The 57671-nt window shown below is 62.0% G+C and carries 50 protein-coding genes, 1 tRNA gene, 2 pseudogenes and 1 riboswitch (2 of these 54 only partly in view); of the genes and pseudogenes, 27 read left to right on the forward strand and 26 right to left on the reverse strand.

The features are described 5' to 3' along the window. Both AB8841_RS00960 and AB8841_RS00965 read left to right on the forward strand, forming a co-directional pair. A pseudogene (locus AB8841_RS00960) lies at window positions 1-207 on the forward strand (SAM-dependent methyltransferase) (its annotated part extends 102 nt beyond the left edge of the window); the annotation flags it as partial. A 614-nt stretch (window positions 208-821) separates the two neighbouring features. Continuing rightward, window positions 822-1040 (forward strand): hypothetical protein, encoded by a 219-nt coding sequence (locus AB8841_RS00965; RefSeq protein ID WP_370434019.1) that lies wholly within the window; start codon window positions 822-824, stop codon window positions 1038-1040. Window positions 1041-1286: 246 nt separating this feature from the next. On the opposite strand, the gene AB8841_RS00970 is transcribed toward AB8841_RS00965, so the two are convergent. From AB8841_RS00970 to rfbD, 4 genes are all read right to left on the reverse strand, one after another. Continuing rightward, window positions 1287-1697: a hypothetical protein gene (locus AB8841_RS00970; protein ID WP_370434020.1), complete on the reverse strand. Its 411-nt coding sequence runs from the start codon at window positions 1695-1697 to the stop codon at window positions 1287-1289. Window positions 1698-2075: 378 nt separating this feature from the next. Beyond that, a complete protein-coding gene (locus AB8841_RS00975; RefSeq protein WP_370434021.1) occupies window positions 2076-2237 on the reverse strand; it encodes a hypothetical protein in 162 nt (53 codons plus the stop codon). A gap of 190 nt (window positions 2238-2427) precedes the next feature. Then, a complete protein-coding gene (locus AB8841_RS00980; protein ID WP_370434022.1) occupies window positions 2428-3618 on the reverse strand; it encodes an O-succinylhomoserine sulfhydrylase in 1191 nt (396 codons plus the stop codon). A 78-nt stretch (window positions 3619-3696) separates the two neighbouring features. After that, complete coding sequence (gene rfbD, locus AB8841_RS00985) at window positions 3697-4593, reverse strand: dTDP-4-dehydrorhamnose reductase (RefSeq protein WP_370435498.1); 897 nt, start codon at window positions 4591-4593, stop codon at window positions 3697-3699. Between the two features lie 175 nt (window positions 4594-4768). On the opposite strand from rfbD, the gene AB8841_RS00990 reads away from it, so the two are divergent. Both AB8841_RS00990 and AB8841_RS00995 read left to right on the forward strand, forming a co-directional pair. Then, window positions 4769-4999 (forward strand): hypothetical protein, encoded by a 231-nt coding sequence (locus tag AB8841_RS00990; protein ID WP_370434023.1) that lies wholly within the window; start codon window positions 4769-4771, stop codon window positions 4997-4999. Between the two features lie 141 nt (window positions 5000-5140). After that, window positions 5141-6442: an MFS transporter gene (locus AB8841_RS00995; RefSeq protein ID WP_370434024.1), complete on the forward strand. Its 1302-nt coding sequence runs from the start codon at window positions 5141-5143 to the stop codon at window positions 6440-6442. Here AB8841_RS00995 and AB8841_RS01000 read toward each other — a convergent pair. Together AB8841_RS01000 and AB8841_RS01005 are read right to left on the reverse strand one after the other, a co-directional pair. After that, complete coding sequence (locus AB8841_RS01000) at window positions 6397-7458, reverse strand: transglycosylase SLT domain-containing protein (protein ID WP_370434025.1); 1062 nt, start codon at window positions 7456-7458, stop codon at window positions 6397-6399. The genes AB8841_RS00995 and AB8841_RS01000 overlap by 46 nt on opposite strands. 530 nt (window positions 7459-7988) lie before the next feature. Continuing rightward, window positions 7989-9962, reverse strand: coding sequence for a TonB-dependent receptor plug domain-containing protein (locus tag AB8841_RS01005; protein ID WP_370434026.1), 1974 nt, complete (start codon window positions 9960-9962; stop codon window positions 7989-7991). A gap of 36 nt (window positions 9963-9998) precedes the next feature. Continuing rightward, window positions 9999-10218: riboswitch (cobalamin riboswitch) on the reverse strand. A 15-nt stretch (window positions 10219-10233) separates the two neighbouring features. On the opposite strand from AB8841_RS01005, the gene AB8841_RS01010 reads away from it, so the two are divergent. Then, window positions 10234-11088, forward strand: coding sequence for an ABC transporter substrate-binding protein (locus AB8841_RS01010; RefSeq protein ID WP_370434027.1), 855 nt, complete (start codon window positions 10234-10236; stop codon window positions 11086-11088). A 10-nt stretch (window positions 11089-11098) separates the two neighbouring features. Here AB8841_RS01010 and cobU read toward each other — a convergent pair whose 3' ends face one another. Continuing rightward, entirely contained in the window at window positions 11099-11644 is a 546-nt protein-coding gene (gene cobU / locus AB8841_RS01015; protein ID WP_370434028.1) for a bifunctional adenosylcobinamide kinase/adenosylcobinamide-phosphate guanylyltransferase, read from the reverse strand. A gap of 149 nt (window positions 11645-11793) precedes the next feature. Next, window positions 11794-13185 carry a sensor histidine kinase gene (locus tag AB8841_RS01020; protein WP_370434029.1) on the reverse strand — a complete coding sequence of 464 codons (1392 nt, stop codon included), beginning with the start codon at window positions 13183-13185 and terminating at the stop codon, window positions 11794-11796. A gap of 252 nt (window positions 13186-13437) precedes the next feature. Here AB8841_RS01020 and AB8841_RS01025 point away from each other — a divergent pair, with 252 nt between their 5' ends. The 8 genes from AB8841_RS01025 (at window position 13438) to phoB (ending at window position 21359) form a co-directional block, all read left to right on the forward strand. Continuing rightward, on the forward strand, window positions 13438-14496 hold the full coding sequence (locus AB8841_RS01025; protein WP_370434030.1) for a lysylphosphatidylglycerol synthase domain-containing protein: 1059 nt from the start codon (window positions 13438-13440) through the stop codon (window positions 14494-14496). Between the two features lie 159 nt (window positions 14497-14655). Beyond that, on the forward strand, window positions 14656-15963 hold the full coding sequence (locus AB8841_RS01030; protein ID WP_370434031.1) for an ATP-binding protein: 1308 nt from the start codon (window positions 14656-14658) through the stop codon (window positions 15961-15963). 169 nt (window positions 15964-16132) lie between these two features. Continuing rightward, window positions 16133-17167, forward strand: a complete 1035-nt coding sequence (gene pstS / locus AB8841_RS01035) for a phosphate ABC transporter substrate-binding protein PstS (RefSeq protein WP_370435499.1) — start codon at window positions 16133-16135, stop codon at window positions 17165-17167. 36 nt (window positions 17168-17203) lie between these two features. Beyond that, window positions 17204-18172, forward strand: a complete 969-nt coding sequence (gene pstC / locus AB8841_RS01040; RefSeq protein WP_370434032.1) for a phosphate ABC transporter permease subunit PstC — start codon at window positions 17204-17206, stop codon at window positions 18170-18172. Window positions 18173-18183: 11 nt separating this feature from the next. After that, window positions 18184-19080, forward strand: a complete 897-nt coding sequence (gene pstA, locus AB8841_RS01045; protein WP_370434033.1) for a phosphate ABC transporter permease PstA — start codon at window positions 18184-18186, stop codon at window positions 19078-19080. Continuing rightward, entirely contained in the window at window positions 19077-19895 is an 819-nt protein-coding gene (gene pstB, locus AB8841_RS01050) for a phosphate ABC transporter ATP-binding protein PstB (RefSeq protein WP_370434034.1), read from the forward strand. Before pstA ends, pstB begins: the two co-directional genes overlap by 4 nt. Window positions 19896-19920: 25 nt before the next feature. Continuing rightward, window positions 19921-20634: a phosphate signaling complex protein PhoU gene (gene phoU / locus AB8841_RS01055; protein WP_370434035.1), complete on the forward strand. Its 714-nt coding sequence runs from the start codon at window positions 19921-19923 to the stop codon at window positions 20632-20634. A 2-nt stretch (window positions 20635-20636) separates the two neighbouring features. Next, a complete protein-coding gene (phoB, locus tag AB8841_RS01060; protein ID WP_370434036.1) occupies window positions 20637-21359 on the forward strand; it encodes a phosphate regulon transcriptional regulator PhoB in 723 nt (240 codons plus the stop codon). A gap of 147 nt (window positions 21360-21506) precedes the next feature. On the opposite strand, the gene AB8841_RS01065 is transcribed toward phoB, so the two are convergent. After that, window positions 21507-22040: a GcrA family cell cycle regulator gene (locus AB8841_RS01065; RefSeq protein WP_370434037.1), complete on the reverse strand. Its 534-nt coding sequence runs from the start codon at window positions 22038-22040 to the stop codon at window positions 21507-21509. Between the two features lie 499 nt (window positions 22041-22539). Between AB8841_RS01065 and AB8841_RS01070 the strand changes: the two genes are divergently transcribed. The 3 genes from AB8841_RS01070 to AB8841_RS01080 are packed head-to-tail and all read left to right on the forward strand — an operon-like array spanning window position 22540 to window position 25657. Beyond that, the gene (locus AB8841_RS01070; protein WP_370434038.1) at window positions 22540-23745 is read left to right on the forward strand and encodes an aspartate aminotransferase family protein; all 1206 of its coding nucleotides are present in this window, start codon (window positions 22540-22542) and stop codon (window positions 23743-23745) included. Continuing rightward, a complete protein-coding gene (gene argF, locus AB8841_RS01075; protein WP_370434039.1) occupies window positions 23745-24671 on the forward strand; it encodes an ornithine carbamoyltransferase in 927 nt (308 codons plus the stop codon). Before AB8841_RS01070 ends, argF begins: the two co-directional genes overlap by 1 nt. Then, the gene (locus AB8841_RS01080; RefSeq protein ID WP_370434040.1) at window positions 24668-25657 is read left to right on the forward strand and encodes an Hsp33 family molecular chaperone; all 990 of its coding nucleotides are present in this window, start codon (window positions 24668-24670) and stop codon (window positions 25655-25657) included. Before argF ends, AB8841_RS01080 begins: the two co-directional genes overlap by 4 nt. A 179-nt stretch (window positions 25658-25836) precedes the next feature. On the opposite strand, the gene argE is transcribed toward AB8841_RS01080, so the two are convergent. Both argE and apaG read right to left on the reverse strand, forming a co-directional pair. Then, window positions 25837-27009, reverse strand: coding sequence for an acetylornithine deacetylase (gene argE, locus AB8841_RS01085; protein WP_370434041.1), 1173 nt, complete (start codon window positions 27007-27009; stop codon window positions 25837-25839). Between the two features lie 7 nt (window positions 27010-27016). Continuing rightward, window positions 27017-27409, reverse strand: a complete 393-nt coding sequence (gene apaG / locus AB8841_RS01090; RefSeq protein ID WP_370434042.1) for a Co2+/Mg2+ efflux protein ApaG — start codon at window positions 27407-27409, stop codon at window positions 27017-27019. 286 nt (window positions 27410-27695) lie between these two features. Here apaG and AB8841_RS01095 point away from each other — a divergent pair, with 286 nt between their 5' ends. Next, window positions 27696-28787, forward strand: coding sequence for a 2'-deoxycytidine 5'-triphosphate deaminase (locus AB8841_RS01095; protein ID WP_370434043.1), 1092 nt, complete (start codon window positions 27696-27698; stop codon window positions 28785-28787). 262 nt (window positions 28788-29049) lie between these two features. After that, a tRNA-Gly gene (locus AB8841_RS01100) sits at window positions 29050-29124 on the forward strand. Window positions 29125-29429: 305 nt separating this feature from the next. Here AB8841_RS01100 and AB8841_RS01105 read toward each other — a convergent pair. The 8 genes from AB8841_RS01105 to AB8841_RS01140 form a co-directional block, all read right to left on the reverse strand. Then, window positions 29430-30047, reverse strand: coding sequence for a hypothetical protein (locus tag AB8841_RS01105; protein WP_370434044.1), 618 nt, complete (start codon window positions 30045-30047; stop codon window positions 29430-29432). Window positions 30048-30111: 64 nt separating this feature from the next. Then, window positions 30112-32112: a BCCT family transporter gene (locus tag AB8841_RS01110; protein WP_370434045.1), complete on the reverse strand. Its 2001-nt coding sequence runs from the start codon at window positions 32110-32112 to the stop codon at window positions 30112-30114. Window positions 32113-32927: 815 nt separating this feature from the next. Further along, a complete protein-coding gene (locus AB8841_RS01115; RefSeq protein ID WP_370434046.1) occupies window positions 32928-34025 on the reverse strand; it encodes a GGDEF domain-containing protein in 1098 nt (365 codons plus the stop codon). An 856-nt stretch (window positions 34026-34881) separates the two neighbouring features. Next, the gene (locus tag AB8841_RS01120; protein WP_370434047.1) at window positions 34882-35229 is read right to left on the reverse strand and encodes a 4a-hydroxytetrahydrobiopterin dehydratase; all 348 of its coding nucleotides are present in this window, start codon (window positions 35227-35229) and stop codon (window positions 34882-34884) included. 789 nt (window positions 35230-36018) lie between these two features. Next, the gene (locus AB8841_RS01125) at window positions 36019-37521 is read right to left on the reverse strand and encodes a tripartite tricarboxylate transporter permease (protein WP_370434048.1); all 1503 of its coding nucleotides are present in this window, start codon (window positions 37519-37521) and stop codon (window positions 36019-36021) included. A gap of 10 nt (window positions 37522-37531) precedes the next feature. Then, on the reverse strand, window positions 37532-38083 hold the full coding sequence (locus AB8841_RS01130; RefSeq protein WP_370434049.1) for a tripartite tricarboxylate transporter TctB family protein: 552 nt from the start codon (window positions 38081-38083) through the stop codon (window positions 37532-37534). Between the two features lie 35 nt (window positions 38084-38118). After that, window positions 38119-39075, reverse strand: a complete 957-nt coding sequence (locus tag AB8841_RS01135) for a Bug family tripartite tricarboxylate transporter substrate binding protein (protein WP_370434050.1) — start codon at window positions 39073-39075, stop codon at window positions 38119-38121. A 203-nt stretch (window positions 39076-39278) separates the two neighbouring features. Then, a complete protein-coding gene (locus AB8841_RS01140) occupies window positions 39279-40172 on the reverse strand; it encodes a LysR family transcriptional regulator (RefSeq protein WP_370434051.1) in 894 nt (297 codons plus the stop codon). A 208-nt stretch (window positions 40173-40380) separates the two neighbouring features. Between AB8841_RS01140 and AB8841_RS01145 the strand changes: the two genes are divergently transcribed. The 8 genes from AB8841_RS01145 to AB8841_RS01180 all read left to right on the forward strand — a co-directional run bounded on the left by AB8841_RS01145 (window position 40381) and on the right by AB8841_RS01180 (window position 49019). Continuing rightward, a complete protein-coding gene (locus tag AB8841_RS01145) occupies window positions 40381-40974 on the forward strand; it encodes a chromate transporter (protein ID WP_370434052.1) in 594 nt (197 codons plus the stop codon). Further along, a complete protein-coding gene (locus tag AB8841_RS01150; protein ID WP_370434053.1) occupies window positions 40971-41501 on the forward strand; it encodes a chromate transporter in 531 nt (176 codons plus the stop codon). Before AB8841_RS01145 ends, AB8841_RS01150 begins: the two co-directional genes overlap by 4 nt. 116 nt (window positions 41502-41617) lie before the next feature. Then, window positions 41618-42604 carry a 2-hydroxyacid dehydrogenase gene (locus AB8841_RS01155; protein WP_370434054.1) on the forward strand — a complete coding sequence of 329 codons (987 nt, stop codon included), beginning with the start codon at window positions 41618-41620 and terminating at the stop codon, window positions 42602-42604. Between the two features lie 46 nt (window positions 42605-42650). After that, complete coding sequence (locus AB8841_RS01160) at window positions 42651-44090, forward strand: aldehyde dehydrogenase (RefSeq protein ID WP_370434055.1); 1440 nt, start codon at window positions 42651-42653, stop codon at window positions 44088-44090. A gap of 83 nt (window positions 44091-44173) precedes the next feature. Continuing rightward, a complete protein-coding gene (locus AB8841_RS01165; protein ID WP_370434056.1) occupies window positions 44174-45784 on the forward strand; it encodes a thiamine pyrophosphate-binding protein in 1611 nt (536 codons plus the stop codon). Window positions 45785-45790: 6 nt separating this feature from the next. After that, window positions 45791-46573, forward strand: coding sequence for an SDR family NAD(P)-dependent oxidoreductase (locus AB8841_RS01170; RefSeq protein WP_370434057.1), 783 nt, complete (start codon window positions 45791-45793; stop codon window positions 46571-46573). A gap of 29 nt (window positions 46574-46602) precedes the next feature. Next, entirely contained in the window at window positions 46603-47769 is a 1167-nt protein-coding gene (locus AB8841_RS01175; RefSeq protein WP_370434058.1) for an acyl-CoA dehydrogenase family protein, read from the forward strand. Beyond that, window positions 47769-49019, forward strand: coding sequence for a CaiB/BaiF CoA transferase family protein (locus AB8841_RS01180; RefSeq protein WP_370434059.1), 1251 nt, complete (start codon window positions 47769-47771; stop codon window positions 49017-49019). Before AB8841_RS01175 ends, AB8841_RS01180 begins: the two co-directional genes overlap by 1 nt. A 221-nt stretch (window positions 49020-49240) precedes the next feature. On the opposite strand, the gene AB8841_RS01185 is transcribed toward AB8841_RS01180, so the two are convergent. The 3 genes from AB8841_RS01185 to AB8841_RS01195 are packed head-to-tail and all read right to left on the reverse strand — an operon-like array spanning window position 49241 to window position 52107. Beyond that, window positions 49241-50353, reverse strand: coding sequence for an Ldh family oxidoreductase (locus tag AB8841_RS01185; RefSeq protein WP_370434060.1), 1113 nt, complete (start codon window positions 50351-50353; stop codon window positions 49241-49243). Between the two features lie 33 nt (window positions 50354-50386). Then, window positions 50387-51307 carry an amidohydrolase family protein gene (locus AB8841_RS01190; protein ID WP_370434061.1) on the reverse strand — a complete coding sequence of 307 codons (921 nt, stop codon included), beginning with the start codon at window positions 51305-51307 and terminating at the stop codon, window positions 50387-50389. Then, window positions 51304-52107: an HpcH/HpaI aldolase/citrate lyase family protein gene (locus tag AB8841_RS01195; protein ID WP_370434062.1), complete on the reverse strand. Its 804-nt coding sequence runs from the start codon at window positions 52105-52107 to the stop codon at window positions 51304-51306. The genes AB8841_RS01190 and AB8841_RS01195 overlap by 4 nt, the downstream gene beginning before the upstream one ends. Before the next feature lie 281 nt (window positions 52108-52388). Between AB8841_RS01195 and AB8841_RS01200 the strand changes: the two are divergent. After that, window positions 52389-52740 (forward strand): annotated as a pseudogene (locus tag AB8841_RS01200) (DDE-type integrase/transposase/recombinase); the annotation flags it as partial. Window positions 52741-53101: 361 nt separating this feature from the next. Here AB8841_RS01200 and AB8841_RS01205 read toward each other — a convergent pair. The 4 genes in view from AB8841_RS01205 to AB8841_RS01220 are tightly spaced (at most 23 nt apart) and all read right to left on the reverse strand, a layout consistent with a single transcriptional unit that may run on beyond the window. Then, window positions 53102-54181: a hypothetical protein gene (locus AB8841_RS01205; protein WP_370434063.1), complete on the reverse strand. Its 1080-nt coding sequence runs from the start codon at window positions 54179-54181 to the stop codon at window positions 53102-53104. Window position 54182: 1 nt separating this feature from the next. Beyond that, window positions 54183-55718 (reverse strand): AMP-binding protein, encoded by a 1536-nt coding sequence (locus AB8841_RS01210; protein ID WP_370434064.1) that lies wholly within the window; start codon window positions 55716-55718, stop codon window positions 54183-54185. Between the two features lie 23 nt (window positions 55719-55741). Next, window positions 55742-57502, reverse strand: a complete 1761-nt coding sequence (locus AB8841_RS01215) for an ABC transporter permease subunit (RefSeq protein ID WP_370434065.1) — start codon at window positions 57500-57502, stop codon at window positions 55742-55744. 20 nt (window positions 57503-57522) lie between these two features. Beyond that, window positions 57523-57671, reverse strand: partial view of an ABC transporter ATP-binding protein gene (locus tag AB8841_RS01220; RefSeq protein WP_370434066.1) — the 3' portion only. 928 nt of this gene lie beyond the right edge of the window; 149 of the gene's 1077 nt are visible here — the last part of the coding sequence; the start codon falls outside the window, past its right edge; it ends in the stop codon at window positions 57523-57525.

A 57671-nucleotide genomic window follows, 5' to 3' on the forward strand; every position in this document is an offset into this window, starting at 1 on the left:
TGAGCGGCAGGACTGTCCGGAATCGACGCGTACAAGCGTCTGGAGGTGCTTTATTGGCTGGACCGGTCGCGGTGCGACATTGTCCTTCAGAGCCCTCGCAACGACGGCACGACGCGTGGCGTGTTCTCGCTGCGATCTCCGGTCAGGCCCAACCCGATCGGGACCTCGATCGTCGAACTAGCAAGGATCGAGGGCGCGACATTGCTAGAGCATCGGACCCGCAAGCGGAATCCACTTGCGGGTCCGATGCTCTAGCCCCGAAGCAGATCGGCGACGATCAGATCGGGGCACCGTGAGACGGCAGATCCGTGGAGGCATGGTCCTGCATTGGGGCTGCCGGTTTCCGCCTTCATGATCGGGCGCTCGTCGTCCGTTCCGAAGCCAGCTGCTCCAACAGGAACGACGGCACCTTAACAATAATTCATTATTGTCACGATTTCGCCCCATTCTGTATGGAAAAGGACTTCAGCGTCTTCTTGAGTAGTGACATTCATTACGTAAGGTATAATTTTACATAACGTAATGGAATTTTCATTCACCATTGTATTGTTCGTACATTTTAGAGAAATTTCCCTCGATTCAATAAAATATATAGCTCAATAGAGGCTCCCGGAGTGGAGCTCAGGGAATGCGCGGGGCAATATTCATGTCTTTGAAACAGGATGTCGCGTCCAGCGGCAATTTCAACCTGTCCGATTGGAAGATCACCCTACCAGTCGACTCGTCAGGAAAGACCTCCGGCGAGGCATTGGAGGTTTCCGACCTGAGCGGTTATCGATACCGCCATCGGCAAGGATGTCGACTACATCACAGACTTCAACGTGAAGGACGACTCGGTCCGCCTCGATGACGCGATCTTCAAGAAATTGACCAAAACCGGATCCTTGTCTTCTAGCGCCTTCACAATGGGCGAGAAGGCAAAGGATTCAAGCAACTACATCGTGTATAACAACAAGACCGGCGCGCTCTATTACGACGCCGACGGCTCGGGCGAGGGGCTGCGGTCAAATTCGCCGGCATCGAAAACAAGATGGCCCTGACTGCCGCCGATTTCATCGTGATTTAGCCGATACCGATTGGAGGCGGCTCTCACATGAGACGAGAGCCGGCTCCTTTCATGGTCTTGCGTGAAATGCGTTATTCGTTGGCCGCAGGATCGAATTTTTCAATATCACCAATTCAGATTTTGTATGGATTGCGCATCGCCGCTTTATTTCAAGGCAGACATCGTAGAACGGGCCCCGCCATTGCGTGGGGCCTTTTTTATGGATGCCCTTTGGCGGCTGCTATTCGGCAGGAGTCATTCGCATGGTGGGTCCGGCCTCCACAACAGGAGCGGGGCGGAAAACGAAATAGGCGAATATCAACATCGCAGCCAGAATGACGAGCGATGCGAGCGCCGCGATCGGATCTGCGGCGGTGTAGCCGAGATGGATGGCGGCGACGGCGACCGTCAGGACAACCGTGCCGATGGACCAAAGCACGACCTGGACCATCGCCATTCGGCTCGCATTCAAGGCCGGGCGGCGCTCATAATAAATTCCGAACAAGAACAAGGACACCCAACCGAGCAGGTTCAGATGCGCGTGAGCCGGCATGATCGAGTGGTCTTGGGATGCCGCCATTCCGATGCCCATGGCCATTCCGGCGACGACAAAAAGAACGGCAAGTCTGAAGCTGAGTGACGATGCGGTCATGATAGTCCTCCTGACAAGTTCCCTGCTGGATTGCATGTTGTTGTTGTTCTGATCACAATCCCACCAATCAGGCTGTGTGTAAAATCACATGGAAAGTTCGAGAGGTTTTATGTAACTGTATTTCATATTCTTCTCGGTGGTTTCTTCCAGGAGCAGCCTTCGTCAAAAAGAAGAAGGCAGCCTGCGGGAGAAGGCTGCCCTCGGCAAGGAATTTCACGGGCGTCAGCTACGCTGCGCGACCCGATCGTTCTGCGACCCTGAAGGTTTTTCCTTGCGGCGCTTTTACTTTTTCCAGGACGGTCTCATGCGGGCTTTTCCTGCCATGGCATCACCTCAGGCTTCGCGTCGATTACGTTTCCCGTCATTCCGGATCATGGCTCATTCGTTGTTCTGAACGTCACGGTGCGCACCTGCGTTCCTGCCCTGCCGGCTCTGCAGAGCGCGCTCGCAACGCTCCACGTGGTTCATCGCGCGCTGCTGCATCTGTTGCGGATCGTGACAGGGATCGTCGACGTCCTGGTGGCAGAATTGACACTTCATGGCAGCCTCCTTGCTGATGGGGTGTGAGGCCAACGTGATGAGCCTGGCCATGTTCCGAGAGGCGGTCTCTCTTGGGCCCGCGAACGCCGATCTCAGGCGTCGAGGCCGCCCGATGGGCGAAGATCGAGATGCAGGAGCGATGCGAGCAGGGCCGTCGCGACCATAGCGGCGGGCAGAAACAATGTGCCGGTCAGACGTTGTCGAGGGCGTTCAGCAGATCGGCGAGCAGATCGTCGCGATGTTCCAATCCCACTGACAGCCGCACGAGGCCGTCCGAGATCCCCATCTCGGCGCGCAGTTCCGGCGCGAACCGCTGATGGGTCGTGGTGGCCGGGTGAGTGACAAGGCTTTTCGCGTCGCCGAGATTGTTCGAAATGCGGATGAGCTGCAGTCCGTTCATGAAGCGGAAGGCGCCGTCCTTGCCGTCTTTCACGTCCAGCGCGATCATGGTCGAGGCTCCGCTCATCTGGCGGCGGATCAGCTCGGCCTGGGGATGATCGGCGCGGCCCGGATAGGTGAGGCCCTGCAGCTTGGAATGATCGTGCAAGGCGTCGGCCAGGAAGGCCGCATTGGCCGTCTGGCGCTCCACCCTTAAGGACAACGTTTCCAGGCCCTTGAGAAGAACCCATGCATTGAACGGTGAAATCGAGGGGCCGGTCATGCGCAGAAACTGCTGGACCTTGCTCTCGATGAACGCCGTGGAGCCCAGGATGACGCCTCCCAGGCAGCGGCCCTGGCCGTCGATATGCTTGGTGGCGGAATAGACGACGCAATCCGCACCAAGCGCCAGGGGCTTCTGATAGAGCGGCGTGGCGAAGACGTTGTCGACGGTCAGGGTCGCTCCCGCCTCATGGGCGATCCGGGCGACGGCGGCGATGTCGATGATCTGCAGGCTGGGATTGGAGGGCGTTTCCAGGAGAAAGGCCTTCGTGTCCGGGCGGACGGCTTGGCGCCAAGCCTCGACGTCAGGACCGTCGACCAGGGTGCAGGCGACCCCGAACCGGGGAAGGAAGTCCTCGACCACCCATCGGCACGAGCCGAAGAGGCCCCGCGCCGCCACCACATGGTCTCCGGCCTGAACCTGGCTCACCATGGCGGCCGTGACCGCCGCCATGCCGCTTGCCGTCGCGCGGGCGGTTTCCGCTCCTTCCAGAGAGGCCATGCGCTGCTCGAACATGTCGATGGTCGGATTGGAGTAGCGGCTGTAGCTGTAGCCCGGCTCCTCGTTCAGGAAACGACGCTCGGCGCTCTCGGCGGTTTCATAAATGAAACCCTGCGTGATGAAGAGAGCCTCGGATGTCTCGCCGAAGGGGGTCCGCTCCTGGCCTTCGTGAACGAGGCGGGTCTCAAGCCGATAATCGCGGTCACGACGTGTGTTCATGAGCCGATGCTATGTTCGTTCTTTTAAAAGAACAAATGTTTTTTAAGAGGAATGAACCCGCCCTTCGTCTAACGGGGATTATCGACCGGAGACCTCGCCGATCAGCCGTAGGAGACAGGGCTCCAGGGAGGCGCGCCAGACCGGAAGGCGAATACCATGAATCGCTTCGAGCTTCGCGCAGTCCAAACGGGAGTTGCCGGGCCGCTTCGCCGGCGTGGGGTAGTCCGCCGTCGACAGAGGGCGGATCCTGGCGAACGGACCACCCAGGCGAGCCGACACGGCAAAGATCTCGGAGGCGAATTCGGCCCAGCTCGCAAAGCCGTTCCCGGCCATGTTGAAGATGCCGCGGAGCCTGCCCTCCTGAGGGTTCTCGAGAAGATTCCTGGCCACTCCATAGATGCCGTCGGCGAGATCGAGGGCGCTTGTCGGAGAGCCGATCTGGTCGGCGACGATGCCGATCTCGTCCCGATCCGCCGCCAGTCGAAGCATGGTCTTGACGAAATTCCTGCCGAACGGGCTGTAGATCCAGGCCGTCCGCAGGATCACGTGATCGTCGGTCGCGGCGGCGACAGCCTGCTCTCCGAGGAGTTTGGAACGGCCATAGGCCCCCAAAGGATGGACGGCATCGTCCTCCCTGTAAGGGCGAGGAAGGGTGCCGTCGAAGACATAATCCGTCGAAAGCTGGATGAAAGGTACGCCCATCGCCCGGGCGGCGCCGGCGAGGGTGCCGGCGCCGCTTGCGTTGACCGCCTCTGCCGCTCCCGGCTCCGCTTCAGCCTGATCGACAGCCGTGTAGGCCGCCGCATTCACGATCAGATCGCCGCCTGTCCGCCGCAGGATATCCTCGATTGCCGATGGTTCGCCGAGGTCCAGCTCGGGCCGTCCGAGCAGAAGGGTCTCGGCCCGATGCGTGGAGGCGCGCTCCGCCATGGCACGGGCGACTTGCCCTTCCTTGCCGATCACGATGATATGCATGGGCATTCAATGCTCCCTGCCAGGGACGGGGACCTGGATTCTTGAAGGCGTTGCCCGGTTCCGCTTAAGGATCCGGCGCCTTCCATTGTTGCTGCGCCGCAATATCACACTCCCGTCACGGTTTGTCTCCATAGTGCGATTCGTGATGGCAACGAGGATGACCATGGAGGAGGGCATGTACGCTTACAACCTGTTCCGCAGCACGCAGCAGGACGGCCTTGTCTGTGCGGTTCCGGAAGAGCGTTCGGTTCCTGCCTTCGTCACCGGGCCTCAATGGCAGTTCGGTGGGCGCCTCGACATGGGCGAGCTTCCGCTTGGCTTCGACAGGCAGGCCGCCATGACCGGGGTCCGGTTCAACGGGTACTATCTGTTCGCGAGCTTTCCCAAAAACGCGATGCACCTGTAAGCCCATGGCATCGTTTGCGGCGATGTAGACAGAAGTTTGAGTCATCGGTGCGGATCGGGGCTTGATCTTGCAGGGTGTCTGCTCTCTCTTTGTTGACGCGGTGTTGGCGCGGTGCCCGCCGCTGCCTTTCCCTGCGTGATCGTGAATTCTTCCCTCGCTCTGATCTGGACCATTACGGTCGCCACCACGTTGCTGCAGGCCGGTAATGGCCTGCTCCAGGCTGTCATGCCGTTGCGCATGCAGGCCGAAGGCCTTTCGGTCTCCGCGATCGGCATCGTGGCGGCGGGGTACGGCCTCGGCTTCTCGACCGGGTGCCTCCTGGCTCCGGCCTTCATCCGCCATGTCGGCTACATCCGCGCTTTCGCGAGCCTCGCCGCCATGGTCGCTGTGCTCGTACTGGTGATGACGCAGGCCCATTCCACACTGGCCTGGGTGATTCTGCGCGGGCTGACGGGCGTGACGCTGGCCTGCATCTTCACGGTGACGGACGGTTGGATCAGCGCGCGTGCTTCATCAAGCCATCGCGGACGAATTCTCTCGTTTTATATGATCGCCACCAAGATCGCCCTGATGCTGTCGCCGCTCGGCATCAGCTTCGGGGATATCGGGACCGACGGATTGTTCATGGCCGTAAGTGCCGTGATATCGCTGTCCCTGCTTCCGATCGCCGCCACGAGCACGAAGGAGCCGCCGGCGCCGGTCGGCGTGAAGGTCGACGTCCGGTATCTTTTCGCCCTCGCGCCCTCGGCCGTCGTCGGCTCCTTCGTGGTGGGCCTCGTCAACGGGCCGGTGATCGCCATCACGCCGGTTTTCGGGGTGAGCATCGGAATGAGCCAGGAGCGGGCTGCGGCGCTTCTGTTCGCACTCCAGGCCGGAAGTCTCGTGCTGCAATGGCCGCTCGGCTGGCTCTCCGACCGGGCGGATAGACGTTACATCATCGCCGGGCTGGCGGCGGGCACGAGCTTGGTCTCGATGCTCATTCTCTTCGCGAGCGCACATGGGGCCCAGGACATGATCCTGTGGAGCTTCGCCGCCTGGGGCGGCCTGGCGCTCTGTATCTATTCCGTGTGCGTGGCCCATGCCTGCGACATCGTCGAGCCCGGCCGCATCGTCTCGACGGTCGGCACGCTTCTCTTCTCGTGGGCGGCGGGCGTTACGGTCGGTCCCCTGTTCGGTGCCGCCGCCATGGAGCTGCTGGGACCTGACGGCCTTTTCATTTATTCGGCAGTCGCCTCCCTGGGACTCGTCGCCTTCATCATCCTGCGCATCGTCCGGGTTCAGCGTGCGCCGGTGATGGGCGGCTTCGTGGTCGCTTCCACCAACTCCGCTGCCCCCACGGTGGTGGCCCGGACGGAGGTTGCCGCGAGCGATCAGGCGGAGGACGGCGCAGGGCCGGATCAGAACTCGGCTTCTGCGGTGACGCGGGACGAAACGTCCTCATAGCGGTTCAGGCGCTTGTCGATCATCGTATCGATCTTGCCGTAGACCTCGGACACGCTGAGCTGCCGGGTCTTCTTGCCGTCCTTGGCATAAAAGAGCGACTTGTTGGACTCGGCCGCTTTGGGGAACGCGCTCTTTGCGCTCTTCTTCGGCGTGTCGTCCACGAGGGCGATGAACTTGCTCGCGCTGTCCACCCCGAAGAAGTGCGAGAGATAGAATTCCGAGCGGCTGAGCTTTCGACCGAGTTTCGCCTCGATCTTCGTCTTGTCGCGCTTCATCATCTCCGCTGCCATGAGGGCAGAGATGTAAGGATTTCGGCGCAGGCCAAGAATGTATTCGCGCTTGGCTTCGTCAGGGATCGTGAGCTTCCCATCCTGCCTCTCGATCGACGAGGCTTCCATGATCAGTCCGTATTTTGCGCCGAACGACTGCACGGCTTCGAGCCACGTGCTCGTGATGAACTGGAAAAGGCCGACAGCGGACGAGGTGGAGGCTTTATTGCCGGGAAGAAAGCTCGATTCCTTATCGGCGAGCGCCATCATGTAGACGGGATCGGCGCCGGTGATCTCCGACGCGCGGAGGATGGTGTCGACGATCCAGCGCGGGACGCGCATCTCCTCGAAATCCACGTACTCGACAGGAGTCGGGTCAACGTCATTCCCCACATCGCCTTCCGCGGCAGGCGGATTGGTGAGTGGCATCGAGGTGATGAAAAGCTCCTGCAACCGGGCATAGGTGAGCGTCCCTGCAGGGTCGACCGGAGTGATGGTTTCGAGAGGGTCGGCCGTGCCGATCTGCGCGGTCGGCCAAGGCGCCATGTCGAAGGGGCGCGCAGCCTGGTCCTGCGAAGGTGCTGCGAGAGCAGCCGGTGAGGCTCCCGCCCCTGCGGCCGCGCAGGTACCCAGGGCCACACTCGCGACGACGGTGAGCAGAGCATGGCGGGTACAAAAGGTAGAAAGGCTCTGGAGCGCATCGCGCGCCTGCAGCCCGATAAAAGCACTGTCTTTGTGACGAAACACCGATGACTGGCATGCGCGGTGAAGCGCTGTCAGAGCAACCTGCATTCGGAATAGCCCCCACAGGATTGACTGCTTCTCCGCAAAACGGGTGCGCAGCCCTTCTTCATTGACGAGGGCGAGTATGTGATAGGGGGATATGTCCAGAATAGGTCAGCTTGACCTTTCGCTAGGCAAATGTTCCGTATCGCGACAAACCGTCACCTCTCGTTTCAGGGAGTAAGCTCTCTGAACAAAGGGGTTTTCAGGCTCTGCCGTCCGGTTCCAAACAAATTTCGGGACAGGTTGTCGCAAGGTCAGTCGTAGGAGCCCTGACGCTCAAAATGCGTCGTGATCCTAGCGCAGGGGCTGCACAAGTGCACGCAATTGCCACAATTCCGGCAGCGCTAGCGCATCGGACGAAAAAGTGGGCCTGGCTTTTCGCTCAAACGATGCGCTCCACCAGGAGGGAGCATCGGAAGGAAACCCGTCCGAAGCTCTAAGGCTCGGCGCTTCAGGAGCGCCGATCCTTTATCGTCCGCCATCCGTGGCTCTTACCACGTTGCGCGCAAGCCGGCGTAGAAGGAGCGACCGGCCGTGCCGTAATCGTAGACCTCCTGATAGCGCGCATCGGTGAGATTTTCTGCGCGGGCATAGGCGCTGAAGGTGTCGCTGATCCTGTAATCGGCATAGACATCGATGCGCCCATAAGGCGCGAGTTCGTACCCCTCTCCGGGAGACGAGAAGCGGCTTCCCACAAGCACGACGGAGGGTTCGATCGAGAGCCCGGGCATGGGCGTGATGATCAGGCCGAGACGGCCCTGGTGCTGCGGACGGCGCGCAAGGCGCAGGTCCGTGTCCTCATCGAAAGCTTCGAGAAAGGTATAGTTCGCCTTCATGCGAAGCCAGGCGGGAACGACGTCCACATCGGCCGAGAGTTCCACGCCGCTGGTGCGGGCCCGGTTCACATTGATGAAGCAGCCATAGATCTGCTCCGGGCGGCAGCTTTCCGCCATCTCGTAGGCGATGAGGTTTCGGAAGCGGTTGGCGAAGAATGTTGCCGAAATCAGCACACGGTCGTCCGCAAGGCGTTGATCGAGGCCTATATCGAAGCCGATGGAGCGCTCCGATTCCAGATCGGCCGTGCCGGAGAACGGATCGAACTGCTGATACAGGGTCGGCGCCTTCGCGCCTGTGCCGATGCTGGCCCGCAGCTTGGTGCCGGAGTCCGGAATGTCGTATGCCGCCGTTGCGCGCCACGTTCCGAAAGTGTCGCCTCCCTCGACATCGTCGATGCGACCACCCAGCGAGAGATGGAGATTCTCGATGAGGCTGAACTGGTGGAGCGCATAGAGCGAGCGCGTCGTCTGTGATGCATCGACATTGTCGTAGGTCGGTGTCTCGAACGGGAGAACATTGCGCGTCGTGGAAACCAACGTCTCTTCCTCGACCTTGGCGCCCAGCGTCAGCAGACCAAGCGCTCCGAGCTTCAGATCGCCCTGGTATTCCGCCGACAGGCGGTCGCCTTGATATCCGTATTCATCCCAATAGAGGCTCGGCAAGGCATATGAGCCGATCAGACGGTAATCGCGATCCATACGGCTGCCGGAAACGAGAAAGCTGCTCTTGAGAATGCCGTCGAACGCTTTCTGCGTCAGGCGCGCATGGCCTTCGTAGAGACGCTGCCGCGTCGAGGAGGGGCCATCGGGCAGCGCATCGAAGCCGGCATCGTTGTCGAGATCAGCCTTGTTGTGGCTCGTATAGCCTCCGATCTCGAATTCGGTGTTCGGCGAAAGTGCGACCGCGACACGTCCCGCCGCGCCCAGGCGCTGTGCGCCGTCGGCTTCGAGAGGGGAGGTAAGCGCGTGTTCGATACGGCCGATCCGGTAGCCGTAACGCGAGAAGCCCGTCATGTCGAAGCCTGTCGTCGAGAACGCGTAGGAGACGGGGCCTTCGCTGCCTGAAACCGCGGCCCGCCCGGCCTTGGTGCCATAGTTGCCGCCCTCCACGCCGACGCTGAAACGCGGCGCGCCCTTGCCCTTGCGGGTTATGATGTTGATCACGCCGCCCATCGCATCGGAGCCGTAGATGGCGGATTGCGGGCCGCGCAGGACTTCGATCCGCTCGATATCGACGGCGGACAGATTGGAGAAGTCGAACTCGCCGGCATCGGAGGAGGGGTCGTTCGCGCGGATCCCGTCGATCAGTACGAGGGTCTGCCCGGCATCGGCGCCGCGAATGCGCACCGTCGTCGTCCCTCCGGGACCGCCGGTCTCGACGACGGTGACGCCCGGCACACGGCGCAGGACATCGGCGGGACTCTTCGGGGATTCTTTTTCGATCTCCTCGCCGGGAATCACCGAAATCGCGCTGCCGGCCTGCGAGATGGCGAGGGGCGAGCGCGTGGCCGTGACCACGAAGTCGGGCTCAGGGATGGAATCGGCGAACGCCTGGGCCAGGGCGGCGTCCAGCGAAATGACACATAAAGATACGGATGCCGCGAAGATGCGGCGCAAAGGCACGACCATGGAGACCTCCTGCTCGCCCCGCCGGCAAGCAATACGGGTTGCGTTCTCGACGCCGGCCGGTCTCCTGGCTTGCGGGTCATCGCGAGCAATCCGCCTTCCCAAATCCTCTTGCGCTTGTCGCGCCCGAGGGTTCGGTGGCATGAAGGATTGCCGCTTACCGCTCACAGTTGCGGGGGCAGCCACGGATTAGGACCAGGTCCGCACCGTGTTCCCGTTTCACCTCACGATGTGAGGCACCAACGTCGGATCCTCTCTTACGAGCTTGCCCGTTATGCCGCAACTGCGCCTCGATCGGTTTTCCGGATGGATGTGGCCCATCTGCATCGCCTTTGCTTTGGGGGGCGTGGCAGAGGCGCAGCAGCGACCCCGGCATGTGGTCTCTCTCAATCTCTGCACGGACGAGATGCTGCTGGCCTTCGCGGATCGGGGGCAGATCGCTTCTCTGAGCCATCTCGTCATGGATCCGTCGGTCTCGGTCATGGTCGAACAGGCCAGGGGCATCTCCCTCAACGACGGACGGGCGGAGACGATCCTGTTCAGCCGTCCGGATCTCGTGCTGTCAGGGACCTATGGCCAACACAACCAGGCCGCGCTCCTCAAGGCCCAGGGGCTGAAGGTCCTGCCTCTCGGGCCGTGGGCGAGCCTGACGGAGGGGCAGGAGCAGATCCGAGCGATGGCGCGCGCATTGGGACATCCCGAGCGCGGCGAGGACCTGATCACCAGAATCGAAGCCGCGCTTCTCCGGACGAAGGACATCGTCAAGGGCAGGCCCAGCATTCTTGTCTATGACCGGGGCGGGTGGGTTTCTCCGGCGGATTCGCCCATGAACGAGCTCTTGCTGCACATGGGTTTCCGGCTTCATCAGGAGGTCTTGGGAGCGCCCTATGGCGGTGTGGCCCGTCTCGAATCCATCGTCACGTCTCCACCCGATTATCTCGTCGTCGACGAGGAGGCCGGGAGCGCGGTGGACAATGGAACGGCGATCTTCTCTCACCCGGCCCTCATGCATGCCGTGCCGCTCAAGCGCCGCCTCGTGGTTCCGGGCAAGCTCGCGCTCTGTGGCGGACCTTCGACGCCCGCGCTCATCGACGCACTGGCGGCGCAAATCCAGGCGAAGGTGCGCTGAAAGGGCCGACTCAGCCGAGGCGCAGGTTCAGGGGAGGGGCCGGCTTGAGCAGGACCGGGCACCCGGCGGCGACGAGGGCGACGGCATCGCATGCCGCTGCGATCCGCTGATTGAGCCGGCCCTGCTCGTCGCGAAATGCGCGGCCGAGAGCGGTCGCGGGGACAATCCCCTGGCCGACCTCGTTCGAGACGAGGAGAAGGGGACCTTTCAGCGCCTTCAGCTCATCGAGCAGTGCGTCGATCTCATGCTCGGTATTGCGTCCGTCCAGCATGATGTTGGAGAGCCATAGGGTCAGGCAGTCGACGAGCACGACACGATCGGGTGCGGCAGTCGCGCGAATGGCCGAAACGAGGTCGAGCGGTGCCTCCTCCACCTGCCAGGACGCATCGCGCTCGGATTGATGATGCGCGATGCGCTCCCGCATTTCGTCGTCGAAGGCTTGCGCCGTCGCGACGAGAACGCGGGCGGTCGATGCCGCCTCGGCCCATTGCTGGGCGAGCCGGCTCTTGCCTGAGCGTGCGCCGCCCAGGACGAGGACACGGCGGTGAAAGGTCATGTGCGTTTCCGGAGGGTGCAGGTCGTGAGGGTCGTCAGCGCATCGTGCCAAAAAGTGGACCCGGTTTTTCGCAAGAACGATGCGCTCTTCGAGGAGAGAGCATCGGATTCAATCCCAAAAGTGCAAATCCACTTCCCGCGTCCGATGCTCTAGCCCGTCAGGCGATTGAGAGGAAGGGTCATGTGGACGCGCAGGCCTTCGCGCAGCCATTCCTGCTCCAGCGTGCCGCCGAGCTGCCCCGCGATGCTTCTCTGAGAGAGCTGCGTGCCGAAACCTTCGAAATCCGGTTTGCTCTCGACCGTGGGGCCCCCGCCCTCGGTCCAGTGGAGATCGACCGTCTCGTTGTGAACGGTCCATCGGATCGCTAAACGGCCTTCCGGGTTCGAAAGGCAGCCGTATTTGGCGGCATTCGTGGCCAGTTCATGCAGCACCAGCGCAAGACTCGTCGTGGTGTTGGAGCCCACACGAACGCTCGGTCCTTGAATGTCGACCCGGTCAGAGCTGGATTGACGATAAGGCTCGAGCACGGCTTCGCACAGTCGGGCGAGATCGACATCCGTCCCCGATCCTTGTGCGATGGCGGAGGCGGGCTGTACAAGCTCGTGAGCCCGCGAGAGCGCGCTCAGGCGGCCGCGGAGCGCGGTCGCCATCTCCTTCGGATCTTTGGCCGTGCGCGCGGTCATCGAGACCATGCCGTTGGCGATGGCGAACAGGTTCTTGACGCGATGGTTCAACTCACGCGTGAGGAGCTGCTGGGCCTCCTCGAAAGCGTGCCGCTCGGTGATGTCGCTGACCACGCCGGAGAGAATCACGGCATGGGGCTTGTCCCCGTCGACCGCGAAGAAGGCCTGCCCGACCGAGCGGAACCAGCGGAGTTTCCCGTCGGGCAGGATCGCCCGGTACTCGCTCTCGTAATGGCCGTCCCATTGCGGGTCGCAGGCTTTCGCGATGCGGGCCTGCACCTCATCCCGGTCATCGGGGTGAATCATGTCGATGACCTGGCTCAAGGGAAGGTTGAGTGATCCGTCATGCAGGATCCGATAGAGAGCGCAGGTGCCCTCGTCCCAGAGAACCTGCTTCTTCTCCAGATCGATCTGCCATGTGCCGAGATCGGCCGCCTCGAGGGCCAGGCGATAGCGTGTTTCCAGCCTACGGACGGCTTCCTCCGCCCTCTTCTGGGCATCGATATTGGTGCTGGTGCCGAACCAGCGCATCGTGTCGCCGGAAAGGGCCTGGATCGGAACGGCGCGGCTGAGGACCCATTCGTAACGGCCCCCGGCGTTTCGGATCCGGTATTCCCATTCATAGGGTGCCCCGGTCTCGATCGATCGCAGCCATTGCACCCGAACCTCGGGCATGTCCTTGGGATGCACCGCATTGAGCCAGCCGTCTCCCTCGGATTGCTCGGGGGTCAGACCCGTGAATTCATGCCAGCGGCGGTTAAAATAATCGTGTGACCCGTCGGCACGGGCCGACCAGACGAGCTGGGGCAAGGATTCCGCCAGAACGGCAAACTGATTTTCCGCTGCATTGAAATCCACTCGGGTCTCCCTGGGGGCGCGACTTGCCGCCTGTTCTCCTGCCAAAGGGAACTTCATTCTTGAAGGCCTTTTTGATGCTGACAACCTAAATCGTGCTCAATTTGTGATTTTAATGGCGAAAGAGTAGCCCCTGAGGGGAGAAAGGACTAAGAAGCCGCCCGTATCTGGCGCTCCGCAGCCGGAGCGCATAGATGCAGGACAGCCCTTGAACCCTGAAGCGGCATCGGACGCCGAGGCTGGTTGAACCCTTTCATGAACGATATGAGCCCCAATCCGGTTGCCCCGCCGGACATCGCATCTGCCGACGCCCTGCATCCCAAGGAGCGCCGCTCGCGCCGCTTCGCCTGGATCGGCATGGGCGCCAGTGTAATCCTGTTCGGGGCATCCCTTGTCGTTCTTTGGCATATCGTCTCTGAAATCGACGTGAACGAACTGAAGGCCGCCTTCACGGCGGCGAGCTTGCGCCAGATCGGCCTGGCGATTCTTTTCACCACCATCAGCTACAGCCTTCTGACCTGCTATGATGCCATCGCGCTGAGACAGCTCAAGCTCAAGATCCCGTATCGCACCACCGCGATGGCCTCCTTCACGTCCTATGCGGTGAGCTTTACCCTGGGCTTTCCCCTGCTCACGGCCGGCACGGTCCGTTACTGGCTCTATTCTCCCAAAGGAGTGAGTCCGGGACGGGTGGCAAGCCTTACGGTGATCACCGGCGTGACCTTCTGGCTCGGCATGGCCTTGGTCCTGGCCACGAGCATGATCCGGCAGGCGGACGAGCTAGCGAGCCTTGTCTATACCCATATCTGGGTCAATCAGCTGATCGGCCTCGCCGCGGCCGTGTTCGTCCTGGGCTATCTGGTCTGGGTCTCGTTCAAACGCCGGATCGTCCGGATCCAGGGGTGGAAGCTCGAGCTTCCGGGCCTGCGCCTGTCTCTGGCCCAGATCCTGATCGGCGCCTGCGATGTCTGCGCCGGGGCCGGGGTGCTCTTCATCCTTCTGCCCGGAGGGCACGGCCTCGGCTTCGAGACTTTCCTCGCTGTCTATATCTTCGCCGTCATGCTGGGCGTGGCGAGCCATGCGCCCGGCGGCCTCGGCGTCTTCGAGGCCACGATCCTTCTGGCGCTATCGAGCTATCCCCGCGAGCCGGTCCTGGGTGCGCTCCTGCTCTATCGCCTGTGCTACTATCTCGTTCCATTCGTGGTGGCCCTGGCCCTGTTGGGCGCCTATGAAGTCCGCAACCGTCTGAGGTCCTCGCGAGGGGCGTTCAAGCCCGACGAGGAGCTTGCCGAGGAGGGATCGGCCGGGAGATGACTCTTCGGAGCGCGCGTCCTAGCGCGGCCCGCCGGATCCGCTCGCAACGATGCGCTCATCTCGGAAGGGAGCAGCGGATCGAACCCAAAAATGCAAGTCCACTTTTGGGTTCGATGCTGTAGTACCTGACGCGACATCCAGCCGGGGCTCTGCAACATCATGACCGACACCAGTGAGATCAGGCCGGACGGCGGCCCGCCCCACGTGGCAGCGCTGCGCGTGGCGGCCTTCCGAGGAGCCGCCCTGACGAGCCTGGTCCTGAGTGCGGTCGCCCTGTGGCGTGGCTACGGCGACGGCTGGTTCGTCGCGGGCGTCCTCGGGGCCCTCATGCTCAGCGCTGCCGCGGGCGGGCTGCCGCGCAAGCGATTGGGACAAGCTCTGCAGCCGCGTCCAAGATCATCCGCCCACAGCACCATGGCCGAGGCCGTGCTGGCCCACATTCCGGACCCCGTGATCCTGATCGACAGGCGTGCCGTGGTCCTCGAGGCCAACAAGGCAGCCTACAGGCTGCTGCCGGGCCTGAAGGTCGGTCATCCGCTGTCGTTTGCCCTCCGCAGCCCCGATGTGCTCGATGGGATCGAGGAGGTCCTCGAGACGGGGGCCCCGTTACGGGTCGAATATTCCGAACGGGTTCCGACGGAACGGACCTTCGAGGTCCATATCGGGCCCTTGCGTCCGGAGGCTACGGATGTAGGAGTTCGGCCGGGCGTCGTCCTGTTTTTCCGCGATCTCACCTCGGCGAGGCTCCTCGAGGTCATGCGGTCGGATTTCGTGGCCAATGCCAGCCATGAGCTCAGGACCCCTCTGGCATCCCTCCTGGGCTTTATCGAAACCCTCCAGGGACCGGCCCGGGAGGATACCAAGGCGAGGGAGCGCTTCCTCGAAATCATGCGTGTCCAGGCCCAGCGCATGAAACGGCTGATCGATGATCTCCTGTCCCTCTCGCGCATCGAGATGCGGGCCCATGTCTCGCCGACGCAAACCGTCGATCTCGGATCTCTCGTCGCCCCGATGGTCGAGACGTTTTCCCCGGCCGCGAAGGCAAAGGGTGTGGTGATCCGCACGACCCTGCCATCACGGCCGGTTCACGTATTCGGCGATCGGGACGAGCTTTTGCGCGTGATCGAGAACCTGATCGAGAACGCCGTGAAATACGGCGAAAGCGGCGGCGCCGTCGACATTGCCATCGAGAGCACCCAGGCGGATGCAGGCCGTCAGGGCCGCTGCGCGATCCTGTCGGTGCGGGATTACGGGCCCGGGATCCCTCCGGAGCATCTGCCGCGCCTGACGGAGCGTTTCTACCGGGTCGACGCGGCCCAGAGCCGGGACAAGGGCGGTACGGGCTTGGGATTGGCCATCGTCAAGCATATCGTCAACCGCCATCGCGGCGAGCTCGACATTGCGAGCGAGCCGGGGCAGGGCGCCTGTTTCACGGTCAAGCTTCCCGAGGCCCCAACCTTCGATTGATGTTGGATTCCGGGTCTTTGCCGGGGATCCTTTCGGGGTGTCATCTATTTGTCATCCAACCGTCGTAGAGCCGACATGCGTCGGCCCTAGCTGTCCATTCGCGCGGCCCGGAAGCGGTCCTTGAACTGCCTGCCGCGCTTGTATGAACAGGAGATTTACCGTGAAGATCATGTCCTTCGCCATGGCAGCCGGCCTTGCCTTCGCGAGCCTTTCGACTGCAGCGTCCGCTGCCGACATCACCGGCGCAGGCGCGACTTTCCCCTTCCCGGTCTATTCGAAATGGGCTGAAGCCTACAAGAAAGAGACCGGCAACGGCATGAACTATCAATCGATCGGCTCCGGCGGCGGGATCAAGCAGATCCAGGCGAAGACCGTCGATTTCGGCGCCACGGACGCCCCGATGAAGGGGGCCGATCTCGAGAAGAACGAGCTCGTTCAGTTCCCGACCGTGATGGGTGCCGTCGTTCCGGTGGTGAACATCCAGGGCATTCAGGCTGGTCAGATCAAGCTGACGGGACAGGTTCTGGCCGACATCTTCCAGGGCAAGATCGCCAAGTGGAACGATCCCAAGATCGCCCAGCTGAATGCCGGCGTGAATCTCCCCAGCGCCAACATCACCCCGGTCTACCGTTCCGACTCTTCCGGCACGACCAGCGTGTTCAGCACCTACCTCTCCCAAGTGTCCGAGGGTTGGAAGTCGGAGCTCGGCGCCGGCACCACGATCAACTGGCCCGTCGGCCAGGGCGGCAAGGGCAATGAAGGCGTGGCCGCGACCGTGAAGCAGGTTCCGAACTCGATCGGCTATGTGGAATTCGCCTACGCCAAGCAGAACAACATCCCCTACACCCTTCTGCAGAACCAGGCGGGCAAGTATCCGCAGCCGGAGATCAAGTCCTTCCAGGCCGCTGCCGCGAGCGCCAACTGGTCGTCGGCTCCCGGCTTCGGCATCTCGCTGACCAACCAGGCTGGCGACGATGCTTGGCCGATCACGAACCCCACCTTCATCCTGGTCCACAAGACTGCGGAGAAGCCCGAGCAGACCGCCGAGGTTCTGAAGTTCTTCGACTGGGCCTACAAGAACGGCAGCAAGCTCGCTTCCGACCTTGACTACGTGCCGCTTCCCGACAACGTCGTCGAGCAGATCCGCACGTCCTGGGCGAACGACATCAAGGCCGCCTCGGGTCAGCCGGTCTATAAGAAGTAAAGTTGACGGCAGCCTTTGGCTGGAGGAGTAAGACGGATGGCTGTTGTGTCTGGTAAGATTGCCGTATCGAGCATGCCGACCGTCCGCCGCTCCTCATCGACCTTCGACCAGGGCTTCCGGTGGGCCAGTTACGGCTCCGCCCTGGTCGTCCTTGCCGTTCTCGCGGGGATCATCGGCACGATGGTCTATGGCGGGTGGCCTGCCTTCCGGGAGTTCGGCTTCGGATTCATCACATCGAGCGCCTGGAATGTCGGCCAGGACCAGTATGGGGCATGGGTCGCCATCTCCGGCACACTCACGTCGGCCCTCATCGCCCTTGCCATCGGCGTGCCGGTTTCCATCGGCATCGCGGTCTTCCTGACTCAGCTGTGCCCACCCTGGCTTCGCCGTCCGGTCTCGACCGTGATCGAGCTCCTGGCCGCCGTGCCCAGCATCATCTACGGTATGTGGGGCCTCTTCGTCTTCGCTCCGCTGTTCGCGAAATATGTCCAGATTCCCTTGAACTCCATCGTCGAGGGCATGCCGATCCTGGGCACCGTCCTGTATGCCCGCGTTCCGTCCGGCGTCGGCATGCTGACGGCGGGAATCATCCTGGCGATCATGATCATTCCCTTCATCGCCTCGATCACGCGCGACATCCTCGATCAGATCCCGACCGTGCTGCGCGAAAGCGCCTACGGGATCGGCTGCACGACGTGGGAAGTGGTGCGCTACGTTCTGCTTCCGCAGGCGGGCGTCAGCATCATCGGCGCGGTCATGCTGGGCCTCGGCCGCGCTCTCGGCGAGACGATGGCGGTCACTTTCGTGATCGGCAACGCAAATCGCCTGTCGCTGTCGCTTTTTGATCCAAGCTCGACCATCGCGTCCCGCATCGCCAACGAGTTCAACGAGGCGGCGGGGATGCAGATGAACGCCCTGCTCGCGCTGGGATGCATTCTGTTCGTGGTCACGTTCATCGTTCTGGCACTCGCGCGTCTTCTGATCGCCCGTGTGAAGACACGCTAAGGGGATGTCCGATGGATACCGCTCTCTACAAGAATGCCGAGACGGCTTCTCCTACTCCCTGGGGACGCGTTCGGCGTGGCCGTTACATTGCCGACCGCGCGCTGAAGATCATCTGCACGCTCTTCACGCTTCTGGGAGCTTTCGTGCTCGGGTGGATCTTGCTGATGCTGCTGGTGGAAGGCATCGGGGGGCTTTCTCCGGCGGTCTTCACGGAAACCACGCCGGGGCCCGGCACGCAGGGCGGCGGCATTGCCAATGCCATCGTCGGCAGCCTGATCCTGACGCTCCTGGGCATCGTGGTCGCAACGCCCATCGGCGTGCTCGCGGGAACATACCTTGCCGAATACGGCAAGGACTCGACGCTCGCCACCGTGATCCGCTTCGTCAACGACATCCTGCTGGCGGCTCCCAGCATCCTCATCGGCCTTTTCGTCTACATGCTGATGGTGCAGCCGATGGGAGGCTATTCCGGATGGGCCGGAGGAGTGGCGCTTGCAATCATCGCGGTTCCCGTGATCGTGCGCTCGACCGAGGACATGCTGCGGCTCGTGCCCGGCTCCCTTCGTGAGGCCGGAGCAGCGCTGGGCGCGCCCATGTCGACGGTGATCGTCAAGATCAGCTGGAAGGCCGCGCGGGCCGGCATGGTCACCGGCGTGATCCTGGCCACGGCGCGCATTGCGGGCGAAACCGCGCCGCTGCTGTTCACAGCGCTCAACAACACCTTCTGGTTCAGCCCGAGCCTGATGGGCGGCGTCTCCAACCTGCCCGTGACGATCTACCAGTTCGCGCTGGCGCCGTATCAGAACTGGCGCGAGCTCGCCTGGGCCGGCGCCCTCATCATCACCCTGTCCATCCTGGCGCTCTCCATCGTGGCGCGCCTGCTCTTCAAGAAGGATAAAGTCCGATGAGCACGATTGCCGTCAACGCGAGCAGCGCCATCGGGAATGCGGCTGCAGCCGATGCCGATGCTTCGGTCCGCATCGCCGTCAGGAAACTCGACTTCTACTATGGCGATTTCCGTGGCCTGAAAGACATCTCGCTCGACTTCTACGACCGGCAGGTGACGGCGCTCATCGGCCCTTCGGGATGCGGAAAGTCCACGTTGCTGCGGACCTTCAACCGCATCTACAGCCTCTATCCCGAGCAGCGCGCGGAAGGTCAGATCCTGCTCGACGGGCAGAATGTCCTGTCTCCATCCATCGACGTCAACGAGTTGCGGGCCCGTGTCGGCATGGTGTTCCAGAAGCCGACCCCGTTCCCCATGTCGATCTACGACAACATCGCCTTCGGGATCCGCCTTTACGAGAAGCTGCCGAAGAGCGAGCTCGACGGCCGCGTGGAGGGAGCCCTGCGCAAGGCGGCCCTCTGGGACGAGGTGAAGGACAAGCTGCGCCAGTCCGGCATGGGACTCTCCGGCGGCCAGCAGCAGCGCCTTTGCATCGCGCGCGCAATCGCGCAGCGCCCCGAGGTGATCCTGCTCGATGAGCCGACATCCGCGCTGGACCCGATTTCCACGGGCAAGATCGAGGAGCTTATCGAGCAGCTCCGCTCGGAATTCACCATCGTCATCGTCACCCACAACATGCAGCAGGCGGCGCGCATCTCCCAGTTCACGGCCTTCATGTATCTGGGCGAACTCGTGGAGTTCGGTCCGACGACCAAGATGTTCATGAACCCGTCGAAGAAACAGACTCAGGATTACATCACGGGCCGCTTCGGCTGACCGAAGCGCCTCAAGGAGGCATCCCATGGCGGAGCATATCGTCAGCTCCTACGACAACGACCTGCAGGCTCTGCGTCGCCGCATCACCGAGATGGGCGGCATCGCCGAGAAAATGCTCGTGGATTCGATCAGCGCGCTCGTGCGTCACGACACCGCTCTGGCGCAGACCGTCATCGCCTCGGACAAGCGCCTCGATCTGCTCCAGCGCGAGATCGAGGAGAGCGCCATCCTCACCATTGCCCGCCGCCAGCCCCTGGCGGTCGATCTGCGCGAGACCATCTCGGCGATCCGGGTCTCCGGAGATGTGGAGCGCATCGGCGACCTGGCCAAGAACATCGCCAAGCGTGCGCTTGCCATCGGGGGCGACTTCCAGCCGCAGAAGATCGTTCTCGGCCTCCAGCACATGAGCGATCTCGTGCTGGGTCAGCTTAAGGACGTGCTCGACGCGTATGCACAGCAGGACACGGTGCGGGCCCTCGACGTCTGGAAGCGCGATGGCGCCATCGATGCGCTCTATACGTCGCTCTTCCGCGAGCTTCTGACCTACATGATGGAAGATCCCCGCAACATCTCCTTCTGCACGCATCTCCTGTTCTGCGCCAAGAACATCGAGCGGATCGGCGACCACACCACCAACATCGCCGAAACGGTGCATTATCTCGTAACGGGCGAGACCCTCGCCATCGAACGTCCCAAGAACGACCGCTCGATCGATGCGAGCACCGAGGCGGGAGCCTGACGATGGGGCCTCGCGTTCTGATTGTGGAGGATGAGGAGCCGTTGACTCTGCTCCTGCGCTACAATCTCGAGGCCGAAGGCTACGAGGTCGACAGCGTATCGCGGGGGGATGAGGCCGAGATCCGACTTCGCGAGCAGGTGCCGGACATCGTGCTGCTCGACTGGATGCTGCCGGGATTGTCCGGGATCGAACTCTGCCGCCGCATCCGCGTGCGCCCCGAGACCGAGCGCCTGCCGGTCATCATGCTGACGGCGCGTGGTGAGGAGGGCGACCGTATCCGGGGACTGTCCACAGGTGCGGATGATTATATCGTCAAGCCCTTCTCGGTGCCGGAACTGCTCGCACGCGTGCGGGCACTCCTGCGCCGCACGAAGCCGGCTCATATCGCAACGCTCCTACGGGCGGGTGACATGGAACTCGACCGCGAAACCCATCGGGTGCGCCGCTCCGGCAAGGATCTTCATCTGGGTCCCACCGAATTCCGGCTGCTCGAGTTTCTCATGCAGAGCCCGGGGCGCGTCTTTTCCCGCGAGCACCTGCTCAATGCGGTCTGGGGACACGACGTCTATATCGACGAGCGGACAGTGGACGTGCATGTGGGCCGTCTGCGCAAGGCCATTAATCTTCCGCGGTTGCCGGATCCGATCCGGACCGTGCGTGGAGCGGGCTATTCCTTCGACGAGACGTTTGCCCGCGCCGATCAGGCCGCGAACGCGTCAGGCTGATCCTTCACGGGAAAGACGGAAAAGGGCCGCGCTGAGAAGATCAGCGCGGCCCTTTTCTTGAAAACTCGGTTTTATCCGATGCTCCGTTCTATAGTGGGAGCATCGCGTTGATCCCAAAAGCGCAAGTCCACTTTTGGGTCCGGTGCTCTAGGCGCGGGCGAGCTTACGCTCACGCTTGCGATCGGCCACGGGCTGATAGGCGATGCGGGCGTGGTGGGTGCAATAGGGCAGTCCCGTAATGGAACGGGCGCCGCAGAAACGGAACTCCGGCTTCGTCGGATCGCCCATCGGCCAGCGGCACATGGACTCGCGCAGATCCATGATGGTGACGCGCTCGGACATCGGGATCGCCACGTCGTCCTCTTCGATCATCTCCACCGGGGCCTGCGGGGCAGGCTGGAGCGAGATAGGCGCCAGGACCACGTTGCTGTGGGCCGGAGGCGCAATTGGGGCCGGCGCGCTGGGAGCGCGCGTCACCTTCCGGGCGCGAGGCGCGGCCGAGACGGGCTTCACGTCCTTGGCGCGGCCGGAGAGGCCGAGGCGATGAACCTTGCCGATCACCGCGTTGCGGGTCACGTTTCCGAGTTCGGCGGCGATCTGGCTCGCGCTCAAGCCGTCGGTCCAGAGCTTCTTGAGAAGCTCGACCCGCTCATCCGTCCAAGTTGCGCCCGCATCTGTCATTTTTAAAACCTGCCTCCTCGTGGCTGCTTCTTTGAACCCGGAATCCCCTGTACCTCGCGGACAGAAAATTGATGTCCGACCGCGTTGGCAGGGTCGCTCCTGAGGGTGAAAGCCGCCGCACGAATGCTGTACTCGACTGACCCGAAGTTACAGGATGGGCGGACTCGGGCGCAAGAGTCCCCGTCCACCCCCCGCCGTTTTCCCCAAGGAACTCTCCCGACGCATGGTATGGACTGTCGCATTTCGCCGGTTCCCCAGGGAGGAACCGCCTCGAAACGGACCACGGAGTTACTTCAAGCGGTGGATCTAAGCTTGTCGCCCGATATCCAACCGGAAAATTTCCCTGTGATGGGTCACTTCATTTCTCTTGAATTGACAGGGTCTCGCGCCTCGTTAGAATCTCCGCTGTGCCGCCCCGCTTGGGCGGCGCTTTCTTTTTAAAGGCCCAAGGCCGACCTTCAGGGTGTCCTTGGGCTTCCACCAGAGGCGGAGATATCCCGTGACATCGCCATTGCTGCCGACCTATGCACGCGCCGAACTGTCCTTCGAGAAGGGAGAGGGGGCTTGGCTCTACGGCCGAGACGGGCAGCGATATCTCGATTTCGGCGCGGGCATCGCCGTGAACGCTCTGGGGCATGCCCACCCGCACCTTGTCGAGGCACTGACCCAGCAGGCCTCCAAGCTCTGGCATACCTCCAACCTGTTCCAGATTCCGGAAGGTGAGCGCCTGGCCGCGCGGCTGGTGGAGAATACCTTCGCCGACGTCGTCTTCTTCTCGAATTCAGGCGCCGAGGCCAACGAGGCGGCCGTGAAGATGGCTCGCAAGTATCATCATGCCAACGGCCATCCGGAACGCTTTCGCATCGTCACGTTCGAGGGCGCCTTCCACGGCCGGACCCTTGCAACCATCGCGGCCGGCGGCCAGGCCAAGTACCTGGAAGGCTTCGGCCCGAAAGTCGAGGGTTTCGACCAGGTTCCCCTCAACGATCTCGATGCGCTCAAGGCCGCAATCGGCCCCGAAACGGCCGCTCTCCTGATCGAACCGATCCAGGGCGAGGGCGGCGTCCGCTCGGTCGACGCGGCCTTCATGAAGGAATTGCGGGCGCTCTGCGACCGGGACGGCCTTCTCCTGATCTTCGACGAAATTCAGACCGGGGTCGGCCGCACGGGCAAGCTCTTCGCCTATGAATGGACGGGCGTGACGCCCGACATCATGTCCGTGGCCAAGGGGATCGGCGGCGGTTTCCCTCTCGGCGCCTGCCTTGCCACGCGCGAGGCGGCCAAGGGCATGACCGTGGGCACGCACGGCACCACGTTCGGCGGCAATCCGCTCGCAATGGCGGTCGGCAATGCGGTGCTCGACGTGATCCTGGCGCCCGGCTTCCTCAAGGAAGTGGAGCGCAAGGGCCTTCTGCTGAAGCAGCGGTTGGCCGAGCTGAAGGATCGCCATCCTGCCGTTATCGCGGAGGTGCGCGGCTTCGGGCTCATGATGGGCCTGCGCACTGTCGTGCCCAATACCGGTTTCGTCGCCGCTGCCCGGAAGCAGAAGATCATTCTGATCGGGGCCGGCGACAATGTGGTTCGGCTTCTGCCGCCGCTCATTATTTCCGATGCGGATATTTCGGAAGCCTTCGATCGTCTGGATGCCGCCTGCGCGGCGATGGAAGCTGAGCTGAAGACCCAGGCTCGGCCGGGAGCAGTTTAATGAAACCCCGTCACTTTCTCGATCTCAGCGACTTTTCGGGCGCCCAGATTCGCCACATCCTGGCTATCGGCTCCGGCATCAAGGCCAAGCGCCGCCGGGGTGAGCGCTCCGGCGACCGACCGCTCGAGGGCAAGACGCTCGCCATGGTGTTCGACAAGCCCTCCACCCGCACCCGTGTCTCCTTCGACGTGGGCATGCGCGAGCTTGGCGGCGAGACGTTGATGCTCACGGGCAAGGAGATGCAGCTTGGCCGCGGCGAGAGCATCGCGGACACGGCGCGGGTTCTCTCGCGCTACGTGGACGCGATCATGATCCGCACTCTCGACCACGCCATGGTGACGGAACTGGCGCAATACGCTTCGATCCCGGTGATCAATGGGCTGACCAAGACGACGCATCCATGCCAGATCATGGCGGACGTCATGACATTCGAGGAGCATAACGGTCCGATCGAGGGCCGCACGGTCGCCTGGGTCGGCGATGCCAACAACGTGCTCGCCTCGTGGGTCCATGCCTCCGCGCGCCTGAATTTTACGCTGAAGATCGCGTCTCCGCCGGAACTTGCTCCGCGCCCGGAGCTTTTGTCCTGGGCCAAACAGGAGGGAGCGCGGATCAGCGTGACGACCGACGCATTCGAGGCAGCCGAGGGGGCTGATGCCATCGTCACCGATTGCTGGGTCTCCATGGGCGATGACGACGAGTTCCGCCGCCATAACCTGCTCAAGCCGTATCAGGTGAACAGCAGGCTGATGGGCGTGGCCGCCAATGACGCCGTGTTCATGCATTGTCTCCCGGCCCATCGCGGCGAGGAGGTGACGGATGAGGTCATGGACGGGTCGCAATCCGTGGTTTTCGATGAGGCCGAGAACCGGCTTCATGCACAAAAGGGCATCCTGGCCTGGTGCCTTGGAGCAGAAAGCGCATGAGTTCAGCTTCGTTCGAGGGACATGATGACATCGTCCTGCCGTTCGCGGTCGAGCCCCTCGACGTGCGCGGGCGGGTGGTCCGTCTCGGTCCTTCCATCGACACCATCCTGGCCCGTCACGGTTATCCCGACGTGGTCGCCCGCGTCATCGGCGAGGCGGCCGCGCTCACCGTCATGCTCGGTTCATCGCTGAAGCTCGAAGGGCGCTTCCAGCTTCAGACGAAGACCGACGGCATCATCGACATGGTGGTGGTGGACTTCAACGCGCCCGACAGGTTGCGCGCTACGGCCCGTTTCGACAAGGAGAAGCTGGAAGTTCTCGGGTCGGTGACACCGGGAACCGGCGAACTCCTTGGCTCCGGCTACCTCGCCATGACCATCGATCAGGGGTCGGAGCGCAGCCGCTATCAGGGGGTTGTCGCTCTCGATGGACAGGGCTTCGAAGAGGCCGCGCACCAATATTTCCGTCAATCGGAACAGATCCCGACGCAGGTGCGCCTCGCGGTGGCCGAGCAGTTCGAGAACGGACGCCACACCTATCGTGCGGGCGGCCTGATGATCCAGTTCCTGCCGTCCTCGTCCGAGCGGCTGCGCCAGGCGGATCTCGATCCTGGCGATATACCGGAAGGCCATCCGCCGCACGATCTGGGCATGCCCTCGGAGGACGATGCCTGGGTGGAGGCTAAGTCGCTGCTGGCAACGGTCGAAGATCATGAGCTCATCGATCCTGCCGTATCGAGCGAACGGCTGCTCTACCGCCTGTTCCACGAGCGTGGCGTGCGCGTGTTCGAAGGCCAGCGCGTGCACGAGGAATGCACCTGCTCGCATGAGCGTATCATGGGAATGATGCGCCGCTTCTCTCCGGAGGATCGCCGCGACATGGTCGGCGACAACGGACGCATCGGCATCACCTGCGAATTCTGCTCGCGTTTCTACGATCTCGACCCGGCCAACGTGGAGGCCGCGATCGGCAAGACGGAAGCGTGAGGCATCGGTCGAAGCGCTGAACGCGACCCGTCGGCCCCGCGCAAGCGGGGATCCAGCGCCACTGACGGTTCAGGTGGGAGCATAGCCACACCCCGCTCGCCTTATTCGGCCTGGCCAGCGATCATGGGTCCCGGGCGCCGCTGCGCGGCCCCGGGATGACGGTCGACGACCGAAAGCGTTCAGGGCTTCGCGCAGGTCGCCGCCAAGCGGCGCATGAAGGCCGCGCCTGCCTCCAGTTGATCCAGCGTGATGTACTCGTCCGCCTGATGCGCCTGGTTGATGGAGCCGGGGCCGCAGATGACGGTCGGGACGCCTGCGGCCTGGAAATGGCCCGCCTCCGTCCCGAAGGGAACCGTCTGTGTGCGGTTTTTGCCGGCAAGCCTCAGGGCGAGGGTCTCCGCGAACGATCCCGGTTCCGGCGCAAGGCCGGGCACGTGAGCATGGATTTTCGTTTCGATATGCCCGAAATCGCCGAAGCGGGTTAGCCGCTTGAGCGCAACGTTCTGCACGAATGCCTCGAGCCTGTCGGGGATCTCGTGGGGATCCTGGCTCGGGAGCCCACGGAACTCCCAGTGGAAGGTGCAGGATTTCGAGATGATATTGCGCGCCGTGCCGCCCGAAACGACGCCCACATGCACGGTGGTGTAGGGCGGATCGAAGCGTCCGCTGATGTCTCCACGCTCCATCATCTCGTCGCCGATCCGATTGAGTTCCGCGATCAATTCGGCCGCCGTCATCACGGCGCTGGCGCCGAGATAGGGCTTGGACGAATGGGCCTCCAATCCGTGCACCGTCGTCGTGAAGGTCACCACGCTCTTATGCGCATCGACAACCTCCAGCATCGTCGGCTCGCCGACGATCACGGCCTTTGGCATGGGTAGATCCTGGCCGAAACGGCGAATGGTGTCGACGACGCCCAGGCATGTCGTCTCCTCGTCGTAGGAGAGCATGATGTGGATCGGCGTCTTGAGATCGGCGGCCTGAAATTCCGGAATCAATGCGAGCGCCAGCGCGTCGAAGGCCTTCATGTCCACGGCGCCGCGCCCGTAGGCGCGCCCGTTCTCGATGCGCAGCGTAAACGGATCCGACGTCCAGGGCTGTCCGGCGACGGGCACCACGTCCGTATGGCCGGACAGCACGACGCCGCCCTTGTCCTGCGGGCCGATGGTGGCATAGAGGGCGGCCTTGTCGCCGGTCCCGTTCGGAACACGCACAAACGGCACGTTCCAGCTCCGGAGATAGGCCTCTACGAAGTCGATGAGCGCAAGGTTCGACTTGTCGCTTTCGGTATCGAAAGCGACAAGCTTCGCGAGCATTTCAAGCGGCGTGAACCGCTGACCGTTGGGAGACATGAAAACCTCAGTGCAGCACGCGCTTGCCGCGCGGCATGTCGAGTGAAAAGGCGGGAATGGCGGCGTCGAAGGTCTCGCCGGTTGCGGTTTCCATCACGTAGCTGCCCTGCATCGTGCCGCTCGGCGTCGTCAGCGGACAGCCGCTGGTATAGCTGTAGCTCTCACCCGGGCCGAGCACCGGCTCCTCGCCGACCACACCGACCCCGCGCACTTCCTGCATGCGGCCCTGCTCGTCGGTGATGCGCCAGTAACGGGCGCGCAGCTGCACGCGTTCCAGGCCCAGGTTGATGATCTCCACCGTGTAGGCGAAGAAGTAGCGGTTCTCGTCGGGCGAGGATTCTTCCGGCATGTAGCGGGGTGTCACGGTCACGCTGATGCCGCGGGTGACGGCCTTGTACATGAGTGGTCCCTCGGCCAGTGATGGAATGTTAGGCCCTCGTCGTAAGGCCGCCTTCAGGCGCCGTCAATTGAGGCTGAAGGGGCATCCTCGCGAAGGCGTCCGGTGCAGGATCGATCCCGGCCCGGTGCCGGATTAACCTTCATGCGCTCGGTCGACCCGGCAGGGCTGGCCTTGCGCCCTTTTCCCAACGACAATGGTGAAACGGATCGGGAATTCCGTTACACGGCTCCGACAGCTAAGCTAAGAACACTCGAAGAGGGGCTCAGAGCCCTTGGAATGTAAGGTCATGGTCGCGTTGAAGGACGGAATCCAATCGGCTGATGCCATCAGGCGCCTCGCGGAAGCGGGCGTGATCAAACCGGAGACGCCCTTCGCCTCCGATCAGGTCCAACCTGCGAGCCTCGATCTGAGGCTGGGCCGTCGGGCCTACCGGGTCCGCGCCAGCTTCCTGCCGGGCCGCAACCATACGGTCCGGGACCGCTTGGCGCAGCTGAGCTTCCACGAGATCGATCTGTCCGCGGGCGCCATCCTGGAGACGGGCAGCGTCTACATCGCCGAGCTTCAGGAAAGCCTCTCCCTGCCCGACGGTCTGTCGGCGGCCGCGAACCCCAAGAGCTCGACGGGCCGTATCGACGTGTTTACCCGGGTGATCACCGACCGCAGCCAGGAATTCGACACGATCGGCATGGGCTATTCGGGTCCGCTCTATGCGGAGATCTCGCCCCGCACCTTCCCGGTCCTGGTCAGGACGGGCACGCGTCTCTCGCAATTGCGCCTGCGCAAGGGCGAGGTCCGGTTGAACGACGCGGATCTTCATGCCCTTCACCGGCGAGAACGGATCGTCACCTCCACCGAGCCGTCGATCCAGGACGGCGTTGCCGTGAGCGTCGATCTGGCCGGCTTCGGCTCGGACAGGCTCATCGGCTACCGCGCCAAACGCCATACAGGCCTCGTGGACGTGGACAAGCCAGCTTCCTGCCGGATCGCCGATTTCTGGGAGCCGCTCTATGCGGATGCCTCCCGGACGCTGATCCTCGATCCGGGTCAGTTCTATATCCTGGCTTCGAAGGAGGCGGTGCACGTGCCGCCGGATTATGCCGCCGAAATGGTGCCCTTCGACCCGCTTGTCGGCGAATTCCGTGTTCACTATGCCGGCTTCTTCGATCCGGGCTTCGGCCATGCCGGCGCAGGAGGAGAGGGGGCTCGCGCCGTCCTTGAGGTCCGCTCCCGCGATGTGCCCTTTATCCTGGAGGATGGCCAGATCGTCGGACGGCTCGTCTACGAGCGCATGGCCGAACGCCCTCAGGTGCTCTATGGGTCGGGGGCAGGCTCCAATTATCAGGCACAAGGGCTGAAGCTGTCGAAGCACTTCCGCTAAACCGGTCCCCAGACGAGGGCCCGGATGGGGCGAGCGGCCGCTGGCCCCGAAGCGGTGGCGAGACGGTGCCGGGATGCGCCTTTCGAGGGGGATCAACGGCTTCGAGGCCGAATGCCGGTGCCGCTCGGTCAAGCCGGCCCGAAATGGAGCGCCACGCTCTTGGGATGTGTGAATCTTCAACCACCACGGCAGCATGGGCCTGACACAGAGTACCGTTTGGACTTGACGAACCACCCCCGAAGCATTGTAAACAAAGCTTCAGGCGGGCGTAGTTCAGAGGTAGAACGTCAGCTTCCCAAGCTGAATGTCGTGGGTTCGATTCCCATCGCCCGCTCCAAATTTCCTTTAGGAATTGCCAAGGGGTGCAACGATTAGGTCACTCGGACCGCGCCCTGCAGGATCCGAGTGATACAACGCTGATACAACAATCTCTTCCAACGGCACTCGAATCGCTGCGTCAATCCGTCCTTGACGATCGTGGTCTGAGAAGGCCTGATGGGGACTCTCCTAACTGTTTGGTAGCGGAACGTTGTTGGGACCAGGTGCGTTGCGCGATTGAGGAGTATGCTTGGCGCTTTGACGGCCTGCGACGCCGAGCTCCTCGCCGCAGGTCAAGGGTTGGGAGGAGCCGGATCCCGTCGATCACAGATCCGGTTCGACATCGTCACGGAGCTCCTCGCGCTCCCGGCGAGACCGGATCTGCTGCGTGCCGACTGTATGCCCCCTCAGAAGCAGCCGGTCCTCTCGCCGGATCAGGTCGAACCGGCGTTTTGCCCCGGCAAGCAGATCCTCGGAGCCATGCACCGCGATCACCTTAATCTCGAGGGCGACGAGGTTCTCCAGGCAATATGAAGGATCGGCGCCCTGCGGTTCTGCACCGCTTTGGAGCGCTGGCTCGGCGAGGCTTCGAAACGATCCGACGTCAATGAGCCGTCCCGCCTGCAACGGGCCTTGCCGTGTCTTCAGATCCAGGTCCGAGCGGCCTTCCAGCACCTCGGTCACCGGGCAACTCCACCGTCCCTTGGCGGTCTCGACGGTCGCGATGAGGCTCTCGATGTAGATCACCTCCGCGCTCATGTTGCTGATCAGGCACCGGGCCTCCAGCCCGGACCCAGCGCCACGGTTGATCAGAATGTTCGACCGCTTCTGCCGACGATAGCTGCTGACGAACACCTGCAGATAGGCGATCCAAACAAGCAGCATCGCGATATTCGCCAGCGCGCTGATGACTTGATGGTTGCCAGCAATCCAGTTCCACATGATCGTCCGCTTGCAGTTAGATCGATGACCCTCTCGCTCTCCAGGGACCCCAGCAAGGGCTCCTTCACCTTGAGGGTGGATCAGGCTCATGTTCCGGAGCGCCGTGGACAAGTTGCGTCGCTGGCGAGCGGACGAGCAGGAGATAGCGTTCAAACTGGACGAGAACGTCCGTGATGATCTGGTCACGATCCATGCCCATAATGTCGTAGCCGCGGCTGCCGCTGGAAAAATAGGTGCGGGCCTCGTAACGGTATTCCGGCTTGCCGGCATCGAGCAGGAAGGTGGGCACGGGCTGGGCGCTGCGGCTGACGCCGTAGATGAAGTCGCGGACGCCCTCGGCTGGCGTTCGCAGGGCGATGGCGCCGCTTTCCTCCTCGACCACATGGGAGGTGCGGCCGCGCCCGCTCAGCTCTCTCGCGACCTGCTCGAGCGCCGGACGCACCTGGGCGGCAATGAACCTGTCGACCTCGGCCTCGGTCGGAGCATGGAGGATGAGCGCGAGACGGCGCTGCCAAGGGAGGCCCGTGGCGGGCTGGGCGGCGGGAGTGTACGTCCTATCAGCCTGAGCCTCCTGCTGAGCGAGGTCGGCGCGCATGCCGGCCAGGAGCGACCAGACGAGGGCCAGCATGACAAAGGTGAAGGGCAGGGCACTGGCCACCGTCGCCGATTGCAGGGCGCCGAGACCGCCGGCAAGGAGCAGGCTGGCCGCGACGACGCCCTGGAGAATGCACCAGAAGACACGCTGGCCGGTGGTGGTCCGGGTTTCACCGCCGGCCGCGATGGAGTCGACGACCAGCGAGCCGGAATCCGCAGAGGTGATGAAGAAGATCGCGACCAGGAGCACGGCCAGGGTGGAGGTGACGCCCGTGAACGGCAGGTACTCGAAGAACTTGAACAGGCCGACTGACACGTCATCGGCGATGGCAGCACCGAGCGCACCGTGGGCCACACCGGTGTCCACGAACATCGCGGTGTTGCCGAACACGGTCATCCAGAAAAAAGTAAAGCCGGCCGGGATGAACAGCACGGCGGCGACGAACTCGCGCACGGTGCGGCCGCGGGAGATGCGGGCGATGAACATGCCGACAAATGGCGACCAGGAAATCCACCAGGCCCAGTAGAAGAGCGTCCAGGCGTCGATCCAGGGCGTCGGCTCATAGGCATAGATGTTGAAGGTGCGCAGCAGCAGCGTGTCGAGATAGAGACCCAGGTTCTGGACGAAGTCGCGGAAGAGCTGCGCCGTTGGTCCGACCACCAGGACGAAGAGCATCAGCAGGACCGCCACGATCAGATTGGTTTCGGAGAGGATGCGGACCCCCTTGTCGACGCCGCTGACCACCGAAACCGTGGCCAGGGCCGTAATGACTGCGATCAGGGGAAGTTGAATTTCGGGGCCGATGGGGACGCCCAGGAGATAGTTGAGGCCGGCATTGATCTGGGAGACGCCCACGCCGAGCGAGGTGGCGATGCCGAACATGGTGCCGACAATAGCGAAGATGTCGACGGCATGGCCGATGGGACCGTTGATGCGCTCCTTGAGAAGCGGATAGAGGCCGGAGCGGATCGTGAGCGGCAGGTTGTAGCGGTAGCCGAAATACGCCAGAGACAGGCCGACCACCGCATAGATGGCCCAGGCATGGATGCCCCAGTGGAAGAAGGTGACGGTCATGGCCTCGCGCATCGCCGCGACCGAACGCGGCTGAGCCGTTGGCGGCGCCATGAAGTGGGTCATCGGCTCGCCCACGGCATAGAACATGAGGCCGATCCCCATGCCGGCTGCGAACAGCATGGCGATCCAGGAGGTGAACCTGAAGTCGGGAGTGGATTCGTCCGGTCCGAGCTTCAGCCGGCCGTAGCGGCCCATGCAGAGAAGCAGAACCGTGGCGAGGAAGATTGCGACTGCGAGGAGATAGAGCCAGCCGAAGGCTTTGAGAATGGCGGCCTGCAAGTCCTTGAAGACCTCGCCAGCGCGATCCGGGAGAATGACTCCGATGGCGAGGAAAAGGCCGATGAGGGTGACGGCGCCGAAAAACACTGGCGGGTTGATGATGAAGCGTTTGAACATGCGGCTCCTTTGGGTGCTCCGACGTCAGCCTCGGCGGCGCGGCCTCGCGTGTTGCCGTCGTCTACCAGGAAACCAGAGACGAATTCGATCGGTTTGCCGGCAGGCGGGCTATCGCGGTACGGCATGAAGATCACCCTGGAGACGACCGGTACGCTGGGGTTCCAACTGCCATGCTCGCCGACCAACACTCCGTTGGCGAAATCTGCGCCCTGACCAGGGCGAAACCACCGTCAAGCAGTCCGCCCACAGCACGTGGACGCTCAATCGGTAGGTGAGATCGCTGAGCAGCGCGCCAAGGAACAGGGGGGAATGGAAAGGCGAGAAAGACCGCGTGAACGGGATAAAGCGGCCTCAGGTGGCCTGGGATGGATACGACAACCACATCGCTTCCTCTCATTCCTGGGCTGACCACGGACCTACGCCCGACATGGACGTTGGGAGGTCAATGCACCAGTAGTCCGTAGGTTGCGGAAGCAATCTCAAACCTTGGCAGCCCACCGTGCCCCACCTCTCAGAGCGAGCAGAGGTTTAGGGTAGCACTGCATCGGGTCCGATGCCGATCGAGCCGCCGCTCGTCCTTTCCCTCCGCCGCCCGTTCGAAAAAAGGAGCGTAGTTGATGATGTTGAGCATCTTGAGGTCGGCCTCCGGTCATCTGCCGCAGGATGATGCGGGACGGGTGGTCCCGGGACCGGACCTGAGAGGCCAGCCATGCCCCCCTGAGTGGTGTAGCTCGAGTGGAGATTGCACATGGGCGGGATCCTCCGGCGCGCCATGGTACTTCATGTGGCTGTGGCGGCTCGCAAACGGTAAACTTTCAGACTGTGACCTGAGGATCCAGTGGACATGAAAGGGGCTGATCCGCCGCGATCTCGATACGGTTGCGGCCACGCGCCTTGGCCCTGTAAAGTGCGCTATCCGCCAACCGGAGGGCCTCCTGTAAAGGCAAGTCGCTCGTCCAGGCGGCAACCCCCGCGCTGATGGTGACCGCTCCAACGATCGGATGACCCTTGGCACTGATGGCATGGCACATCCGCTCCGCCAGCTGAGCGCCATCGCTCAGAGAGGTCCCCGGAGCTGCAATCACGAACTCCTCTCCACCCCAGCGGCCGGCCAGATCGCCGAGGCGAAGCTGGCTCGTGATGGATGACGCGACCCATCGGAGAACCTCATCGCCTGCGAAATGTCCGAACCGGTCGTTTACGCGCTTGAAGTGGTCGACGTCCAATAGGATCAGGACTGCCGAGACGGATGAATCTGTCTGAAGCCGCTGGAATGCGGCCTCCATGCCCCTCCTGTTAGCAATACCCGTAAGGGCATCCGTATGGGCAGAGTTCTCCATTGCCGCCGCCGCGACTCGCGCTTGCTCGAACTGGGCATGGAGCACTGTGAAGAAGGATAGCGACAGGATCACGAGAAGGTGTACCGCACCAGCATTGATCAGGAGCACTCCAAGCTCAAGCGACCAGAAGCCCGGTCCTCGGATAAGCAAGATCAAGCAAGATGGAGCAATCGATGCGACGAAGACGCCGCCGCTCAGTACGATTGCATGACGCTGCTGGAACAGCACGAAGGCCGTAACATGGATCAAGGGCATCCACTGCAGCGTGTTGGCAACGATATAGAGGTTGTTCTGCGCCTGCAGCAGCGTGAATGTCGTGATCGCAGCGACAAAATACAGAGAAACCCCAAAATAGCACCCTAGAAGCGCCAAGGTGAACTTATTCGGAAACAGGCGCAGAACCGTCAGACTGCAGCCGAAGACGAGTGCGAGCATCGGATATGCGTAGCGATCATAGTCCGCGATGATGCCCGTTGTGTGCTCGAACCACCAAAGGGCCACGACACACAGCAATCCTCCCAAAGCTAGCAGGCTGAGAACCGAGCGTCGTCTCTCGTGAAGGGGATTATCCATTCGGCGCTTGCTTCAGGTCTTACTTGCATGCGGCCATGAGGTCATGGTGAGGACGGTGAGGTTGCCGACCAGAGACCGTATCGCCGGAATCGCATGACCACTGCGTGCCAATCGCCGAGTCATCGGCTCCGACGGACACAACGGCGAGCGGGCGCAGCTTGCCTTCAAGGCGAAGGGGTAGCCGCTCTTGCAGCAAGTCGATCATCGATGCGGTGTTCCCATCGACCGGAGGCGTGTTGATGGATAGAGCTTGGGCGCCAAACGAGGTTTATTAGCTTGCTGATCGCTCATGGTCCCCCGACAGCTCCTAGGCTCTTGCGAGCTTCTGGACAAGGATGCGCACTAGACATGAACCAAGTGTCAATACCAGTCCAGTAGAACAAAACACTGAAGGTGACGTATTTCCACAACGGTACGTAGTAAGCTCGACCCCTGCCACCGGCAGCTAGAGAATCGGCCCCAAAAGTGGACCTGCACTTTTGGGACCCATCCGATGCTTTCTCCTTGGATTAGAGCATCGTTCGGGCGGCCCCGAAGGTCCGCACGATGCTCTAGGCCCTGCAGGCTTCTTCACCGCCATGTCGGACGCAGCACGCGATGATCGCTGAGTTCCAAAAGCGGTTAGACCCCCCTTCAAAGGATCTACCAGGTTCTGCAGTGACGCGAGTAGCCGGGGCATTCTTACTATGTGAAGTCAGGTCCCAAGCCGTGCCTCGTGCGGCATGTCTTTTGAGCCAGATGACGATGCTACGAGACATGATGAAGGACGCGATCTGAGCTCTGCTCCTGCCCGTCGGAGGAGGACGCGCTCACGCTGCCCGAGAGAGCTGACTTGTAGGTCGAGAGAGATCCTCGCTCACCTTTGCGACAGTTCGTCCATCCCCCGGTCGAGCTTGGCGGCCATGATGAAGTCGTTCTCATGCAGCCCCTTGATCTTCTTGGTCTGCAGCGACACCGTTACATATCCCCATCCGAACGAGATATCGGGATGGTGGCCTTCGGACTCGGCAAGCTCCGCCGCCTGTTGCACGAAGACAAACGCATCAGCAAAGTTCTTGAACTTATAGGTTCGCTCGATCCGGTGCGCGTCGTCGCGAATGGCCCATTCCGGGGTCTGGAGGCGAAACGCTTCGGCCTCGACCGGCGTGAGAGGCGGGATCCCGCCTTGGCAGGGAGTACAGGTCTTCCTGGTCAGCTCCGTCATCGTCCTGGCCCTCTCTTCAATGCATCAGGGTGGGAGTATATTTGCCAACGAGCTGTTGGAAAACTCATACCATGACCTGCGGGACGATTTCGCCAGAGTGACCTGACCAGGACGCTTGACGCGGGTGAGTGCCGAACAACAGAATGTGTCTAACAGAAAGGCGAGACGGTTCGAACGCTATGATCGATGGCCAAAGCCCTCCCGACCCTTCCAGGAAGGCAGATCTCCAGGTTCGCAAGGAGTTGCTGGTCGCCCTCGGCTTGCCGTTGGGGCCGCGACCATTGCCCGCCGTCGAGCCCCAGAGGGCGATTCCTTGTGGTCCGCATGGCCGCCCTGCGTTCTGCCAACCGACCGCCGACCTGTCTCGTTTCGAGGGCTCTCCGATGTGCATGAGGCCATGAGGCCCTGAAGGTCGGACGGTCATCGCATCTGGAGTTCCGTGATCGAGACGCTCTCCCAGCAAGGCAGGCTCCCGAACCTTCATATCATCAACGGAACTCCTCTCCGCAAGCATCCACCCTGCGCACCTCCGTCAGGCAGTTTGTGACCAGGAACGTGATCACCCAATCTGCCAAGCGGCCACCCTCGCCCGAGCCTCTGGCTGGCCGGCCAAATGCGTCGGATGGGTCTTGCTGCTAAGGACCGTCATGGCGTGGTCTCCGGCGAGACCGGAGCGCTCCAACGCCCGAATCCGAGCGGGTGGGTTGCAACACCCGAAGACTACGCCGCCCTTTCAAAAGTCCATCACATCTCCGACGGCACCGGCATCCGTTCGTTAAGCCGGTGCTCTCAACTCTCTTGAAATGCCTCCTCGCGCCTGTTGCGGATGGCTGGCAGGGCTACGGCGAGGATGAGGACAGCGGTTGCTGCCAGGAGAATCGCCGAAATAGGACGATGAATGAAGATTGAGAAATCCCCCTTGGAGATCACCATGGCTCGCCGGAAATTCTCCTCGATCATCGGGCCAAGCACGAAGCCGAGCAGCAACGGTGCCGGTTCACATTCGAGCTTCTTGAGAGCGTAGCCGAAGAATCCGAAACCAACCGCAAGGAACAGGTCGAAGACTGAATTCTGCACCGAATAGACGCCGACGCAGCAAAACAGCAGAATAGCCGGATAAAGCACTTTGTAGGGAACTGTGAGGAGCTTCACCCAGATGCCGACGAGTGGTAGGTTCAGGATCACCAGCATCAGGTTGCCAATCCACATGGAGGCGATCAAACCCCAGAACAGGGAAGGGTTGCTGGTCATGACCTGGGGACCAGGCTGAATGTTGTGAACGATCATCGCTCCCAGCATCAGCGCCATCGTCGCGCTTCCGGGAATGCCCAAGGTGAGCGTCGGAATGAATGCCGTTTGCGCTGCGGCATTGTTGGCCGCTTCAGGGCCGGCAACGCCTTCGATCGCGCCTTTCCCGAACCTCTCGGGCGTCTTTGAAACTTTCTTTTCCAGGCTGTAGGCAAAGAAGGAGGACAGCGATAGGCCTGCTCCGGGGAGTACGCCAACAGCCGCGCCGATGGCGCTACCGCGCATCACAGCCGGCATCATCTGCTTGAAGTCGGAAAGTGACGGCCACAGGTTAGTGATCTTGCCCGTGTAAGCCTCTCGGACTTCTTTGTGCTCCAAGCTGGCGATGATCTCGCCAAAGGCGAAGATACCGACCGCGATCACAATGAAGTCAACCCCCTCCCAGAGTTGCGGCAGTCCGAAGGTGAAGCGCATCACACCCGAGGCAACGTCAGTTCCTACGAGGCCGAGCAGCAACCCGAGCACGATCATTCCGATTGCCTTGAGGAGCGGTCCCGATGCGAGGGAGACCGCACCAACCAGACCCATGGTCATGAGCGAGAAATACTCCGCCGGACCGAATGCGAATGCGAACTCCGTGAGAGGCTTCGCGAAGGCTGCCAGGATCAGTGTTCCAGCACAGCCGGCGAAGAATGAACCGAGAGCAGCGGTCGACAGCGCAACGCCCGCGCGCCCCTGTCGTGCCATCTGGTATCCATCCAGCACCGTGACCACTGAAGAGGTTTCACCCGGCAGATTGACCAGGATAGCCGTTGTCGATCCGCCATATGCTGCGCCGTAGTAAATGCCGGATAGCATGATCAATGCGGACAGAGGTTCCAGTCCGAATGTGAAGGGGAGGAGCATCGAGATCGTGGCCAGCGGACCCAACCCGGGCAGCACCCCGATCAGGGTTCCCAGAAAACAACCGACGAACGCATAAAAAAGGTTTTGAAGTGTGAGAGCGCTCGCAAATCCGAGCATCAGGTTGTCGAACAATTCCACTGTAACCTCCTCAGCCTGCGATGAATGTTGGCCAAACTGGGAACTGGAGGTTCAGCGCGTAAACGAAAACGACCAGAGAGAAGACGATCAGGACGACTGTATTGATGAGTGTCGCTCGCCACGTAAATTCATGACTTGCAAGGCTTGATCCGATGATCAGGGCAATCGTGGAGAGCACGAGACCAAAGGTGCCAAGCAACAGACCGAACACGAGGACCGAAGCAAGAATGATGAACAGAGGTCTGAGCGCCCAGTGCTCCATTTTCTGAGGCTCTGCATCGAGCCGAATGGCACCGAGGGCGACCACTATACCGATGACAGCCATGAGGACGCCGAGCCAGAATGGAAAGTAGCCGGGCCCCATCCGGGACGCAGTTCCCATCCGATATCCATAGGAAGCGACGGCAAATGCGACCCCGAGTATGATGTACAGAAGGCCCGAGGAGAAGTCTTTCTGACGCACGATTTTCATTGCATTACCCAAAGACGCATAGTCGTCCTCTCCGCTCTTGAAGAAAAAGCAGGCGAGCGCCGCGTGCAGCACAGCCTTGGCGTGCCGCACACTTACATGTGCGCAGGCTGGATTTGCGTGGCATTTTATTGAGCCTGGATGTTGGCCTTCTCGGCGATCGTGCGCCACTTCTGGAGCTCGTCCTGAATGAGCTTGCCGAAGGCTTCCGCGGACATCGGTGTCGGCCGGGCAGCATCGCGAGCAAGGAATTCCTTGGTCGCTTCTGTTTCCAGGACCTTGTTGATGTCGGCATTGATCTTGTTGATGATCCCATCAGGGGTGCCGGCTGGCGCGAGAATTCCCCACCATTGCTCGACATCGACGCCCTTGACCCCTGCCTCCGCGGCTGTTGGGATTTCGGGAGCGACGCTGGCGCGCTGCTCACTGGTGACAACCAGCCCTCGCAGTTGACCGCCACGGATGAGCGGCAGGGCTTGAGTCATGCTGCTCATGAAAAGGTCCGAATGCCCGCCGATCACATCTGTCATGGCTTCCGAACCGCCCTTGTAATGGACTGGCACCATCTGGATCCCGGCGCTCTGCGCGAAGAGTTCTGCTCCGAATTGGTTGACAGTGCCGACGCCCGACGTGGCATAGGTCAATTCTTTGGCCTTCGCCGTTTTCAGGAACTCCTGAACGTTCTTGGCCGGTACGGATTTTCCAACCACCAAAACCAGCGGGACCTTGCCGATCATGGCAACCGGCCTGAAGCCCTTGACCGGATCGAACGGCAGATTCTGTTGCACGGCCGGGTTCATCGTGAAGGTCACAGACGCGATCAACAACGTATGGCCGTCCGGAGACGCCTTGGACACATGGGCGGATCCGATAGCGGCCCCTGCGCCGGGCATATTCGATACAACAACCGGCTGCCCCCACATCTTGCCGAGATTATCTCCCAGATGGCGCGCCAGGATGTCATTCGATCCCCCCGCAGCGAATGGAACGACCAGAGTAACGGGCTTTGTCGGGAATTGCTGTGCGAAAGCCGCAGTCGCGAACGTCATTGCCGCTGCTGTAAGAGTGTATCTGGCGAACTTCATGATCTTCCTCCGTAACGACTTTATGATATGTTATTGCGAACGCTGCTCTTGCATTGCGCAGGGTTCGCCGATGTCTTTGCATCGATTCTGAGGCTTTGTGGGACGGAGGTTTAGCGCCCCCCTCCTATGCCAATGGTGGTATGAGAAGCTGACGGAGACAGCCTGTCGAATAAAAAATCCACCGTCAGCCATAAAGCCGGCTTCTACAGATGCTCCTCCCGGACCGTCTGTCTGAGATGATCGATGAAGTCATTCACGACTACTGATTGAGGAGCGGCCTTGGGTCGGATGAGCAGGGTCTTGGCTTCGATGCGTGGGTTCAGGTTTCGGACGACAAGTCCCGGAATGCCCATCGCGCTCACAAGGAGGGGATCGACGAGCGCAATGCCTGCGCCGAAACGCGCGAGCATGATGCCGGTCAGGGAGACGCTCACCTGGACAACGATAGTAGGCGCGATCCCTGCCTCGCTGAGCGCGCGGTCCACATAGGGGCGGAAGACGATCTGGGGCAGGTATGTGATGATGGGATAAGGAGCGAGGTCCTTGATGTTGACCTCTTCGAGGTTGGCTAAAGGATGATCTTCCGGCATGACGCAGGCGATGCTCCAGCTCATGAGCACCTCCGTGTCCACCGCCGAACTGACGATCGGTTCGTGCGCGATTCCGATCTCGACCTCGCGATTGATCACCCGGTCGAGAACCTGCGGGGACGTGAGCGACTGAAGGGTGCATTGCACCTGAGGTCTCTTTGCCACGAAGGTCGCGACAGCCTTTGCGAGGTAGCCGTTGGCAATGGGAAAAGCCGCAGCGACGGGAAGAGTGCCGAGCCGGCCGCCGACCAAGTCCTGGGTAAGCCGTCCCACGGCTTCGATCCGGCCGAAAATCTCGGCGACATCCGGGAAGATGGCATGAGCCTCGTTGGTCGGCTGCAGCCGACCGCCGACCCTCTGGAAGAGCTTCATCTTCAACCGGCTCTCACAGTGCTTCAGCACGGTGCTAATGGCAGGTTGCGTCACATTGAGCAGTTGCGCGGCTCCGGTGACTGAACCGGTCACCATGATGGCGTTGAAGACCTCCATCTGTCGAAGGTTCATCATTCTCGCTGCTTCCTCTCCTCAAATTCTCCCGGGCCGTACATTATCAGGATTTATGATCGTGCTCGGATAAGTAATTAGACATTGATATGGATCGTGCGAATGATCAACCGTCCGGAACTCCGGCGTGGATGCGCTGCGCCCATGCCGGATGCATTGTCTTTTGTCGGTGCTGCAAGATAGCCGGTGCGGTGGAGGGAAGCCGTACAGAATGGACACGAAGAGCAGCAAGCTGAGGCTCGGTGGCGAGGCAACGATGCAGGAGGCATCGGGACCACGGGTCAGTGTGCGTGACCTGTTCTGGGCGTTTCTGCTGGTCGGACTCTCGGGTTTCGGTGGCGTTCTCCCCTTTGTCCGCCACATGCTGGTCGACAAGCGCCGCTGGCTCTCTCCCGCCGAATTCACGGAGGTGCTGGGACTCTCTCAGCTGCTTCCAGGTCCGAACGTGGTCAACATCAGCATTTATGTCGGGGCGCGCTTTGCGGGTGCGATCGGCGCCACGGCCGCGTTCCTGGGGATGATGGTGGCTCCCATCGCGATCGTCCTCTGCCTGGGGGCGGCCTACACCCGCTACGGCGATCTTCCTGCCATTGCGAACGCTTTCCGAGGAGTTGCTTCCGCAGCCGCCGGGCTCGTCGTCGCAATGGCGATCAAGATAGCCTGGCCGGTGCTCCGCTCAGGGCGCACCATCGCCATTTCCGCTCTTGTCTTTGGTGCGATCGTGATCATAAAGCTACCGCTCGTCTGGACACTCGCCATCATGGCCCCTGTCAGCGTCCTCTGGATCTGGTGGAAGGCATCGTGAGCGGCAATGACAGCCTGTGGGGGTTCGTCCTCCACCTCTCGCTCCTGTCTCTTCTAGCGATAGGCGGGGTGAATACCATTCTCCCTGAGCTTCATCGCTTCGTGGTCCTTGACCATTCATGGATGACGAACGAACAGTTCACCGCTCTTTTCGCGCTCGCCCAAGCGGCTCCGGGGCCGAACGTGATCTTCGTAACCCTGATCGGCTGGCAGGTCGCCGGGGTGGTCGGCGCTCTCCTGGCTACGATCGCAATCTGCGGTCCGGCAACTGTCATCGCGTATGTGGTGACGCGCCTGTCGACCCAGTGGCAGCATCTGAAATGGTTCAGAGTGCTGCGAAGCGGGCTTGTCCCGTTGACGACGGGCCTGATGATCGCCAGCGCGTGGCTTCTCACAGCCGCATCCGCTCAGAGCGTTTTCAGCTACATCATTACAATCACGACAGCCCTCGTGATGCTGACGACACGGGTCAACCCTTTGTGGCTCCTCGCACTTGCGGGAGGAGTTGGCGCCGGAGGTATCCTCTGAGGCCTTCGCTCGTCATAAATCGAATTAATAATCAGCTGCGACTTAATGATTGGACGTTGATCCCCTTCGATTGAATGCTCCAGGCCAGTCATCAACCTGATGCAAGGGCCTGAATAATGGCGACGCTGACAATCGGCATCATCGACCCGTTCCACCCAAAGAGCATTGAGACAATCGAGGCTGCAATCCCCGCTGAATGGCGGCTCAGCATCGCCAAGGGACAGAACATCGACGAGAAGGCGCAAGCACTTCGCGATTCGGATGTCGTCTTCGTCATGGCTGCGCCAATGCCTGCTTCGCTCATCGATGCGGCACCGCGCCTGCGGTTCATTCAGAAGCTCGGGGCCGGTATCGACCGGATCGATCTCGACCACTGTGCTGCACGCGGAATCGGCTTGGCGCGTCTTCAGGCCGGGAATTCGATTCCCGTGGCGGAGCATACGCTTCTCCTGATGCTTGCAGCGTGCCGGCGTCTTCCGCTCCTCGATCGACAGACCCGCGCGGGCGGCTGGGACAAGGAGACTGCGCGCGGAGTGAGCCGGCAGATCAACGGCAAAACTGTCGGAATTGTAGGCTTCGGCGCGATTGGGCAGGCCGTCTCCAAGCTGCTCACAGGATTCGGCGCGAACGTCCTCTACTTCGATCCAAGGCGAGCCAGCCCTGAACTCGAGCGGGAACTGCATGTGACTTACGCATCCCTCGACGAGTTGACCGCGCAGTCGGACATCGTGTCCCTCCATCTCCCCCTCATGAAGGAGACGGCCAGGATCTTCGACGCGGCGCGCATTGCGAGAATGAAACCTGGATCGACCCTGATCAACTGCGCTCGCGGCGGCCTCATCGACGAGACCGCTCTGCACGATGCGCTCGTCAGTGGGCACGTCTTTTCGGCCGGTATCGATGCCTTCGAGCAGGAGCCACCGGTCGGGAGTCCTTTGCTCCGTCTCGATCAGACCGTCGTCACTCCGCATACTGCCGGTGGCACGATCGACAACTTCAAGCCCGTCGTGGAGCGGGCCGTGCGCAACACGCAGCTCTTTCTTTCCGGAGAGGATATCCCCGCACAGGACTTGGTGCAGGCGCCGCGCAGGTCGGCAGCGTGACGTCACGACGATGGAAAGCTCCACGCTGCCGAACAGGAGAAACGATATGGATCTGCATCCCTTTATGATCGGCAATCAATGGCGGGAAGGGCAGGGAACGCCCTTCGTCTCGGTGAATCCTAGCGACGGAACTGAGGTCGCCTGGATCGCCGGTGCGGGATCTGCAGATATTGATGACGCCGTAAAGGCTGCACGGGCGGCATTGGGCAACCCGGCTTGGGCCGGGCTGAAGCACCATGAGCGTGCTGCTCTTCTTTACCGCATGGCGGATCTTGTGGGCGCGAACGTCGAGCGTCTTGCCCGTGTGCAGATGGAAGATAACGGTAAGACTTTTGCGGAATGCCTGTCTCAGGCGAAGAGCGCAGCAGCCACTTTTCGCTATTATGGCGCCGCCTGCGAGACTTTCGAAAGCGAGCTTACGACCCAGCGCGGCCCCAGTGTCACCATGACCGTATACGAGCCTGTTGGAGTGATTGCTGCAATCACGCCCTGGAACTCGCCGCTGACGCTTGAAGCGCAGAAGCTTGCCCCTATTCTTGCCGCCGGAAACACCGTCGTGCTCAAGCCGTCGGAGGTGACGCCTCGCATTGCTCTCGAATATGCGCGGTTAGCCATCGAAGCGGGATTCCCGGCCGGGGTCGTGAACGTCGTGACCGGCGCGGCCGATGTGGGGCGAACCCTGGTCGAGCACGCCGGCGTTGACATGGTGAGCTTCACTGGCGGGACGTCCGCCGGACGGGCCATCGCGGCGACGGCTGGACGGCGCCTTAAGCCGGTTGTGCTCGAACTCGGCGGAAAGTCGCCTCACATCGTCTTTGCGGATGCTGACCTCAGGAAGGCGCCGAAGAGCGTCGCCGATGGGATCTTCTCGGGTGGAGGCCAATCCTGCATCGCTGGCTCCCGTGTTTTCGTGGAAGCATCGATCTTCCAGCCCTTCATGGAAGCCTTCCAGGCTGCCGCGCAGGGCTACACGCTCGGGACTCCCGATCATCCTTCGACGCGAATGGGGCCGATGGTAAGCTTCAACCATCGTGATCACGTCGCCCGGGCCGTCGAACTGGCACGTGAGGAGGGCGGCCAAGTCCTCGTCGGCGGAGATCTGCCGACCGGGGAGGCATTCAGGAATGGCGCTTACTATCCAGCGACCGTCATCAGTGGCGTTACGAACCAGTCACGGGTTTGCCAGCAGGAAATCTTCGGGCCCGTTGCCGTCGTCCTGCCGTTCGACAACGAGAGTGATCTGATCGAGCAGGCCAACGACACGGAATTTGGTCTCGCGGCTGGCCTCTGGACGAGCGACTTCGCGAAAGCCTGGCGCGTGGCGCGCGCGATTCAGGCCGGAACGGTCTGGATCAATACCTACAAGGAAACATCGATTTCGACTTCCTTTGGTGGGTTCAAGCAGAGCGGGCTGGGTCGCGAGAAGGGGCTCAACGGGATGCGGACCTACATGGAGCCGAAGGGTCTCTACTGGCACGTGGGCTGATGCAGCCTGCCTGCCAAACACAACGAACCTTACACACCTGCCCGCTTGAGAAAGCGGCACGCTAAAATTCGGGAGGATTATGAATGTCGACGACCGTTGAAGTGATGGCCGATGCTTTCAAGGAAGCCGGTACCCCGTTTCTCGTGGGGCACCCTGGCGGCGAGTCCGTCGAGCTGATGGAGGCTGCGCGCCAGCGTGACATGCGCTTCATCCTGATGAAACAGGAAACGGCCGGCGCTATGCTCGCGGCGACTTGGGGCGAGATCACGGGATCTCCGGGCGTCTGCCTGTCGACGCGCGGCCCCGGCGCTGCCAATATGGTGAACGGTGCGGCGCACGCGTTTCTTGACCGCGCTCCTCTCATCCTTCTCACGGACCGCTATTCGCAGCCGGCTCACGAAGTCGGGTTGCGCCAGCGCATCGACCAGCTCGCAGTCTATGCGCCCCTCGTTAAATGGGGAACGACGGTCGACGCGCGGACGATCCGCCAGCAGCTTCGCCGCGCAATGCGCACGGCGACGGCGCCCGCTCCCGGGCCCGTCCAGTTCGACATTCCTCAGAGCGAGACGACGAAGGAGGCCGCACCTCTGCTGGCGGAGCCGCCATTGATGCCGAATCTTGTGTATCCGGAGCCGGATGCAGCTGCCCTGAAGCCGATCGTTGATCGGGTACGGGCTTCCCGCAAGCCGATCATCCTCGCAGGTCTCGGGGTGCTGTGGGCCAGAGCGTCGGGCGAACTCGTCGCGCTCGCCGAGCAGCTCGGTGCGCCGGTTCTCGTCACGTCCAAGTGCAAGGGCGCTATCCCGGAGGATCATCCTCTGCGCGCCGGCTGCATCATCGGCGGCCTGATCGAGCGCAAGCTCGTGAGCGAAGCGGACCTGATCATCACGGTGGGTCTGGACGGGGTAGAGTTGCAGCCCAAGGCCTGGCCCTACACGACACCTCTCGTGGCTCTTTCCAGCACTCCCTCTCTTGACGCACTCGTGCCGGCCGAGATCGAGGTGATCGGTGATCTGAAGCTCCTCATGAACAAATTCACCGACCTTTGCGCGGGCGGAGGCAGCTGGGGCGAGAGGGCCGCGGCCGTTTTCCGTCAGGATGTCACCGATGCCCTCAACACCCCAAGCACGGGACTTTCGCCACAGCGGGCGATGGAGGTTGCGCGCGCCATCCTGCCGCGTGACACCATCGCGACCTGTGACGCCGGAGCAAGCCGTCTCCTGGTCGTGCAGAAATGGCAATCCTACGGACCTCGCGAGTTCCTGACCTCCAACGGTCTCGGCTCGATGGGATATGCGGTTCCCGGCGCATTGGCCGCGCGCCTTGCTCACCCCGATCGCCCGGTCGTCGCCTTCACCGGTGACGGTGGTTTCCTGATGGCCGTCGCCGAGCTCCAGACGGCGGTTCGCGAGAACCTGCCCATCATTGTCGTCGTTCTCGACGACCAGCAGATTGGGCTGATCCGCGTGAAGCAGGAAATCAAGGGCCTTCCGCTGCACGGTGTCGGAGTCGGTGGCTGCGATTGGGAGAAGCTGGCCCAGGGCTTCGGAGCGGACGGTGTCACGGTCGATACGGATAACGGCTTGCAGGACGCGCTCGGCGCCGCCCTGAAAACCGGCCGGACGACGGTGATCGGCGTCAGGATCGACGGATCCGGCTATGTCGATCAGTTCAACGCCCTGCGTGAGCTCTGATCGGCGATGCTGATCGATCTCACCGGCAGAACCGCAATCGTCACCGGAGGCAGCGAGGGCCTCGGAAAGGCGATTGCGGCCCGCCTCGCAAGGTCGGGCGCACATGTGGCTGTCCTGGCCCGGCGCGAGGAGGTTCTGGACGTCGCCGTGCAGGACATTCGTCGGGATGCCGTCGGCCAAGTCGCGGGGCTTGCCTGCGACGTGACCGACAACTGCCGTGTGGAGGAGGTTGTCGCCGCAATCGTCGCCGAGTTCGGTGCGGTCGACATCCTCGTCAACAACGCGGGCAGCTCAAGTCGCAGCCGTTTCGAGGAGCTCAGCCGGGACGGCATGATCGCCGACATGGACCTGAAGCTCTTCGCCGCCGTCAACCTCGCCCAGAAGGTCGTGCCGGGCATGAAGGAGAGGCGCTGGGGGCGGATCATCAACGTGGTCAGCGCTAATGGGAAAGCTCCGAAGGCTGCCAGTGCTCCGACCACCCTGAGCCGTTCCGCTGGAATCACCCTGACGAAGGTCATGTCCCAGGAGCTCGCGCCGTGGAACATCCTCGTCAACGCTCTCTGCGTCGGTGTCATCAAGAGCGGGCAATGGGCGGGTCGGCACAGGCGCGATGCACCGGACATGCCTTTCGAAAAGTACCTTGAGCCGCATGCGCGTCCCGTGCCGCTTGGACGGTTCGGGGAGCCCGAGGAATTTGCCAATGTGGCCTGCTTCCTCGCATCGGATTCCGCATCATACGTGACCGGTACGGCCATCAATGTCGATGGCGGCTTGTGTCCGGTCACATGAACATTCAAACAAAGGGGGATCATGTCGTCATGAATTTCGAACTCACCAGCGAGCAGCGCAGCATCGTCGGCACCATTCGTGAGGTCACGCAGGGCGAGTTCAAGGGACGAGCCCAGCGCCACATGGACGGCAGCTTCCCGTGGGAGAATATCCGCCGGCTCGCGGAAATCGGGGTTCTCGGCATGGCGGTGCCCGAGGAATACGGCGGCTCGGGGATGAACGTCTTCGACACGGCGCTGGTGCTCGAGGAGATCGCCAAAGGGTGCTATGTCACCGCCATGGCGGTCCTTGGCGAAGTGGGGTCGCAGACCCGCATCATCTCGACCTATGCTCCCGAATCCTTCAGGCGGCGCATCCTTCCGGCCGTTTGCAGCGGCGATGCGATCCTGGCGATCTGCATGACCGAGCCGCATGCCGGTACGGATGTCGCCAACTATCGCACGAACACCACCATCAAAGGCGACAAGGCCATCGTGAAGGGCGTGAAGACGCTCATCAGCCGCGTGGACGAGGCCGCCGCTTTCGTCATCTTCAGCCGTATCGACAATCAGCCGGGGCGTGAGGGCATCGGCTGCGTTCTCATCGAGAAGGGTACGCCGGGTCTTGAGGTCACGGCCCGTTACCACACGATGGGCGGCGAGAACCTGGCGGAGGTGCAGTTCAACGATTGCGAGATCCCCCTCGAGAACGTGGTGATACGGGAGGACGGCTTCCGCAAGCTTCTCTCCGCCTTCAACACGCAGCGTTGCCTCAATCCCAGCATCTCGCTCGGACTCGCGGAAGGCGCGTTCGAGGAATCGGTGCGCTATGTCCGAGGACGCACGGCCTTCGGTCGGCGAATAGGCGATTTCCAGGGAATGCGCTGGAAGCTTGCCGAGATGTATCGTGACATCGAGGTCGGGCGCAGCATCCTCTACCGGGCCTGTGCGAGCGCGAATCCGTTCCCGGATCCGCATCAGGCCGCTCTTGCCAAGATGTACTGCAATGAGATGTCGATCCGCGTGACCAGCGAGGCGATTCAGGTCCACGGTGGATACGGCTTCACGGACGAGTACGCCGTGTCGAGACTCTACCGCGGGGCCCGCTACGGTACCCTCGGCGGGGGCACGACGGAAACGCTCAAGGATCTCGTCGGCAAGAGGATCGTGGCGGATTTCGATGAGGTAGACGGTTTTCTGGGAATGGGAACGTTCTGATGAGCATGGCATATGGGAATGCTGGAGGTGGGGTGCAGGCATCGGCAGCACCGGCTCATCAGGCTTATCCCTTCTCTGGTCTGGTGGTCCTCGACCTGTCCCATATCTACAATGGTCCCTACGCCACCTTCCTCATGGCGATGGCCGGAGCCGAGGTCATCAAGATCGAGCCGCATGGCGGCGAGCATCTCCGGGTGCGCGCTGCTCTCGGCGGGGCCGCTCTGCCGTTCGCCATGCTGAACGGCAACAAGAAATCGGTGACGCTCGACCTGAAGGCCGAGCGCGGACGCGATCTTTTCCTGCAGATGGTCCGCTCAGCGGATGTGCTGGTGGAGAATTTCGCTCCGGGCGTGACAGAGCGGCTCGGCATCGGGCCTGAGGTGCTGCAGGCCGAAAACCCGCGCCTGATCTACGCCTCCAGCACCGGCTATGGCCGCTCGGGGCCTTATCGCGATTATCCGGCGATGGACATCACCGTTCAGGCGATGTCCGGTATCATGAGCATCACCGGCTTTCCTGACAACCCTCCGGTGAAGTCCGGTCCTGCACTCTGCGACTTCTTCGCCGGCATCCATCTCTATGCCGGCATTGCCACGGCATTGTATGAGCGGGAAAAGACAGGGAAAGGGCGCCTGGTCGAGGTTTCCATGCAGGAGGCCGTCTATGCGTCGTTGAGCTCCAATCTTGCGCTCTATCACGGTAACGGCGGCAACGTGCCGGTGCGGACCGGCAACCGGCATGGAGGGTTGGCGGAAGCGCCGTACAACGTCTACGCGACCAATGACGGGCATGTGGCCATCATCTGCAACAACAACCGTCACTTTCATGCCTTGCTGAAGGCGATGGATCGCGAGGACCTGAAGGGCGATCCCCGTTTCCAGGATCTCAAGTCGCGCGTGGCGCATATCGACGATATCGATGCGCTCGTCACCGATTGGACCCGGCAGTACACGAAGGCTGAGCTTGTCGAACGGCTTCTCGCCCATCGTGTTCCTCACGCGCCGGTTCGCGACCTGAGCGAGGTCATCAACGATCCGCACATGCATGCCCGCGGCAGTTTGCGATGGATCAATCATCCGCAATATGGCCGCATCGTCGTGCAGAACAGCCCGATCCGGTACGAGGGGGTGCCACCCATGCACCTTGAGCCGAGCAGTCCGCTCGGAGCCCAGAACCGAGAGGTTTTTTGCGAGAGGCTGGGTCTGTCGGAACAGGAGTTCGAACAACTTCGCCGTGAAGGCGTAGTCTGATCCAGGAAATCTACAGCGTCGGACGTGAAATCGAACTCACCCCCGACGCTGTCAGTCTATGGTCTTGAGCATCGTTTCACGCAAAACCGGGTCCCACTTTTGCGTCCGATGCTCTAGCGCACCGTGCGAAAAGTGGATTCCACTTTTCGGGTCCGATGCCCTAGAAAAGTTTCCCAAGGAAAAGGCGGTGACACATGGTCGCCGCCCCTTCCTCGTCATCCTCAATGGTCAACAGGGGCATCAACGACCAAGAGGGGAGGCTGCCCAGCCTCGGCGGCCTCCTTCTGGAGCGCTGCGACGTCGATGTCATTATACGGAATCCCCGTGCGCTTGCGCATGGCTTCGAGGCGGGACTCCATTTCGCCCGGCATCAGGATCTCCTCGAAACCTTCAGCCTTGGGGCAATCATGCACGCGCTGCACGAGCGTATCCATCCGCTGGCGGAACTCCTCACCGGTGACGAACAGGTCCGGCTTGATCGCGAGGAAGAAGTGACCGACATCCTGAGGACGGTCGAACACTTCGAACTGGTTGGCGACGTCTCCCGCATAGGCGGCTCCGGACAGGACACCGCCGAGAATATCCATCAGCATGGATAGGGCCGAGCCTTTCGGGCCTCCGATCGGCAGCACGACGCCACCGTTGAGGGCTGCGCTCGGATCGGTCGTTGCGCGGCCGCCGGCATCGAGTGCGTAGCCGAGGGGGATTTCCTGACCGAGCTTCGCCGCGCGCCGAATCTTGCCGCGGGCGGCGACAGCCGGCGACATGTCGAGCACATACGGCACCTCAGAGCCGCTCGGCACGCCGGCGGCAACAGGGCTTGTGCCGAGCAGGGCCTGACGGCCACCCCAGGGTGGCATTGCCGGCGAAGCATTCGTAAAGACGAGCGAAATGAAACCTGCCTCGACCGCCTGAAGCACATAGCACGCGGCCATCCCGAAATGCGTGCTGCGCCGGGCTGAAACGAGGCCGATGCCAAACTCCCGCGCCATCCCGATCGCTTCGGCCATGGCGCGCGAGGCGACCACGAACCCGAAGGCATTCTGACCGTCGAGAAGCCCCGCAACAGGGGTCACCTTCCGCAAGGAAAGCGATGGCTTCGCATTGATCAGCCCACTGCGCACGCGCTTCAGGTAATGGGGGAGATACTGCAAGCCATGAGTATCGACGCCGCGTAGATCGGCTCTGACGAGGCAGTCCGCGACAGTTCTCGCATCGTCCTCAGGCAGGCCATTGGCCACCAGAATGCGCGCAGCGAATGCTCTTGCCTCGTCGGCTTTCGCATAGAGCCTTTTGGGTTGCGGATTGGGTTGTGTCGCAGCGGCGATCGTCATGGCATGTCTCCCTTGCTGGCTTAAGTGCGGGGGCTAGAACCCATAGAGGCGGGCAGGGTTCTCGACGAGAACCTGCCTCATCAGATCGACGCTGCCCATCCAGGCGTTGAGCCTGTTCAGGGCGAAGCCATCGTCATCGGGATGAAAGGGCTCCATGCGGTTCGGATCCCGTGCGATGCCCGGCCTTGTGCCGGGATGAGGCCAGTCGCTCCCCCACAGGAGACGCTCGGGATTTACCCTCGCCAGGATATTCGCGATCTCGCCGGCATCCGCATGGCCCGGCAGATCCGAGATGCGGCGCGGTGCCGAGAGTTTCACATAGGCTTTCCCTGAATGCATCAGAGACAGCAAGGCTGCGAGGTTCGGCTGGTCCGGCCCTTTCACGCCCTTGATCCGTGCGAAGTGATCGAACACGATCGGCACGGGAAGACCGGAGATGACGTCGTGCAAGGCAGCGACGATACCCAGATCGGCATAGATCTGAATATGCCAGCCGAAGGGCGCCGCCCGCGCGGCGGTCTCCTCGAGATGCCTGCGCGCTGCAAGAGGGTCGGTCACGCCTGCCGTCTCGAGGTTGATCCGAAGACCCCGGATGCCCGCCTCGTGCAAGCCGCGCAATGTTTCCTTTGAAGCCCCTGCATCGATGACCGCCACACCTCGGGCCTTGCTGCCCAGATGGTGCAGAGCGTCGAGCATGCAGGAATTGTCGGTCCCATAAGGGCTCGGCTGCACGATCACGATACGATCAAGCCCTAGCGCCTGCTGATGGGCAATCAATTCCGTGAGAAGGGCGGGGCCCGGCATGTAGAGCCGGTCAGGAGACAGGGGAAAGCGGTCATAGGGACCGAAAACATGGACATGGCAGTCGCAAGCGCCTGCCGGAACCTCGAAGTCAGGTCTGGTATGCTCCACCCCGAGCACGGGACCGGTTGCACCATCAGGCAATACACTCACGGCTGAAGTTCCGCGACTTGGCGCGCACGCTGCGTCGCCGCTCCGAGCAGGAACGCGAGGTCCGTGCCGGTCGACACGTATCTGGCGCCCATCTGCACGAACTCGGCAACAAGATCCTGGCGCGAAGAGAGGCCTCCCACTCCCGCATGCTTGCCATGCTTGCGACAGGCGGCGAGGGTCCGCTCGTATGCCTCGCGGACCCTCGGGTGATCGAACTGGCCCGCCACATCCATGTCGGCCGTCAGGTCGTTGGTCCCGATCAGGGCAAGATCCACCCCCTCGACCGCCATGATCTCCTCTGCATTCAGCACTGCCTCAGCGGACTCGAATTGCACGATGACCATGGTAGCCTCGTTCATGGCCGCGGAGGCCTGAGCCGCCGGGAAAGAGCGGAACTGCAGATGCGGCAGTCCTCCCGAAACGCCGCGCTGACCCAGCGGAGGGAACTTTGCGGCATTGACAATGGCCCGGGCCTCTTCAGCGGTCCTAACGTCCGGCGCGATCACGCCCATTGCACCACCGTCCAGAGCACGGGCGATGTATTCGGGCCTGTTGGCGGGAACTCGCACGAAGGGAGCAATCCCCGCTTCGAGCGCCATCATGCAGATCTGGCCGGTGGTGTCGAAGCTGAAGCTCGAATGTTCGAGATCGACGTAGATCGAGTCGAAGCCTGCGGTCTTCGCGATTCGGACGATCTCGACCCCCCGAACCAGACGGGCGGTCATCGACGAGACCACCTCGCCACGGGCCAGTTTGCTTCTAAAGTTATTGTGCAGGATGCTTGCAAGATCCGCCGCCATGACATTTTCCCCGAGGCAGGTTTCATTATCGCAAGAAGTGAACCTCAATCCCGAAACAGGTCCAATCATATCCTCGGGTGAAACTATAAACGGCTTTTATGTGGGTTGTGCCAGGGAATCTTCGCTGTCTTATTGGGACTCCATGCCGCCTCGCCGGGGCTTTCCCGCAAACGGTCGGTCTCAGAGTTTCAGATAATGCGACGTCAGTCGACGACGGGGGCGCGCGCGTTCAAGGGCAGGCATTGTGATCGCTTCGTGATCCTGCTCCGCATCCGGGGATCAGCGAGGGACGGGACCTCATCGCAGCCAAACGATTTTTGCAAGGCGATCAAGCGAAACGGCCGGCCCGAGACGATCGTCATCGACGGCGGCCAGACCAATCGAGAACGCATCCTTCCGTGTGATGCGGAGGGCCGGCAGCAAGACTGTCCAAGACGCTGGTTCAATCCGATCAGGATCCGACAGGGTCAATACTTCGATAGCCGCATCGAGCACGATCACCGCACCGTCAAACGCCTTTTGCGATCGATGTTCGGCTCCAAGTCCGCTGTCAGTGCACACGTGGTTCTGAGCGGGGTTGAGATGGTTCACATGAAGAGCAAAGGACAGGCGAAATACGCCGGTGCGTCATAACCGTCCCTCGCCGAGCAGCTCAATATCCTAGAGCATCGGACCCAAAAGTGGAATCCACTTTTGGGATCAATCCAATGCTCCACTCCTTAGATGAGCGCATCGTGCGAAAAACCGGGTCCACTTTTTCGCACCATGCGCTAGCTGCGTGAGGCGTGCAGATAGAATAACCCTCTTTCCATGCCCATTCAAAATTCGGGACAGAGCCCTCCTTATTCGCGCTGTGAAATGCCGCGTCGGACGCAAAAGTAGGGGCCGGTTCTGCATGAAAAGATGCTCGCGATCACAATGTCAAAGCATCGGACGTGAGTTCGATTTCACGTCCGATGCTGTCGTCGCGCGCGGCGGATGGTTGGGCTTAACCTTATTGCTGTAGCTTCGTGCGCAGCTCCTGCATCGAGCGGTGGACCTCCTCAAGGTCTGCCACGTCGAAGCCCTCTGCCAATGCGGGGGAATGCTGAGCCAGGCGCTCGCGCAGGACGCCCGTGTAGCGCGCGCGGCGATCTGTGCCGATGACGAGGCCATTCTTTTCCTCGAAGTGCCGGTTCCACGCGACTGCCTCCTCCTGCGATACGGACGATGGCAGGTTCAAAGATAGAACACCGTCGGCAAGCTGCACTGGATAGCCTCCGGGCAGGCCGTAAGGCCCCGGAACATGGCCTGTCCATGAACGCCCTTCCGCGAGGGCGAGGATCATCGGAACGCCGCTGGCTCCCGAGATGTCGATCACCGGTTCCGGCGTCAGCTTCACATCCCGGAAGGTTCCGAACACATCGCTGATCTCCCGATCATCGATCCAGACCCGCGGCGCCGACCCGGTGCGCGCTTCGGGCGGCCGGCGCCATGCAGCGAGATGCTGGTAATGGGCGAGGACCTTGATGCGGTTCCTGTCGGTCAAATTGTAGTCGGCCGCGAAGACATTGGACAGGATCGCGACATTGCCCATGCCGCAGATGACCTGATGTCCGAGCGCGTTAATCAACCCGTTCACGACATCCGGAAAGCTGCAATTGATCAGGGGAGCGGTGATTCCCAAGCGCGTCATGGCCTCTGCTACGCGGGAGCTGAGGAGCGCCTGAAAGACGGCGGTCGCGCTTAGCCCCCCCTCTTGGACGAGCTTGCTCCAGGCATCGTGTGATCCGGCAATCACGGATGAAGTCTGCACGGAAGCAGCCTGCACAACGACTGCTGGCTTCGTTTCTTCCAGCAGTTCGGCGGCGGCACCCTCGCCGAGAAGATCGGCTTCACGCGCGACGACAGTCACAGGTGTGTTGAAGATCGCGGCCCGTGCGCCAGCTGCGACTTTCAACCATTGCAGGCGCTCGCGGTTGCGGCCCGCAAGAACCACGCGGGTGGGGGCGCTCGCCGTGGCTGCGATGTCGAACAGGATACGGGCAGCAAATGCGCCGGTTCCTGTCAGGAGGATAGTCGGTTCCGTCGTCATCTCAGGTTCCTTTCGCGAGCCTGTCCCAACAATCGTCAAGGCTCCTGGAGAGTTTGTGCTTCATGATGCGCTGGCTCGGGGTACGCTCGAACTCGTCGACGACGGCAATGTAGCGCGGGTTCTGGTAGCTCGCGAGGCGAGTGGACAGCCATGTGGAGATCTCCGCAGGACGAACGCTTGCGCCGACCTTCGGCTTGATGAAAAGCTTGATATCCTGCTCGCCGATCTCTGCCGCAACGCCGATCATGGCACAATCCTCTACGGACGGGTGGTCGGAGGCAATGCGCTCGACCTCCCAGGCGGAGACATTCTCCCCGCGAGAGCGGACGCTGTCGGTCATGCGGCCGTGGAAGATCAGATTGCCTTCCGGATCGTACGTGCCGAGATCGCCCGTGTACAAGGCGCCGTTCCGAAGCGTCTTCTCGGTCGCGGATGGATTGTCGAAATACCCTGACGAGATTGCGCCCGGCAGCGAAGTGCTAACCACGATTTCTCCGCGCTCGCCCTGAGGTACGGGCCTTCCATCGGCATCGAGAAGTTCCACCGTGAACCATGGCACGGGATCTCCGACCGAGCCTACGATACCCTTGTCGTTGAACGTCGTGATGCTGGAGGCTTCCGTCATGCCGTAGCATTCACGGATCTGAACGCCGAAGCGGCTTTGGAATGCCTCCCAGATATCGCCGGGACAGCCTCCGCCCCAGGCGATCCTCACGGCATGGTCACGGTCCATCGGAGATTCAGGCTGCTTGAGAAGGATCTGCAGGATGCCGCCGAGATAGTGAATGTGCGTTGCATTGTAGTCGCGCACCTGGCTCCAGAAGCGGCTCGCGCTGAAGCGATCCACCATCGCAAGCACCACGCCGTGGGTCATGGGCAGGCTCAGAAGCTGGGCGCCGCCGATATGGTAGAGCGGCTCCCACACGAACATCACGTCGCCTGGACGAGAGGCTGCGACGAGGCTGACGCCTTCTCCTGCCAGCCGGATCATCCGGTTGGAGACGATCACGCCCTTTGGCTGTCCGGTCGTGCCGGAGGTGTACATGATGGCGAAGGGCGCGTCCAAGGCAGGCGCCGGTTCCGTGAAGGGGGCTCCCGTGCTCAGAGCCTGAGCCAGGCGCGGGTGATCCTCCGCTTCCCCGTGAATGAGGAAGCCCTCGCGGGGACGCTCCGCTTCGCATTCGACGATCGTCGGCAGGAGATCGGCATCGGCAACCACGAGAGCCGGCTTCGAGTGATTGATGATGTATTGCAAGCCCTGGCCGCGCTGCTGGGCGTTGAGCGGAACCCACACGAGGCCGGCCTTGGCGAGGCCGAAGACCACAGCAAGAGTTTGCACGCTGTTGCGCATCATCACGGCAACATGGTCCCCGGACTGCAAGCCGCGGGAGCGCAGCCAGGCGGCCAGGGCGGATGACTGGGAATCCAGCATGGCAAAGGTGACGGGGTCTCCATTGAACCGAGCGAAGATTCCATCGGGGTTCTTGTCGGCATGCTGCCGCAGGAGATCGGCGAGACAGATATTATCGAGTGACATCGCAAGTACTCGGCTTGTGAGTTTTAAGTCGTACGGCGGAAACGTTCCGCAAGGAGGAGGAGAACGGTGACGATCACGAAGACCACGACGGACACCGCAGCGAGCGTCGGATTGAGCTGTAGGATCATGTCGTCCCACATCTGCTTGGGAAGCGTCGTCTTAATGCCGCCGCTGACGAAGATCGCAATCGTGAGCTCGTCGAAGGAGGTGATGAAGGCAAACAGGAAGGCCGCGACCAATCCCCCTTTCACGAGAGGCACCGTGACGAGAAGCAGGGTTTTGAGCCGGTTGGCTCCAAGGACTGCCGCCGCCTGATCGAGACGCCAGTCGTAGTTCTTCAGGATCGCCGTGATGGTCACGAAGGCGAAGGGAAGGGCCAGGACGGTGTGACCGATCACGAGGCCGAGGTCCGTCGCGACGAGACCGATCTGGGCGAAGAGATAGAACAGGCCGACCGCTATGATGATGCGCGGGACGATCAAGGGAGCAAGGAACGTCGCGAAGACGAGCCCACCCCAACGGGTGTTGGCGCGGGCCAGCGCCAGTGCCGCAAGGCCACCGATGAAGGTCGCGCAGATCGCTGTCGCGGCAGCCACGCCGAAGGAGCGCAAGGTGGCGGAGAGCCAGACGGGCGACGAGAAATAGGTCTCGAACCACTGCAGGCTGTAACCCGGAGGCGGGAATTCCAGGAACTGCGAACTCGTGAAGCCGATAGGGATCACAAGGAGAGTCGGCAACACCAGAAACACCAGGGCCAGCGTGCAGTAAATCGGCAGCAGCCGGCTCGTTCCGCGCACTCCGATCACCCGTCGGACCGCATCCGCCAACATGGCGCTTACCTTGGCGACGGCCCTGAGGATGCTGAGACCGAGCAGGCGCAGGCGCCCGGCTCCGCCGTTCTGTGCCGAGGTGTCGCCCGAGAGCGACGAGAGGCCGAACAGACGGTCATAGATCCAGACGGTGACGAGTGCTGCCACCAGCATCATGGCCGCAAGCGCGCCTGCGAACGCCCAGTTGAGGAGCTCCTGCACCTGCGTGATGATGAGCTGCGCCAGCATCGTCTCACGTCGTCCGCCCAGGAGGGCTGGCACGATGAAGAAGCCGAGAGAAGAGATGAAGACGAGCAGGCCACCGGCGGTCACACCGGGCAGGGAGAGCTTGAAATATACGAGCCAGAAGGATTGAGCCGGTGCTGCGCCCAGCGCCTGCGCCGCCTGGATCAAACGCCGGTCGATGCCGATCATGACAGGCAGCATGGTGAGCACAGCGAGCGGAACCATGGCATGGACCATGCCGACCATGACGCCGAACTCGTTGTAAGCAAGGGGGAGCGGATGGGAGAGAATGCCGCTTCCGGTGAGCATGCTGTTGATCACGCCGGTGCGTCCGAGCACGACCATCCAGGCGAAGGTCTTCACAAGATAGCTCGTCCAGAACGGTACCATCACGAGAAGTACCATGCGCTCCCGCAATCCCTCCTTTAGCCCAGCTAGCCAATAGGCGAGGGGATATCCGAGCAGCACGGAGAACAGCGCCGTATTGGCGGCGATCTTGAACGTAATCCCTAGTACCTGAAGATAGACGTCCGTGTTCGCAATGCGGGCATAGGTTGCAACGCTGAGAGCGCCACTCGCCGGGTCCTGCACGCTCAGGGCCAGAAGGCGCAGGACCGGGTACAGGAAGAAGATGGCCAGGAACGCGAGTCCCGGCGCGGCAAGCCAAAGTGCATTGGGACGAAGAAGTCGCTGTCGGAGAGGGATGGCGGGAGCGGTGATTGCTGTCATGCTTGCGGTTCCCTTACCGTTCATGGCACCAGAACCGCCGCATCCGGGTTCCAGCCCAATGTTGCGCGCTCTCCATAGGCAGGAGCTGGCTGGCCCGGCGGCAAGCGCACGATCACCGTTGCACCCTCGTCGAGATCGACGATGAGACGCGTCTCGGAGCCGGCGTAAA

Origin of the sequence: Microvirga sp. TS319 (assembly GCF_041276405.1) — a bacterium.
Lineage (GTDB): Bacteria > Pseudomonadota > Alphaproteobacteria > Rhizobiales > Beijerinckiaceae > Microvirga.

Coding starts and splice junctions, on each gene's coding strand:
- AB8841_RS00970 (WP_370434020.1), bottom strand. CDS start 1,697: ATGACCGCATCGTCACTCAGCTTCAGACTTGCCGTTCTTTTTGTCGTC.
- AB8841_RS00975 (WP_370434021.1), bottom strand. CDS start 2,237: ATGAAGTGTCAATTCTGCCACCAGGACGTCGACGATCCCTGTCACGAT.
- AB8841_RS00980 (WP_370434022.1), bottom strand. CDS start 3,618: ATGAACACACGTCGTGACCGCGATTATCGGCTTGAGACCCGCCTCGTT.
- rfbD (WP_370435498.1), bottom strand. CDS start 4,593: ATGCATATCATCGTGATCGGCAAGGAAGGGCAAGTCGCCCGTGCCATG.
- AB8841_RS00990 (WP_370434023.1), top strand. CDS start 4,769: ATGTACGCTTACAACCTGTTCCGCAGCACGCAGCAGGACGGCCTTGTC.
- AB8841_RS01005 (WP_370434026.1), bottom strand. CDS start 9,962: ATGGTCGTGCCTTTGCGCCGCATCTTCGCGGCATCCGTATCTTTATGT.
- AB8841_RS01010 (WP_370434027.1), top strand. CDS start 10,234: ATGCCGCAACTGCGCCTCGATCGGTTTTCCGGATGGATGTGGCCCATC.
- cobU (WP_370434028.1), bottom strand. CDS start 11,644: ATGACCTTTCACCGCCGTGTCCTCGTCCTGGGCGGCGCACGCTCAGGC.
- AB8841_RS01025 (WP_370434030.1), top strand. CDS start 13,438: ATGAACGATATGAGCCCCAATCCGGTTGCCCCGCCGGACATCGCATCT.
- AB8841_RS01030 (WP_370434031.1), top strand. CDS start 14,656: ATGACCGACACCAGTGAGATCAGGCCGGACGGCGGCCCGCCCCACGTG.
- pstS (WP_370435499.1), top strand. CDS start 16,133: ATGTCCTTCGCCATGGCAGCCGGCCTTGCCTTCGCGAGCCTTTCGACT.
- pstC (WP_370434032.1), top strand. CDS start 17,204: ATGGCTGTTGTGTCTGGTAAGATTGCCGTATCGAGCATGCCGACCGTC.
- pstA (WP_370434033.1), top strand. CDS start 18,184: ATGGATACCGCTCTCTACAAGAATGCCGAGACGGCTTCTCCTACTCCC.
- pstB (WP_370434034.1), top strand. CDS start 19,077: ATGAGCACGATTGCCGTCAACGCGAGCAGCGCCATCGGGAATGCGGCT.
- phoU (WP_370434035.1), top strand. CDS start 19,921: ATGGCGGAGCATATCGTCAGCTCCTACGACAACGACCTGCAGGCTCTG.
- phoB (WP_370434036.1), top strand. CDS start 20,637: ATGGGGCCTCGCGTTCTGATTGTGGAGGATGAGGAGCCGTTGACTCTG.
- AB8841_RS01065 (WP_370434037.1), bottom strand. CDS start 22,040: ATGACAGATGCGGGCGCAACTTGGACGGATGAGCGGGTCGAGCTTCTC.
- argF (WP_370434039.1), top strand. CDS start 23,745: ATGAAACCCCGTCACTTTCTCGATCTCAGCGACTTTTCGGGCGCCCAG.
- AB8841_RS01080 (WP_370434040.1), top strand. CDS start 24,668: ATGAGTTCAGCTTCGTTCGAGGGACATGATGACATCGTCCTGCCGTTC.
- argE (WP_370434041.1), bottom strand. CDS start 27,009: ATGTCTCCCAACGGTCAGCGGTTCACGCCGCTTGAAATGCTCGCGAAG.
- apaG (WP_370434042.1), bottom strand. CDS start 27,409: ATGTACAAGGCCGTCACCCGCGGCATCAGCGTGACCGTGACACCCCGC.
- AB8841_RS01095 (WP_370434043.1), top strand. CDS start 27,696: ATGGTCGCGTTGAAGGACGGAATCCAATCGGCTGATGCCATCAGGCGC.
- AB8841_RS01105 (WP_370434044.1), bottom strand. CDS start 30,047: ATGTGGAACTGGATTGCTGGCAACCATCAAGTCATCAGCGCGCTGGCG.
- AB8841_RS01110 (WP_370434045.1), bottom strand. CDS start 32,112: ATGTTCAAACGCTTCATCATCAACCCGCCAGTGTTTTTCGGCGCCGTC.
- AB8841_RS01115 (WP_370434046.1), bottom strand. CDS start 34,025: ATGGATAATCCCCTTCACGAGAGACGACGCTCGGTTCTCAGCCTGCTA.
- AB8841_RS01120 (WP_370434047.1), bottom strand. CDS start 35,229: ATGACGGAGCTGACCAGGAAGACCTGTACTCCCTGCCAAGGCGGGATC.
- AB8841_RS01135 (WP_370434050.1), bottom strand. CDS start 39,075: ATGAAGTTCGCCAGATACACTCTTACAGCAGCGGCAATGACGTTCGCG.
- AB8841_RS01140 (WP_370434051.1), bottom strand. CDS start 40,172: ATGATGAACCTTCGACAGATGGAGGTCTTCAACGCCATCATGGTGACC.
- AB8841_RS01145 (WP_370434052.1), top strand. CDS start 40,381: ATGGACACGAAGAGCAGCAAGCTGAGGCTCGGTGGCGAGGCAACGATG.
- AB8841_RS01155 (WP_370434054.1), top strand. CDS start 41,618: ATGGCGACGCTGACAATCGGCATCATCGACCCGTTCCACCCAAAGAGC.
- AB8841_RS01160 (WP_370434055.1), top strand. CDS start 42,651: ATGGATCTGCATCCCTTTATGATCGGCAATCAATGGCGGGAAGGGCAG.
- AB8841_RS01165 (WP_370434056.1), top strand. CDS start 44,174: ATGTCGACGACCGTTGAAGTGATGGCCGATGCTTTCAAGGAAGCCGGT.
- AB8841_RS01170 (WP_370434057.1), top strand. CDS start 45,791: ATGCTGATCGATCTCACCGGCAGAACCGCAATCGTCACCGGAGGCAGC.
- AB8841_RS01175 (WP_370434058.1), top strand. CDS start 46,603: ATGAATTTCGAACTCACCAGCGAGCAGCGCAGCATCGTCGGCACCATT.
- AB8841_RS01180 (WP_370434059.1), top strand. CDS start 47,769: ATGAGCATGGCATATGGGAATGCTGGAGGTGGGGTGCAGGCATCGGCA.
- AB8841_RS01185 (WP_370434060.1), bottom strand. CDS start 50,353: ATGACGATCGCCGCTGCGACACAACCCAATCCGCAACCCAAAAGGCTC.
- AB8841_RS01195 (WP_370434062.1), bottom strand. CDS start 52,107: ATGGCGGCGGATCTTGCAAGCATCCTGCACAATAACTTTAGAAGCAAA.
- AB8841_RS01205 (WP_370434063.1), bottom strand. CDS start 54,181: ATGACGACGGAACCGACTATCCTCCTGACAGGAACCGGCGCATTTGCT.
- AB8841_RS01210 (WP_370434064.1), bottom strand. CDS start 55,718: ATGTCACTCGATAATATCTGTCTCGCCGATCTCCTGCGGCAGCATGCC.
- AB8841_RS01215 (WP_370434065.1), bottom strand. CDS start 57,502: ATGACAGCAATCACCGCTCCCGCCATCCCTCTCCGACAGCGACTTCTT.